Source organism: Pseudomonas baetica (assembly GCF_051216495.1).
GTDB lineage: Bacteria > Pseudomonadota > Gammaproteobacteria > Pseudomonadales > Pseudomonadaceae > Aquipseudomonas > Aquipseudomonas baetica_B.
The window spans coordinates 1-54968 of the sequence record NZ_JBPKAM010000039.1 but is presented as its reverse complement, the minus strand read 5'-3'; the positions used below and the strand labels follow the sequence as shown (position 1 = coordinate 54968).

58 protein-coding genes, 1 tRNA gene and 1 pseudogene (1 of these 60 running past the window's edge) are annotated in these 54968 nt (G+C 57.5%); 31 read left to right on the top strand and 29 right to left on the bottom strand.

Annotated features, from left to right (window positions below; genetic code table 11):
- Positions 1–1342, top strand: the 3' portion of a protein-coding gene (locus ACSFE6_RS15710; protein ID WP_435428467.1) for a class II 3-deoxy-7-phosphoheptulonate synthase. Its footprint begins 5 nt before the window's first position; 1342 of the gene's 1347 nt are visible here — the last part of the coding sequence; its start codon lies off the left edge, out of view; it ends in the stop codon at positions 1340–1342.
- Between the two features lie 112 nt (positions 1343–1454).
- Here the strand turns inward: ACSFE6_RS15710 and ACSFE6_RS15705 are convergent, their stop codons facing one another.
- Both ACSFE6_RS15705 and ACSFE6_RS15700 read right to left on the bottom strand, forming a co-directional pair.
- Entirely contained in the window at positions 1455–2681 is a 1227-nt protein-coding gene (locus ACSFE6_RS15705) for a winged helix-turn-helix domain-containing protein (protein WP_435428466.1), read from the bottom strand.
- A 64-nt stretch (positions 2682–2745) separates the two neighbouring features.
- On the bottom strand, positions 2746–2961 hold the full coding sequence (locus ACSFE6_RS15700; RefSeq protein WP_435428465.1) for a DUF1127 domain-containing protein: 216 nt from the start codon (positions 2959–2961) through the stop codon (positions 2746–2748).
- 95 nt (positions 2962–3056) lie between these two features.
- Between ACSFE6_RS15700 and ACSFE6_RS15695 the strand changes: the two genes are divergently transcribed.
- Positions 3057–3911 carry a LysR substrate-binding domain-containing protein gene (locus ACSFE6_RS15695; RefSeq protein ID WP_435428464.1) on the top strand — a complete coding sequence of 285 codons (855 nt, stop codon included), beginning with the start codon at positions 3057–3059 and terminating at the stop codon, positions 3909–3911.
- On the opposite strand, the gene ACSFE6_RS15690 is transcribed toward ACSFE6_RS15695, so the two are convergent.
- Positions 3901–4650, bottom strand: a complete 750-nt coding sequence (locus tag ACSFE6_RS15690; protein WP_435428463.1) for a sulfite exporter TauE/SafE family protein — start codon at positions 4648–4650, stop codon at positions 3901–3903. The two genes, ACSFE6_RS15695 and ACSFE6_RS15690, sit on opposite strands and share 11 nt — an antisense overlap.
- A 112-nt stretch (positions 4651–4762) precedes the next feature.
- Here ACSFE6_RS15690 and ACSFE6_RS15685 point away from each other — a divergent pair, with 112 nt between their 5' ends.
- The 4 genes from ACSFE6_RS15685 (at position 4763) to ACSFE6_RS15670 (ending at position 8044) form a co-directional block, all read left to right on the top strand.
- On the top strand, positions 4763–5719 hold the full coding sequence (locus tag ACSFE6_RS15685; RefSeq protein WP_435428462.1) for a LysR family transcriptional regulator: 957 nt from the start codon (positions 4763–4765) through the stop codon (positions 5717–5719).
- A gap of 69 nt (positions 5720–5788) precedes the next feature.
- Positions 5789–6250, top strand: a complete 462-nt coding sequence (locus ACSFE6_RS15680) for a MarR family winged helix-turn-helix transcriptional regulator (protein ID WP_435428472.1) — start codon at positions 5789–5791, stop codon at positions 6248–6250.
- A 323-nt stretch (positions 6251–6573) separates the two neighbouring features.
- Positions 6574–6993, top strand: a complete 420-nt coding sequence (locus ACSFE6_RS15675) for an organic hydroperoxide resistance protein (protein WP_110964188.1) — start codon at positions 6574–6576, stop codon at positions 6991–6993.
- Between the two features lie 37 nt (positions 6994–7030).
- Positions 7031–8044, top strand: a complete 1014-nt coding sequence (locus ACSFE6_RS15670) for an alpha/beta hydrolase fold domain-containing protein (RefSeq protein ID WP_435428461.1) — start codon at positions 7031–7033, stop codon at positions 8042–8044.
- Positions 8045–8139: 95 nt separating this feature from the next.
- Here the strand turns inward: ACSFE6_RS15670 and ACSFE6_RS15665 are convergent, their stop codons facing one another.
- Both ACSFE6_RS15665 and earP read right to left on the bottom strand, forming a co-directional pair.
- The gene (locus tag ACSFE6_RS15665) at positions 8140–8709 is read right to left on the bottom strand and encodes an elongation factor P (RefSeq protein WP_435428460.1); all 570 of its coding nucleotides are present in this window, start codon (positions 8707–8709) and stop codon (positions 8140–8142) included.
- A 48-nt stretch (positions 8710–8757) separates the two neighbouring features.
- Complete coding sequence (earP, locus tag ACSFE6_RS15660; protein ID WP_435428459.1) at positions 8758–9915, bottom strand: elongation factor P maturation arginine rhamnosyltransferase EarP; 1158 nt, start codon at positions 9913–9915, stop codon at positions 8758–8760.
- A gap of 124 nt (positions 9916–10039) precedes the next feature.
- Here earP and ACSFE6_RS15655 point away from each other — a divergent pair, with 124 nt between their 5' ends.
- Positions 10040–10450 carry a hypothetical protein gene (locus tag ACSFE6_RS15655; protein WP_435428458.1) on the top strand — a complete coding sequence of 137 codons (411 nt, stop codon included), beginning with the start codon at positions 10040–10042 and terminating at the stop codon, positions 10448–10450.
- Between the two features lie 2 nt (positions 10451–10452).
- Positions 10453–10935, top strand: coding sequence for a GreA/GreB family elongation factor (locus ACSFE6_RS15650; RefSeq protein ID WP_435428457.1), 483 nt, complete (start codon positions 10453–10455; stop codon positions 10933–10935).
- Positions 10936–10951: 16 nt separating this feature from the next.
- On the opposite strand, the gene cysB is transcribed toward ACSFE6_RS15650, so the two are convergent.
- From cysB to ACSFE6_RS15625, 5 genes are all read right to left on the bottom strand, one after another.
- Positions 10952–11926 (bottom strand): HTH-type transcriptional regulator CysB, encoded by a 975-nt coding sequence (gene cysB, locus ACSFE6_RS15645; RefSeq protein ID WP_008057010.1) that lies wholly within the window; start codon positions 11924–11926, stop codon positions 10952–10954.
- Positions 11927–12039: 113 nt separating this feature from the next.
- Positions 12040–12543, bottom strand: coding sequence for a universal stress protein (locus ACSFE6_RS15640; protein ID WP_435428456.1), 504 nt, complete (start codon positions 12541–12543; stop codon positions 12040–12042).
- Between the two features lie 94 nt (positions 12544–12637).
- Entirely contained in the window at positions 12638–13543 is a 906-nt protein-coding gene (locus ACSFE6_RS15635) for a 5'-nucleotidase (protein ID WP_435428455.1), read from the bottom strand.
- Between the two features lie 26 nt (positions 13544–13569).
- A complete protein-coding gene (locus ACSFE6_RS15630; protein ID WP_435428454.1) occupies positions 13570–14526 on the bottom strand; it encodes a putative 2-dehydropantoate 2-reductase in 957 nt (318 codons plus the stop codon).
- Positions 14523–14909 carry a thioredoxin family protein gene (locus ACSFE6_RS15625; protein ID WP_435428453.1) on the bottom strand — a complete coding sequence of 129 codons (387 nt, stop codon included), beginning with the start codon at positions 14907–14909 and terminating at the stop codon, positions 14523–14525. The genes ACSFE6_RS15630 and ACSFE6_RS15625 overlap by 4 nt, the downstream gene beginning before the upstream one ends.
- On the opposite strand from ACSFE6_RS15625, the gene ACSFE6_RS15620 reads away from it, so the two are divergent.
- Positions 14908–15351, top strand: coding sequence for a PilZ domain-containing protein (locus tag ACSFE6_RS15620; protein WP_435428452.1), 444 nt, complete (start codon positions 14908–14910; stop codon positions 15349–15351). The two genes, ACSFE6_RS15625 and ACSFE6_RS15620, sit on opposite strands and share 2 nt — an antisense overlap.
- Positions 15352–15497: 146 nt before the next feature.
- On the top strand, positions 15498–16574 hold the full coding sequence (locus tag ACSFE6_RS15615) for a 3-deoxy-7-phosphoheptulonate synthase (protein ID WP_008009435.1): 1077 nt from the start codon (positions 15498–15500) through the stop codon (positions 16572–16574).
- A gap of 72 nt (positions 16575–16646) precedes the next feature.
- Here ACSFE6_RS15615 and ACSFE6_RS15610 read toward each other — a convergent pair whose 3' ends face one another.
- Positions 16647–16934: a GNAT family N-acetyltransferase gene (locus ACSFE6_RS15610; protein ID WP_008057026.1), complete on the bottom strand. Its 288-nt coding sequence runs from the start codon at positions 16932–16934 to the stop codon at positions 16647–16649.
- A gap of 636 nt (positions 16935–17570) precedes the next feature.
- Between ACSFE6_RS15610 and oprI the strand changes: the two genes are divergently transcribed.
- Positions 17571–17822 (top strand): outer membrane lipoprotei OprI, encoded by a 252-nt coding sequence (gene oprI / locus ACSFE6_RS15605; protein WP_011335311.1) that lies wholly within the window; start codon positions 17571–17573, stop codon positions 17820–17822.
- Positions 17823–17946: 124 nt separating this feature from the next.
- On the opposite strand, the gene ACSFE6_RS15600 is transcribed toward oprI, so the two are convergent.
- The 3 genes from ACSFE6_RS15600 to ACSFE6_RS15590 all read right to left on the bottom strand — a co-directional run bounded on the left by ACSFE6_RS15600 (position 17947) and on the right by ACSFE6_RS15590 (position 19975).
- A complete protein-coding gene (locus tag ACSFE6_RS15600; RefSeq protein ID WP_435428451.1) occupies positions 17947–18918 on the bottom strand; it encodes a L,D-transpeptidase family protein in 972 nt (323 codons plus the stop codon).
- A 101-nt stretch (positions 18919–19019) separates the two neighbouring features.
- Positions 19020–19313, bottom strand: a complete 294-nt coding sequence (locus tag ACSFE6_RS15595) for a hypothetical protein (RefSeq protein WP_003226812.1) — start codon at positions 19311–19313, stop codon at positions 19020–19022.
- Positions 19314–19369: 56 nt separating this feature from the next.
- Complete coding sequence (locus ACSFE6_RS15590) at positions 19370–19975, bottom strand: arylesterase (protein WP_435428450.1); 606 nt, start codon at positions 19973–19975, stop codon at positions 19370–19372.
- 10 nt (positions 19976–19985) lie between these two features.
- Between ACSFE6_RS15590 and ACSFE6_RS15585 the strand changes: the two genes are divergently transcribed.
- The 3 genes from ACSFE6_RS15585 to greB are packed head-to-tail and all read left to right on the top strand — an operon-like array spanning position 19986 to position 23700.
- On the top strand, positions 19986–20669 hold the full coding sequence (locus ACSFE6_RS15585) for an ABC transporter ATP-binding protein (protein WP_435428449.1): 684 nt from the start codon (positions 19986–19988) through the stop codon (positions 20667–20669).
- A complete protein-coding gene (locus ACSFE6_RS15580; RefSeq protein ID WP_435428448.1) occupies positions 20669–23173 on the top strand; it encodes an ABC transporter permease in 2505 nt (834 codons plus the stop codon). Before ACSFE6_RS15585 ends, ACSFE6_RS15580 begins: the two co-directional genes overlap by 1 nt.
- Before the next feature lie 32 nt (positions 23174–23205).
- On the top strand, positions 23206–23700 hold the full coding sequence (gene greB / locus ACSFE6_RS15575; protein WP_435428447.1) for a transcription elongation factor GreB: 495 nt from the start codon (positions 23206–23208) through the stop codon (positions 23698–23700).
- 36 nt (positions 23701–23736) lie between these two features.
- Here the strand turns inward: greB and ACSFE6_RS15570 are convergent, their stop codons facing one another.
- From ACSFE6_RS15570 to ACSFE6_RS15545, 6 genes are all read right to left on the bottom strand, one after another.
- Positions 23737–24045, bottom strand: a complete 309-nt coding sequence (locus ACSFE6_RS15570; protein WP_435428446.1) for a class I SAM-dependent methyltransferase — start codon at positions 24043–24045, stop codon at positions 23737–23739.
- 319 nt (positions 24046–24364) lie between these two features.
- Positions 24365–24733 carry a bacteriocin gene (locus ACSFE6_RS15565; protein ID WP_435428445.1) on the bottom strand — a complete coding sequence of 123 codons (369 nt, stop codon included), beginning with the start codon at positions 24731–24733 and terminating at the stop codon, positions 24365–24367.
- A gap of 323 nt (positions 24734–25056) precedes the next feature.
- On the bottom strand, positions 25057–25245 hold the full coding sequence (locus ACSFE6_RS15560) for a hypothetical protein (RefSeq protein WP_435428444.1): 189 nt from the start codon (positions 25243–25245) through the stop codon (positions 25057–25059).
- 147 nt (positions 25246–25392) lie between these two features.
- A complete protein-coding gene (locus tag ACSFE6_RS15555; protein WP_435428443.1) occupies positions 25393–25713 on the bottom strand; it encodes a YbjQ family protein in 321 nt (106 codons plus the stop codon).
- Between the two features lie 218 nt (positions 25714–25931).
- The gene (locus ACSFE6_RS15550) at positions 25932–26453 is read right to left on the bottom strand and encodes a DMT family transporter (protein WP_435428442.1); all 522 of its coding nucleotides are present in this window, start codon (positions 26451–26453) and stop codon (positions 25932–25934) included.
- A gap of 122 nt (positions 26454–26575) precedes the next feature.
- Positions 26576–27649: an AbrB family transcriptional regulator gene (locus tag ACSFE6_RS15545; protein WP_435428441.1), complete on the bottom strand. Its 1074-nt coding sequence runs from the start codon at positions 27647–27649 to the stop codon at positions 26576–26578.
- Between the two features lie 127 nt (positions 27650–27776).
- Between ACSFE6_RS15545 and ACSFE6_RS15540 the strand changes: the two genes are divergently transcribed.
- The gene (locus ACSFE6_RS15540) at positions 27777–28673 is read left to right on the top strand and encodes a LysR family transcriptional regulator (RefSeq protein WP_435428471.1); all 897 of its coding nucleotides are present in this window, start codon (positions 27777–27779) and stop codon (positions 28671–28673) included.
- Between the two features lie 145 nt (positions 28674–28818).
- Here ACSFE6_RS15540 and ACSFE6_RS15535 read toward each other — a convergent pair whose 3' ends face one another.
- Complete coding sequence (locus ACSFE6_RS15535; protein WP_435428440.1) at positions 28819–29406, bottom strand: MarR family winged helix-turn-helix transcriptional regulator; 588 nt, start codon at positions 29404–29406, stop codon at positions 28819–28821.
- A gap of 206 nt (positions 29407–29612) precedes the next feature.
- Between ACSFE6_RS15535 and ACSFE6_RS15530 the strand changes: the two genes are divergently transcribed.
- The 8 genes from ACSFE6_RS15530 to ACSFE6_RS15495 all read left to right on the top strand — a co-directional run bounded on the left by ACSFE6_RS15530 (position 29613) and on the right by ACSFE6_RS15495 (position 38632).
- Positions 29613–30971, top strand: coding sequence for an MFS transporter (locus ACSFE6_RS15530; RefSeq protein ID WP_435428439.1), 1359 nt, complete (start codon positions 29613–29615; stop codon positions 30969–30971).
- 110 nt (positions 30972–31081) lie between these two features.
- A complete protein-coding gene (locus tag ACSFE6_RS15525; RefSeq protein WP_435428438.1) occupies positions 31082–32056 on the top strand; it encodes a PDR/VanB family oxidoreductase in 975 nt (324 codons plus the stop codon).
- A gap of 46 nt (positions 32057–32102) precedes the next feature.
- On the top strand, positions 32103–33422 hold the full coding sequence (locus ACSFE6_RS15520; RefSeq protein WP_435428437.1) for a Rieske 2Fe-2S domain-containing protein: 1320 nt from the start codon (positions 32103–32105) through the stop codon (positions 33420–33422).
- On the top strand, positions 33422–34648 hold the full coding sequence (locus ACSFE6_RS15515; RefSeq protein ID WP_435428436.1) for a Gfo/Idh/MocA family protein: 1227 nt from the start codon (positions 33422–33424) through the stop codon (positions 34646–34648). The genes ACSFE6_RS15520 and ACSFE6_RS15515 overlap by 1 nt, the downstream gene beginning before the upstream one ends.
- Complete coding sequence (locus ACSFE6_RS15510; RefSeq protein WP_435428435.1) at positions 34645–35637, top strand: ABC transporter substrate-binding protein; 993 nt, start codon at positions 34645–34647, stop codon at positions 35635–35637. Before ACSFE6_RS15515 ends, ACSFE6_RS15510 begins: the two co-directional genes overlap by 4 nt.
- A 281-nt stretch (positions 35638–35918) precedes the next feature.
- Positions 35919–37205, top strand: coding sequence for an OprD family porin (locus ACSFE6_RS15505; protein WP_435428434.1), 1287 nt, complete (start codon positions 35919–35921; stop codon positions 37203–37205).
- Positions 37206–37299: 94 nt separating this feature from the next.
- Positions 37300–38148, top strand: a complete 849-nt coding sequence (gene nadC / locus ACSFE6_RS15500; protein WP_435428433.1) for a carboxylating nicotinate-nucleotide diphosphorylase — start codon at positions 37300–37302, stop codon at positions 38146–38148.
- 301 nt (positions 38149–38449) lie between these two features.
- Positions 38450–38632, top strand: a complete 183-nt coding sequence (locus tag ACSFE6_RS15495) for a ribbon-helix-helix protein, CopG family (protein WP_435428432.1) — start codon at positions 38450–38452, stop codon at positions 38630–38632.
- A 64-nt stretch (positions 38633–38696) separates the two neighbouring features.
- Here ACSFE6_RS15495 and ACSFE6_RS15490 read toward each other — a convergent pair whose 3' ends face one another.
- Positions 38697–40358 (bottom strand): SulP family inorganic anion transporter, encoded by a 1662-nt coding sequence (locus ACSFE6_RS15490; protein WP_435428431.1) that lies wholly within the window; start codon positions 40356–40358, stop codon positions 38697–38699.
- 161 nt (positions 40359–40519) lie between these two features.
- Between ACSFE6_RS15490 and ACSFE6_RS15485 the strand changes: the two genes are divergently transcribed.
- The 3 genes and pseudogenes from ACSFE6_RS15485 to ACSFE6_RS15475 all read left to right on the top strand — a co-directional run.
- A complete protein-coding gene (locus ACSFE6_RS15485) occupies positions 40520–40750 on the top strand; it encodes a hypothetical protein (RefSeq protein ID WP_435428430.1) in 231 nt (76 codons plus the stop codon).
- Between the two features lie 24 nt (positions 40751–40774).
- Positions 40775–40966 carry a hypothetical protein gene (locus tag ACSFE6_RS15480; protein WP_435428429.1) on the top strand — a complete coding sequence of 64 codons (192 nt, stop codon included), beginning with the start codon at positions 40775–40777 and terminating at the stop codon, positions 40964–40966.
- A 46-nt stretch (positions 40967–41012) separates the two neighbouring features.
- Positions 41013–41156, top strand: a pseudogene (locus ACSFE6_RS15475) (LysR family transcriptional regulator); the annotation flags it as partial.
- Between the two features lie 48 nt (positions 41157–41204).
- Here ACSFE6_RS15475 and ACSFE6_RS15470 read toward each other — a convergent pair.
- Positions 41205–42101, bottom strand: coding sequence for a LysR family transcriptional regulator (locus ACSFE6_RS15470; RefSeq protein ID WP_435428428.1), 897 nt, complete (start codon positions 42099–42101; stop codon positions 41205–41207).
- Between the two features lie 126 nt (positions 42102–42227).
- Between ACSFE6_RS15470 and ACSFE6_RS15465 the strand changes: the two genes are divergently transcribed.
- Positions 42228–43307 carry an alkene reductase gene (locus ACSFE6_RS15465; protein ID WP_435428427.1) on the top strand — a complete coding sequence of 360 codons (1080 nt, stop codon included), beginning with the start codon at positions 42228–42230 and terminating at the stop codon, positions 43305–43307.
- Between the two features lie 319 nt (positions 43308–43626).
- Here ACSFE6_RS15465 and ACSFE6_RS15460 read toward each other — a convergent pair whose 3' ends face one another.
- The 3 genes from ACSFE6_RS15460 to ACSFE6_RS15450 all read right to left on the bottom strand — a co-directional run bounded on the left by ACSFE6_RS15460 (position 43627) and on the right by ACSFE6_RS15450 (position 46033).
- Positions 43627–44277, bottom strand: coding sequence for a hydrolase (locus ACSFE6_RS15460; protein WP_435428470.1), 651 nt, complete (start codon positions 44275–44277; stop codon positions 43627–43629).
- Between the two features lie 327 nt (positions 44278–44604).
- Positions 44605–45552, bottom strand: coding sequence for a LysR substrate-binding domain-containing protein (locus ACSFE6_RS15455; protein ID WP_435428426.1), 948 nt, complete (start codon positions 45550–45552; stop codon positions 44605–44607).
- 391 nt (positions 45553–45943) lie between these two features.
- A tRNA-Ser gene (locus tag ACSFE6_RS15450) sits at positions 45944–46033 on the bottom strand.
- A gap of 307 nt (positions 46034–46340) precedes the next feature.
- On the opposite strand from ACSFE6_RS15450, the gene ACSFE6_RS15445 reads away from it, so the two are divergent.
- From ACSFE6_RS15445 to ACSFE6_RS15435, 3 genes are all read left to right on the top strand, one after another.
- Entirely contained in the window at positions 46341–47030 is a 690-nt protein-coding gene (locus ACSFE6_RS15445; RefSeq protein WP_435428425.1) for a crotonase/enoyl-CoA hydratase family protein, read from the top strand.
- Between the two features lie 214 nt (positions 47031–47244).
- Complete coding sequence (locus tag ACSFE6_RS15440; RefSeq protein ID WP_435428424.1) at positions 47245–47967, top strand: lysophospholipid acyltransferase family protein; 723 nt, start codon at positions 47245–47247, stop codon at positions 47965–47967.
- A 142-nt stretch (positions 47968–48109) separates the two neighbouring features.
- Positions 48110–49081 (top strand): magnesium and cobalt transport protein CorA, encoded by a 972-nt coding sequence (locus ACSFE6_RS15435; protein WP_435428423.1) that lies wholly within the window; start codon positions 48110–48112, stop codon positions 49079–49081.
- A gap of 95 nt (positions 49082–49176) precedes the next feature.
- Here ACSFE6_RS15435 and ACSFE6_RS15430 read toward each other — a convergent pair whose 3' ends face one another.
- From ACSFE6_RS15430 to ACSFE6_RS15420, 3 genes are all read right to left on the bottom strand, one after another.
- On the bottom strand, positions 49177–49899 hold the full coding sequence (locus ACSFE6_RS15430) for an amidotransferase (RefSeq protein ID WP_435428422.1): 723 nt from the start codon (positions 49897–49899) through the stop codon (positions 49177–49179).
- 94 nt (positions 49900–49993) lie between these two features.
- A complete protein-coding gene (locus ACSFE6_RS15425) occupies positions 49994–52138 on the bottom strand; it encodes a 3-hydroxyacyl-CoA dehydrogenase NAD-binding domain-containing protein (protein WP_435428421.1) in 2145 nt (714 codons plus the stop codon).
- Between the two features lie 24 nt (positions 52139–52162).
- Positions 52163–53368 (bottom strand): acetyl-CoA C-acetyltransferase, encoded by a 1206-nt coding sequence (locus tag ACSFE6_RS15420; protein ID WP_435428420.1) that lies wholly within the window; start codon positions 53366–53368, stop codon positions 52163–52165.
- Positions 53369–54047: 679 nt separating this feature from the next.
- Here ACSFE6_RS15420 and ACSFE6_RS15415 point away from each other — a divergent pair.
- Entirely contained in the window at positions 54048–54869 is an 822-nt protein-coding gene (locus ACSFE6_RS15415; RefSeq protein ID WP_435428469.1) for a c-type cytochrome, read from the top strand.
- Positions 54870–54968: the final 99 nt, after the last annotated feature.

Sequence of the window (54968 nt, the reverse complement as noted above, 5' to 3'; positions counted from 1 at the left end):
CCAACCCTGGAGTCCTGACAGCTGGCGCGCCCTGCCGATCCAGCAACAACCCCAATACCCCGATGCGGCGCATTTGCAGCACGTCGAGCAAACCCTGGCCAGCTACCCGCCGCTGGTGTTTGCCGGTGAAGCCCGGGAATTGCGTCGTCAGTTTGCAGAAGTGACCCAGGGCCGCGCCTTTCTGTTGCAGGGTGGCGACTGCGCCGAAAGCTTCGCCGAGTTCTCTGCCGCGAAAATCCGCGACACCTTCAAGGTGTTGCTGCAAATGGCGATCGTCATGACCTTTGCGGCCGGTTGCCCGGTGGTCAAGGTCGGGCGCATGGCCGGACAGTTTGCCAAGCCGCGTTCGGCCAACGACGAGACCATCGATGGCGTGACCCTGCCGGCCTACCGTGGCGATATCGTCAACGGTATCGGTTTCGACGAAAAAAGCCGCGTGCCAGATCCGGAACGCTTGCTGCAGTCCTATCACCAATCCACCGCCACCCTGAACCTGTTGCGCGCCTTCGCCCAGGGCGGGTTTGCCGACCTGCACCAAGTGCACAAGTGGAACCTGGATTTCATCGCAAACTCGGCCCTGGCGGAAAAGTACAGTCATCTCGCCGACCGCATCGATGAAACCCTGGCGTTCATGCGCGCCTGCGGCATGGACAGTTCTCCGCAGCTGCGCGAAACCAGTTTCTTCACTGCCCACGAAGCGCTGCTGTTGAACTATGAAGAAGCCTTCGTGCGTCGCGACAGCCTGACCAACGATTACTACGACTGCTCGGCCCATATGCTGTGGATCGGTGATCGCACCCGTCAGCTTGACGGTGCCCACGTCGAATTCCTGCGCGGGGTGAACAATCCGATCGGGGTCAAGGTCGGCCCGAGCATGAACACCGACGACCTGATCCGCCTGATCGACATTCTCAACCCGGACAACGACCCAGGCCGTCTGAACCTGATCGCGCGGATGGGCGCGAACAAGGTCGGCGATCACCTGCCACAACTGATCCGTGCCGTTCAACGGGAAGGCAAGCAGGTGCTGTGGAGTTCGGACCCGATGCACGGTAACACCATCAAGGCCAGCAGCGGCTACAAGACCCGCGACTTCGCGCAGATCCTCGGCGAAGTGAAGCAGTTCTTCCAGGTGCACCAGGCCGAAGGCAGCTATGCCGGCGGCATCCATATCGAAATGACCGGGCAGAACGTCACCGAGTGCATCGGCGGTGCGCGACCGATTACCGAGGATGGCTTGTCGGATCGTTATCACACTCATTGCGACCCGCGGATGAATGCCGATCAGTCGCTGGAATTGGCGTTTTTGATTGCTGAAACCTTGAAGCAGGTTCGACGGTAGTTTTCGATCGCCTGATGTACCGCTATCGCTAGCAGGCTAGCTCCCACACGGGTTTTGTGTACGACACAGATCCAGTGTGGGAGCCAGCCTGCTGGCGATTAGGCCAGATCAGTCACTCATTTATCTGTGCCAATGCTACCCGCAATCTTGCCGCACTCGCCCGCGGGCAATTCAACTGCACCCGTTCCAACCCCAGCCAATCCGCCATCCGCCGCAAATTGACGGCCAGCGCCAGCATCCCTTCGTCATCCAGCCCCTGCTCCTCCTCATGCACCGCATGCACCGCCAACTGCCCCGCCGCACGCTCGGCGCGCAGATCAACCCGCGCGGCAATCCGTTCGCTGTGCAAAAACGGCAAGACATAATAGCCAAAGATCCGCTTGTCCTGTGGCGTATAAATTTCCAGCCGGTAACGAAAATCGAACAGGCGCTCGGTGCGACTGCGCTCCCAGATCAGCGAGTCGAACGGTGAAAGCAGCGCGCTGGCCTCGACCTTGCGCGGTACTTTGGGCTCGGGCAGGCAATACGCCGGCTGCCGCCAGCCCTGGACTTCACATCTGAGCAACTCGCCCGCCTCGACCAGCTCCTCAAGTCGCGGGCGACTGTCGGCGGGGTTCAGCCGAAAGTAGTCGCGCAAGTCCTTCTCCGTGCCCACCCCCAAGGCTGTCGCAGCATGCAGCAACAGTCCGCGCTGAGCCTCGGTCTCGGTGAGTACCGATTGCGCCAGGATCGCCGGCGGAATGACCCGCTCCGGCAGGTCATAGAGCCGCTCGAACCCGCGTCGGCCGGCAACGGTCACTTCACCGGCGGCGAACAACCATTCCAATGCGTGCTTTTCCGCGCTCCAGTCCCACCACGGCCCGGCCCGCTCCTGGCGAGTCGACAGGCTGCCTGCGCCCAGCGCACCCTGCTCCTCAACACAGGCCAGCACCCGGCGAATCGTGTCCTGTTGTTCGCGACCGAAACGCGCCAGCTGTTGATAAATGTCTTCACCCCGCCTCGCACGCTGCATGCGCCAGCGCATCAATGGATACATAGACAAGGGCAACAGCGAGGCTTCATGCCCCCAGTATTCAAACAATGTACGGCGCCGGCCCCGGCTCCAGGCCGCCTGGTCGAGCAAATCGGGAGCGTAATGACCGAGACGGGAAAAAAGCGGTAGGTAGTGCGAGCGCACCACAGCGTTGACGGAGTCGATCTGCAGAAGGCCCAGCCGTTCGATCAGACGGTTGAGTTGAAGCGGTTTGACCGGCACCGGCGGCTGGCGCCCGTTGAATCCTTGGGCAGCCAGCGCCAGACGCCGAGCCTGTTTGAGGGAAAAGGATTGTGTTGCGGGCATGGGCACCTCCTTGTCTGCTCGCAACCTACCTCACCGAAAGTCGGTTTGTGTAGTGGTGTATTGCTCATTTGTGCATCGGGTCATTCCAAAAGGGTTTGACCGATTCATGCTCCACGTCTGCACGGCTCATGCCGATGTCCTTCAGTGCTTCATCACTCAGGCTCGCCAACAGCTCGCGCTCGCGGTGAAGTTCGTACCAGCGGCTGAACTTGTGCAACAGGTCCGATACCAGATGGTGAGTGTGCGGTTCTACTGCTTGATGTTCATGTTGACCTTTCATCTTGTTGCCCTCCGTTTGGATGGCTTCAGTCTCTGCCCAAGCCTAAGATCAATCCAACGAATGTTTCTGATGTCACATATCTCGGAGATTGATGAATGTCTGCCTACCCGAGTATCGATACCGAAGTGTTGCGTACCTTCGTCGCCATCGCCGACCAGGGCGGATTTACCCGGGCCGGGGAACAGGTCAACCGCACCCAGTCAGCCGTGAGCATGCAGATGAAACGGCTGGAAGAAGATGTATTGCAGCGGCAATTATTCCAGCGCGACGGCCGGCAGGTCCGACTGACGGCAGAAGGCCAGGTATTGCTGGGGTACGCCCGGCGCATCCTCAAGCTGCACAGCGAGGTGTTCAACACCCTGCGCGAGCCGCACATGGTCGGCATGGTGCGCATCGGTACGCCAGACGATTACGTGATGCGTTTCCTGCCGGGGATTTTGCGGCGCTTTGCCCAGTCGTACCCGCTGATCCAGATCGAGGTGCACTGCGAATCATCAAAACAGTTGCTGTTGCGCCAGGATCTGGACCTGACCATCGTCACCCGCGAGCCGGGCAACGAAATCGGTCAGTTGCTGCGCAAGGAGCGTTTTGTCTGGGCCGAGGCACAATGCTACAGCGCTCACGAGCAGACACCGCTGCCGTTGGCGATGTTCAACAGCGATTGCTTCTGCCGCCTGTGGGCCTGCAATGCCCTGGACGCCATGGGCCGTGAATATCGCGTGGCTTACAACAGCGACAGCCTGTCGGCCATCATGGCGGTGGTCAGTGCCGGTCTGGCCGTGACGGCGCAACTGGAAAGCCTGGTCACCGCGGACATGCGCATCCTCGGTGAAGACGAAGACCTGCCGGTGTTGCCCGAAGCCAGCATCATGCTGGTGCGCAACCTGCACAACCCATCGCCGATCACCGAGTGCCTGGCCGAACACATCATCGAGGGCTTCAAACCTTAAAGGCGAGCATCACCGCGCAGAACACCAGAAACCCGCAGAACAGTGCGCGCAGCGTTCGCTCGGGCATGGCGTGGGCAATCTTGACGCCCCAACTGATGCTCATCAGGCCGCCGACTGCCAGTGGCACGCCGATCATCCAGTCCACTTCATGGTGCACGGCATAGGTGACCAGGGTAACGCCGGTGCTCGGCAGGGCCAGCGCCAGCGACAAGCCCTGGGCAACCACCTGGGTGGTGCCGAACAGGCTGGTCAACACCGGCGTCGCCACCACGGCCCCGCCTACACCAAACAAACCACCCATGGTGCCGGATGCGGCACCGAGCACCCCGAGCCATGGCCACGAATAGTTCATCTGCGCAGAAGCCGGGGCGCTGGCGTAGAACATGCGCATCAGGTTGTATGCCGACAGTGCTATCAGGAACGCGACGAAACCCAGGCGCATGATTTGCGCATCAATGCCCACCGCCCAGATCGAACCGATCCAGGCAAAGCAAAAGCCCATGGATGCCAGCGGCAGTGCGTGGCGCAATTCGATGCGATTACGCTGGTGATAACGCCACAGCGCCAGCATCACGTTCGGTACCACCATCACCAGCGCCGTCCCTTGGGCAATCTGCTGATCGAGACCAAACAATACGCCCAGCAGCGGTATGGCGATCAGTCCGCCACCGATGCCGAAGATGCCGCCGAGGGTGCCCAAGGCAGCGCCGAAGACCAGATACATCAAAAACTCGATCACTGCGATTTTCCCCACTCCGTCAGGCCTTTCATCCTACGCAGATGGTGATGGCACGGAAACGCACAGCAACGCACAATGGCTATGCAAAACTCGCATAGGCAATAAGTAAACCATGAATCCCAACCAACTGACCGACCAACTGGGCCTGTTTCTGGACGTGCTGGAAACCGGCAGTTTTTCTGCCGCATCACGCCGCCATCCACTGACGCCTTCGGCGGTGGCTCGACGTATCGACAGTCTGGAAAGCGCCGTCGGCAGCCAGTTATTCATTCGCAGTACCCACGCGGTCCGTGCGACACCGGCTGGTCTGGCGTTTGCCGAACGGGCGCGCCGGATCGTCGCGGAATTGCGTCTGGCCAGGGCAGAAGCCGTATCGCTCAGCAGTGCGCCCGAAGGCTTGATTCGGGTCGATGCGCCAGCGGCGTTCGGTCGACGGCATCTGGCGCCGGTGATTGCCGATTTTCTCATGCTCTATCCCGGTCTCGACGTGCAGTTGCACCTGATCGACAGTTTTGTCGACATGCAGGGCTTGAACCTGGGCAAGGTTGATCTGGTGTTACGCGCCGGGCAATTGGCCGACACTCGCCTGGTGGCCACGCCGTTGGCGAGCATGGTGCGCATCGCCTGCGCCAGTCCCGATTACTTGCAACGGCGCGGCGTGCCAAGCGATCCGAGGCAGTTGAGCGAGCACGATGGCCTGGACTGGGATGGACTCGCGCCTCCGTTCGCCTGGCGATTTGAACAAAACGGTCAGTTGCAACTGCATCGACCATCGCGCATCCGCATGAGCGCCAACAATGCCGAAGCACTGGTCTGCGGTGCACTGGCTGGTTTGGGCATTGCACATTTGCCGACCTGGCTGGCCAGCGAATACCTGCTGCGTGGCGAGCTGGTGCCGCTGTTCTGCGAAAACGGCCTGCCCAAACCGGAAAGCTCCGGAATCTATGCCTTGCGTCTGGAGCAGCAGCCCAACTCCCGCAGCCGCTTGTTGCTGGAATACCTGAAAACCCGTTTCAGCCCTATTCCGCCATGGGACTTGGTACTGCAAGCCCAACTGGACCACCATTAGTCTAGAATTGTCTGGTGCATTAAAGATTTGCCCGCTAGATTCATGATGATCACTGATCAAGGTTTCGAAATGACCACCGAGCGCAACACCCCGGATACCTGCGACGACCTGCTGCTGGACAACCAGGCCTGCTTCGCCCTGCATTCCACTTCGCTGATGATGACCAAGGTCTACAAGCCCTTGCTGCAAGCGCTGGGCCTGACTTATCCACAGTACCTGGCAATGATGGTGCTGTGGGAACAGGACGGTTTGACCGTCGGCGAAATCAGCGCTCGCCTGTTGACCGATCCTGGTTCTCTGACGCCGCTGCTCAAGCGCCTGGAAGCCGAAGGCGTGCTCAGCCGCACCCGTAGCCGTGAAGACGAGCGCGTGGTGATCGTCGAGCTCACCGAACAAGGCCGCGCCTTGCGCGACAAGGCGCGGGACATTCCCCAATGCATCCTTGGTGCCAGCGGCATGACCCTGGAGCGACTGCAAAAACTGCAAGCGGAGCTGCAAGAGCTGCGTCAACATCTGCAAGACAGCCTCTGACACCACAGATCCCCTGTAGGAGCGAGCACACTCGCGATGGTGCTCAACGATGACGCGGGAAACCTGATTCACCTTGGTGTTCTCAGGTTTTTCGCGAGCATGCTCGCTCCTACAGTTTCTATCGTCGGTGAAAAAAATTTGTCGCCGACGATCTCGCCTCCATAGCTCTAACTCAGTACTTCCAGCCAACCTGTTAGATCGGCGATCAGTCAATCTCGAAATTTATATTGCGCACTAAACATTTGCGCGATACATTCATTTCGCACTTACTTGGCGCGCAAACATTTAGCGCAAAAAAATCAAACCCGAACGAGGCTTTCACCATGCAAACTCTCTACACCGCAATCGCAACTTCCACCGGTGGCCGTGACGGTCGTGCGATTTCCAGCGACAACATCCTCGACGTCAAACTTGCTACCCCGAAAGAACTCGGCGGCGCCGGCGGTGCGGCGACCAACCCTGAGCAACTGTTCGCTGCCGGCTACTCGGCCTGCTTCATCGGTGCGCTGAAGTTCGTCGCCAGCCAGACCAAGCGCAGCATCCCGAGCGACGCCTCGATCACTGCCCATGTCGGCATCGGCCAGATCCCTGGCGGTTTCGGCCTGGACATCGACCTGCACATCAGCTTGCCGGGCCTTGAACAAGCCGATGCGCAAAGCCTGGTCGACGCAGCCCACCAGGTCTGCCCGTACTCCAACGCCACCCGCGGCAACGTCGATGTGCGCCTGCACGTAACCGTCTAAACCTCACCGTCCAACCAGGCCCGAACAGGAAATGAACATGAACACTTTCAGCAAAGTCTTGACCGGTACCCTTCTCGCTCTGTCCGTCCACAGTGCATTCGCCGGCAACGTTGAACACAACACCCAGGCCTTTCTGGATGTATTGAACGCAGGCACCGGCAAACCGATGGAGCAGATGACACCCAAAGATGCCCGCGCCGTGCTGGTGGGCGCGCAGGCCGGGGTGAAGCTGACGCTGCCAAAAGCCGACGTCAGCGAGAAGACCATCCAGGTCGATGGCCAACCACTGAGCCTGACCATCGTCCGGCCGGCCGGGGTCAAGGGTGAGCTGCCGGTGTTCATGTTCTTCCACGGCGGTGGCTGGGTACTGGGAGACTTCCCGACCCACGAGCGGCTGGTTCGTGACCTGGTGGCTGGGTCGGGTGCGGCGGCGGTTTTCGTCAATTACACACCGTCGCCGGAAGCACATTACCCGGTGGCGATCAACCAGGCTTACGCCGCGACCAAATGGGTGGCCGAGCACGGTAAAGAGATCAACGTCGATGGCAAGCGCCTGGCCGTGGCCGGCAACAGTGTCGGCGGCAACATGGCGGCGGTGGTCGCGTTGATGGCAAAAGACAAAGGCACACCGGCCATCAAGTTCCAGGTGCTGCTGTGGCCGGTGACCGATGCCAACTTCGACACCGGTTCCTACAACCAATTTGCCGAAGGGCACTTCCTCACCCGCAACATGATGAAGTGGTTCTGGGACAACTACACCACCGATGCCAAACAGCGCAACGAGATCTATGCTTCGCCGCTGCGGGCAACCCCTGCGCAACTCAAGGGCCTGCCACCGGCGCTGGTACAGACCGCCGAAGCCGACGTCCTGCGCGATGAAGGTGAAGCCTACGCCCGTAAGCTCGACGAAGCCGGTGTGCCGGTGACCTCGGTCCGCTACAACGGCATGATCCACGACTACGGATTGCTCAACGTGGTGAGTCAGGTGCCGGCGGTGCGTTCGGCGATGTTGCAGGCGTCCGAAGAGCTGAAACAACACCTGAAGAAATAACGCGGTACCCCATGTGGGAGCTGATCGTAGAATCCAACAGGCACAAAAAAGCCCGACTCAATGGTCGGGCTTTTTCATTCCTCAAAAAGCAGTGCTTATTTGGCACGGCCTTTGTAGGAACCGCCTTCGCGGGTATCGATCTCGATCATGTCGCCGATATTGATGAAGTCAGCAACCGACAGCTCGGTGCCGTTCTTCAGTTTGGCAGGCTTCATCACCTTGCCGGAAGTGTCGCCGCGAGCGGAACCTTCGGTGTAGTCAACCTGACGCACGATGGTGGTCGGCAGCTCTACGGAAACCAGACGGCCTTCGAAGAACACGGCTTCGCAAACGTCGGTCATGCCTTCTTCGATGAACGGCAGAACGGCGTCGATGTCTTCGGCGTTCAGCTCGTACATGGTGTAGTCGGTGGTGTCCATGAACGTGTAGGAGTCACCGCTGATGAACGACAGGGTCGCTTCTTTGCGATCCAGGATCACGTCGTCCAGCTTGTCGTCCGCACCGTAAACGGTTTCGGTCTTGTAGCCGGTCAGCAGGTTTTTCAGCTTGGTCTTCATGATCGCGCTGTTACGACCGGACTTGGTGAATTCAGCTTTCTGAACCAGCCAAGGATCGTTGTCGATACGGATCACGGTACCGGGTTTGAGTTCTTTACCAGTTTTCATTACGAATATCCGAATTTGGATGGGATTTACAAAAATCTAGGCCGCGTATCATAGCCAATTTACATAAAACTGTACCAGCGCTGCGGCAAGATCGGCCTGGGAGGCCTGTTCCAGACACCACGTCTCGGCGTGTTTTTGCAGTTCTGGCCAATGTTTGCGGGTCGATTGCCAGTGATCGGTCATTCTCTCACCGGCGTTCCACGCCCGCCAGAGACCGCTGATCGCCTCGCGCGCAGGCGCTGAAAGGTCGTTCACATAAAGCGCGAGAAAGGCCTCGAGCTTGTCGAGATGCACATCTTCTTCCTGTTGATAAATGTGCCAGAGCAACGGCCGGCCCGCCCACTGGGCGCGGACAAAGGAGTCTTCACCGCGCACGGCGTTGAAGTCGCAGCACCACAGCAAGTGGTCGTACTGGTCCTGTCGGACGAACGGCAGCACCTGCATCGTCAAGGCGTTGCGCACATGCAGCGCACCGGCCGCCAGCCCGCTGACCCCGAACCAACGCTCGACGTCAGCGAGAATCCGCCCTTCCGGCACCAGCAGGTGCGTAGGTGTCGAATCACCTGCCAACGCGTCCAGCCAACTGGCCAGCCCTGCATTTTCGTAGGCAAACAGTGAAATCAGCTGCGCATCCGGCGCACGATCAATCCCCAGACCTTGCAGGAACGCTCGTTGTGCCTCGGGACTTTGCTGAAACTGCCTGCGGCGCTCCAGCAATCCACTTTCGCGCAACAGGCCACCCGTGTCTTTCTGGAATCCAGGAAAGAAGTAGAACTTCTGCACGTGCTTGTATTTCACCGACGGCAAACCGTGGCAGCCGACCACCCAGTCTTCCGCACTCAGGTAATCCAGGTTCATCCACAGTGGCGTTTTTTCCCGCTCGGCCATGGCTTCCATGTAGGCACCCGGCAATTGGCAGGCAAACGCGGCGATCACGACATCCGCGGCCTCGACAGGCTGCCAGTCGGCTGCCCAGTGACGCACCTCGACACCCTGCTGCCATTGCTGCGAGGTGTGGATGTCGATTTCCGGACACATCCGCTCGAAGGCACGCAGGTCATCGACCCACAAACGCACCGCCAGCCCATGCTCGGCAACCAGTTGCCGGGCCAGACGCCAGGTCACGCCGATGTCGCCGAAATTGTCGACCACGGTGCAAAAAATATCCCAGCGCCTGTTTTTTTTCATTTGAGGCAGTGCAGGCATTCCAGGCTCCCGTTGGCAAAGGCAGCGATTGTCCGCATAAATTACCTCGTGCAGAAGAGCCGACGACGATTAATCTTCATGCGACAATCGCCACTCGCCCGCGACCCACCGCCAGGAGGCAGCCATGCCCTACCGTCCCAACCCGCGCCGCCCGTTGCCCATCCAGCTCAACGCCGTGCAACTGACCGGCAGCATCGCCCTTGGATTGTGGCTGGGGTTCATCGCCATTGCGTTGAGCTGCTGGCTCGTCGCTCGCCTGTTCTTCAACGAGCAATTGGCGCCTGTTGCCACGGCCGTGGAGCAACTGACCAAACCACCCGTTGTCACGCAACCGGTGCCGGATATTCCGCCGCAGAGCCCATTGTTCGAACAATACGAAGAGAACCTGCGCAAGAGTGAGCAGGCACAACGGCTCGATCAGGCACGCAGCAGCAACCGCAACCTGTCGAACCCCAAATGCCAGTTCTGGCTGCAACAGGACCAGACGGCACCGAGCGAAAAAAGTCGCAACAATGTCCTGCAATTCTGCGATTGATCATGAACAAACAGATTGTCCACCAACTGATTCTCGACAAGTTGCGCATCGATCTCGACATCGCCGAGCGCGCTGCGTTGACCGCTTACGAAACCGCGACCCACGAAGAAAACATCGCCGAAAACAAGTACGACACGCTGGGTCTGGAAGCCTCCTACCTGGCAGCCGGGCAGGCCAGGCGCGTCGAGGAAATCCGCCAGTCACTGGCGCTCTGCCAAAACCTGATCCTGCGTCCTTATGACGAGCAGCGCGGTATTGAAGTCGGCGCGCTACTCGGCCTGGAAGACGAAAAGGGTCGCGAGCAGTGGCTGTTTCTGGCGCCGGATGCGGCCGGCTTGAAGGTCGATCTGGTGGGGCAACCCATCACCGTCATCACCCCGCGCTCACCGCTGGGCAAAGGCTTGCTGGGCAAGTTCGAAGGCGATGAGGTGGAGATCCTGGTGGCGGGCGCTCGGCAACAGTTTGCTGTCACCGAGGTGGTCTAGACCGCTGCTTGATTGATCAATGAACCGGCAGCTCGACACCGTCGAACAGCTCTTCCAGTTCCTGCTTGTTGTGACACTGAATGGCCTTGGCCATGACTTCGCGGGTCAGGTGCGGCGCGAACTTCTCGATGAAGTCACACATGAAACCCCGCAGGAATGTGCCGCGACGGAAGCCGATCTTGGTCACGCTGGACTCGAACAGCTCGCTGGCATCGAGCACCACCAGGTCATTGTCGAGTTTGGTGTCCACGGCCATTTTTGCCACGATGCCTACACCCAGGCCAAGACGGACATACGTCTTGATCACGTCGGCGTCGGCGGCGGTGAACACCACTTTCGGTGTCAGGCCACGGTGGCTGAAGGCTTCGTCAAGTTTCGAACGGCCGGTGAAACCGAACACGTAAGTCACGATCGGGTATTCGGCCAGGGCTTCGAGGGTCAGTTTCGACAGCTTGGTCAGTGGGTGCCCTTGAGGCACGACCACACAGCGGTTCCAGCGGTAGCACGGCATCATCACCAGGTCGCCGAACAGCTCCAGCGCTTCCGTGGCGATGGCGAAATCCACCGTGCCGTCAGCGGCCATCTCGGCGATCTGCATCGGTGAGCCCTGGTGCATGTGCAGGGCAACGTCCGGGTATTGCTTGATGAAATTGCTGATCACCGGTGGCAATGCATAACGTGCCTGGGTGTGGGTGGTGGCGATCGACAGGGTGCCTTTCTTCTCGTTGGAGAACTCTTGGGCGATCTGCTTGATGCTTTCAACCTTGCGCAGGATCTCGCCGGCGGTGGTGATGATGCGCTCGCCGGCCGGAGTGACGCGGGTCAGGTGCTTACCGCTGCGGGCGAAGACCTCGACGCCCAGTTCGTCTTCCAGCAGGCGGATCTGTTTACTGATACCCGGTTGCGAGGTGTAAAGGCTTTGGGCTGTAGCGGAAACGTTGAGGTCGTGGTGCGCCACTTCCCAGATGTAGCGCAATTGTTGAAGCTTCATATGAATCCCTCAAAGCAGATAGACGCCACGGGCATCAGCGACGATATATAACTATATTAATGGTTTGAAGAATAAATCTAGAACTTTTTTATCGAAATGCCAGTATTCGCGTTCTAGTGATCCCCCTGGCGACGACGTTGCACCAGCGGCACCAGGTAAACCGGCACCGAAGACAGTTGCAAAACCCGCGCTGCTGTCCGGCCCAACGGCGTTTCCGCGCCAGCACCATGGCTATGACTACCTACGATCAGTAAATCCACAGAGAGTTTCTGCGCCTGGTCGAGAATCACCTGCGACGGATCGCCTTGCAGCACCCGCACTGCTTGAATCCGCTCCAGGTCCAGCTCACCCTCGCCCCCCAGTTCTTCACGAAAGCTGTCGAGTACCCTCTGCTCGATACTGGCAATGACGGTATTCAGCCCCTGACTGTGAAACTCGTTCAGCGCCTGCTCGTCCAGGTAACTCTGCAGCACCGACTCGGCGAACAGCCCCATGGGTTCAACCGCATGCACCACGTACAGGTCGGCATTGAATGTCCGGGCCAACGCCAAGGCATGCTGCATCACCAACGGTGCGTACAGACCGAGGTCAGTGGCATAGAGCATCGAGCGAATCATATGACCTCCTCGAATGCCAACATGGCGGAGATTGATTCAGCTTAGCAGTGCCTTGAGGAGTGCGACGTCCAGCGCAACACGTTGATCGGCGGGCTTAAACCTTTTGCTCGTTGCTTATGCCATGGGGCACATGACCGGTGGCGACGACTTCCCGGGCCGACTCGCAGTGACCGGCCTGATCATCGAAAAACACATCGGCGGCAAAAGCTTCGAGAAACGCAGATTTGGTCAAGCCACCCAGGAACAGCGATTCGTCCAGCCGGATGTCCCATTCGCGCAGGGTGCGAATCACCCGCTCGTGGGCCGGTGCCGAGCGCGCCGTCACCAGCGCCGTGCGGATCGGGCAGGCGTCATCCGGGAACTCACGCTGCAGCAGATTGAGGGCCGCGAGGAAGCCTTTGAAAGGTCCGCCACGCAGAGGCTCGCGGGCCGCTTCGCGTTCCTTGGCCTGAAACGCTTCCAGACCAGCGGCCTGATACACACGCTCGGATTCGTCGGAAAACAGCACCGCATCGCCGTCGAACGCAATGCGCAATTCATCGCTGGCGGCCCGGCTGGCGCCCCCCGACAGGATGGTCGCCGCGGCGAAGCCAGCATCCAGCGCACTGCGCACGTCTTCGGCGTGGGTCGACAGGAACAGATCGCAACCGAAGGCCTTGAGATAAGGATATGGACTGCGCCCGCCGACGAATGCCGCACGGGAGATGGCCAGCCCATAGTGATCGATCGAATTGAATACCCGCAGGCCTGTGTCGGCGCTGTTGCGCGATACCAGAATCACTTCGACCCGGGCTCGACCCAGGTGAGCATTGAGGTTGAGGAGTTTCTGAACCAGAGGAAAGGCATCGCCGGGCTCGAGGATTTCGTCTTCGTGCTCGATCTGATATTGCCGGTAGGCTTCGACGCCGCTCGACAGGTAGACCTTATGGCTTTCACTCAGGTCGAACAGCGCGCGCGACGAAATCGCCAGTACCAGCTTGTCGTCGATGTTTTTTGCCATGCCCTTCCCCCCTCAGGTTGGTCGACTCAGCGATTGCGTCGATCGATAAAACCCAGACTGCGATACAAGGCCTCGATCCGCGGCAATTCACAACCCGCTGCCTTTGCCGCAGCCAGAGGCCGGGCGTAGATGGCGTCCAGCTCCAGTGGTCGCTTATGCAGGAAGTCGTGGTACATGCTTGGCCAGTAATCGGGCATTTTCTCGGTCACCATGAACAAATGCTCGGCATAGCCCGCCGGTACGTCGTGCCCACAGGCGATCGCTCCCTGGACCACTTCGGCCATCAGTGCCTTGATCAATTCACGGCTGTCGGCATCGGCCATCAACGGCGTGGTGCTCGCGCCCAGCAACACCGACAGGCCGTTGTAAGGGATATTCCAGACCAGTTTTTGCCAGCGCGCCTGGTGCAGGTTCGCCATGCCCTGGGAGTCGATGCCGGCGGTACGGAACAACCCGACGCCCTCCTCGACAATCGCGGCGCGCACCGACCCATCGGCGGCAGGACCGCTGTGGTAGCCCACATGCACCGCCCCCAGCGCTTGATGGGTCACGACGCCAGGCCCCTCGCGGTGAACACAGATGTAGCAGAGCCCGCCCAGCACATGCAGCGAATCGGGCAGCAAATCGCGCAGGCTGTCTTCGACGTCCAGGCCATTTTGCAACAGCAGCACCTTCGCATTTGGCGCCGCGGCTTGAAGGATGGCCGGGGCCAGGTCCGCGTTGCTGGTGGTTTTCGCCCCTACCAGCAACCAGTCGCAGGGCGGCATGTCTTCGGCTGCCGCATAAGCCTGTACCGGGTTCAACGTCAGCGCGCCGTGCACCGCACTGTGCAGTTGCAGCCCGTGCTCGGCCACCGCGGAAAATTCACTGCGCAACAGAAAATGTACATCGAATCCGGCACGCGCCAGCATCAACCCGTAGAACCCGCCGATCGCCCCGGTCCCGATAATACCGATCGTCGGCTTGGCAACTGCCCCCATCATGGCAACTCCTCTGCTATTCGACTCAACGCCTGACGTATCGCCCGATTCAGTTCGGTGCCGGTCAGACGCGAATGCAATGCTCCAAAGAACTCACCGTCGCGCACCACAAACAGCGCCGGCAAATGAAAGACCTGATATCGCTCGACCACCCCACCGTTGTTTCCCGCGTCGATCCAGCACAGTCGATCGACGGCCAGATCAAGCATCGGCAATTGCTCGCGGGCAAAACGACAACTGGAGCAGCCGACACTGGTGAAAATAACCAGCGATACGCCGTTCATCGTCAGTAGCCGTTGGTCGGCGTCGAAATCGGTCAGCTCCAATTCGACCACTATACTGGGGGAAACAATGTCAGATGGCCGACACATGGAGTCCGTGTTCATGGGACGATTCATTCCTCATCCTGACGATGTACCCGTCGAATTAACGTTGCTCAAGCCGGAGTGTATTTCGCGGCAACAACTGCACACTATCAGCCTCGGGGGCATGGCTTGCAATTATCACCGGGCATGGCGCTACGGCACGGCGCTGGAAGTGCGCATGCCGACCCTGAATCCCGACCTGCGTTTTCTGGGCTATGTGGCCTGGTGTCTGCGCCGAAAGCGCGGTTACCTGGTGGGCATTGCCTTCGTCGACGAGCAAACGCTGTTCAGTGCGCGCATGGGTGAGCAGGTGTGTCAGATCGAACGCTACTGTCGCCAGCACGATGTTCATGATGATTTGCAGGAAGTTCAGGCGTTGGCGCTGGAGTGGGTACAGCAGCATGCCGACGAGTTCTCCCACGACACGGTCCACAGGGCATTTGCCCATTCAATGCAGGATTAGGGGCGTTCTGCATGAGTTTCCCCGCCGCGCCCATTGTCGAGCCACGGTGTAACGCGCTAAGGTTCGGCTCCCCGACGCGCTTAATTTGCTGTGCTCCGCCGCGCGGGTTCGCTGGCGGATGGCACCCGTGACCTGACGAGTAAACGATGGCTGATTTACCGATCAACGACCTAAACGTCGCCTCCAACGAGACGCTGATCACTCCCGATCAGCTCAAGCGTGACATTCCTCTGAGCGACGCCGCCCTGCGCACCGTCACCAAGGGCCGCGAAGTCATTCGCAACATTCTTGATGGCACCGACCACCGACTGTTCGTGGTCATCGGGCCCTGCTCGATCCACGACATCAAGGCAGCCCACGAATACGCCGAGCGCCTGAAGGTCCTCGCCGCGGAAGTGTCCGATACCCTGTATCTGGTCATGCGCGTGTATTTCGAGAAGCCACGCACCACGGTCGGCTGGAAAGGCTTGATCAACGACCCGTATCTGGACGACTCGTTCAAGATTCAGGACGGCCTGCACATCGGTCGTCAGTTGCTGCTGGACCTGGCCGAAATGGGCCTGCCCACCGCCACCGAAGCCCTCGACCCGATCTCCCCGCAGTATTTGCAGGACCTGATCAGCTGGTCGGCGATCGGCGCGCGCACCACCGAATCCCAGACCCACCGTGAAATGGCTTCCGGCCTGTCTTCGGCCGTTGGCTTCAAGAACGGTACCGACGGCGGCCTGACCGTGGCAATCAACGCCCTGCAATCGGTTTCCAGCCCTCACCGCTTCCTGGGCATCAACCAGGAAGGTGGCGTGTCGATCGTGACCACCAAGGGCAATGCCTACGGTCACGTGGTGCTGCGCGGCGGCAACGGCAAACCGAACTACGACTCGGTCAGTGTCGCGCTCTGCGAACAAGCGCTGAACAAGGCGAAGATCAAGCCGAACATCATGGTCGACTGCAGCCACGCCAACTCCAACAAGGATCCGGCCCTGCAACCGCTGGTCATGGAGAACGTCGCCAACCAGATCCTCGAAGGCAACCAGTCGATCATCGGCCTGATGGTCGAAAGCCACTTGAACTGGGGTTGCCAGGCCATTCCAAAAGACCTCGCCGACCTGCAATACGGCGTGTCGATCACCGATGCCTGCATCGACTGGACCGCCACCGAGAACACCTTGCGCAGCATGCACGCCAAGCTCAAGGATGTACTGCCTAAACGCGATCGCAGCTGATCGTTCATTCAGTGCAGACAAAAAAACGCCGGGCGAGCCCGGCGTTTTTTTATGTGTTCTTTTTGCTGAAGGTCACTGGCTCAGCTTGGCCGCATGCCGCTGGTGACGCTCCATATAGCGCTCGACGTAGGAGCACGATGGGATGACGGTGTAGCCCATTTCCTCGGCGTATTCCAGCGCCTTCTCGGTCAGCGCTGCCGCAATGCCACGGCCGCGAAGTGCGTTGGGCACAAAGGTGCGATAGATATCCAGAGTCTGTTTCCCCAGATCCATATAGGTCAGGTAGGCACGATGACCGTCCACATTGGTCTCGAACTGATGACCAGCCTGGTCATGGTGGATGGACAACGCCTCGCTCATCACTACTCCTCGCGGGTCTTGAATTCCGACCCCTACCTTACCGATGTTTTTCCGGCGAAGGAACATCTACGCCACCCCGTGCCTGAATGGACACCGAGAAGAGCTACACCGACTCGCGCAATCGTGCACGTACAAATAGTAGGCACCATTGGCAAAAATGCTCAAGGTGCGCTCGTCATCGTGCGGGTGGGCGGGTGTTGCTCCGGGTGATGCAGGAACGGCTCGACCGTAGGTCCCCAAAGGTCGATAGCCTGAACATTGCCGGATGTTGAGACTTGAGACGAACGCCCGTTGTTAAAGTCACCAGAACATAGAGAAAGATATGAGAGGCGTCGCGCAAAATCCGAACAAAAGTGTAGACGAATCCATCTAGACAGACTTTAGCCAAGACGAGAAAAAGAGCTATTTGTGTAGGGAACTTTTCTTTGCCGGCTCGCTCATCTCGGGCCTCCTGGCTGGATATTTTTTAAACAACGCAGTTAAAAGTTGCTCGAAAAAGAATCAACGCCTACAATTTTTTTTGCTTCTTGCTTTACGTCAGTTTACTTACGACAAGTAATGGGTAGTATGTACGCCGGCTATTTCCTCAATCTGAGGAGACAGCCACTTAATTGAAAGTCCTTGAAGGGGAACACGATGAACAACGTTCTGAAATTCTCTGCTCTGGCTCTGGCCGCAGTTCTGGCTACCGGTTGCAGCAGCGCATCGAAAGAAACCGAAGCACGTCTGACTGCTACTGAAGACGCAGCAGCTCGCGCCCAAGCTCGTGCAGACGAAGCGTACCGTAAAGCTGATGAAGCTCTGGCTGCTGCTCAAAAAGCACAACAGACTGCTGACGAAGCTAACGAGCGTGCTCTGCGCATGCTGGAAAAAGCTAGCCGCAAGTAATAATCCTTCGGGATTGTTATCAAGCCGACCCATTTTTTGGGTCGGCTTTTTTATTGCCCGCCCTTTCGTGCAGGCACAAAAAAACCCGCCGACGCGACCAGCACCGGCGGGTTCTTTTCAAGCGTTACTGCAGCGGATCGAGCGGCGCGCTGGTCACCATCGGAGCGGCCGGGTTCGGTACTGCGATTTCTACCGGCAGACCATCTTCAGCGGCGACGACGTCACGCACCACATCCCAGTTCATACGCAGGTTGTTGGTGATGTCTTCACGCTTGAGCATCGCGTTGATCACGGCGGTGTGCTTGTCCACCACAGACGGGTTGCCCTTGTCGTCCAGCGGCGTGTGCGCTTCCAGGTAAACCTTGCCACCACTCACACCGAACTTGTACGGGTCGTTGATGATTCGCACCGACGTACCGACCGGGACCATGCCCGCCATCTCCAGCACGTTGTTGTTGAACATGCGGAAGCAACCGTGGCTGGTGCGCATGCCGATACCGAACTTCTTGTTTGAACCGTGGATCAGGTAGCCCGGGGTGCCCAAGGTGAACTTGAACGGCCCCAGCGGGTTATCCGGGCCTGCCGGCACCACGTTGGGCAGCGGATCACCGTCGGCGGCGTGCTCGGCCTTGATAGACGCTGGAGGGGTCCAGGTCGGATTCGGCGTTTTCGCGGTGATGCTGGTGTGGGCAATCGGCGAGCCCCAGCCTTCGCGACCGATGCCCAGCGGGAAGGTGTACACCACGTTCCGGCCTTTCGGGTAGTAATAGAGGCGGTACTCGGCCAGGTTGATGACGATGCCTTCACGAGGCCCTGGAGGCAGAATGAAACGGGTCGGCAACACGATTTCGGTGCCGGCGCCTGGCAACCAGGCATCGACGCCCGGGTTGGCCGCGACCATTTCCGAGTAACCCAGATCGTAGGCGGTGCCCAGGTCGGCGAAAGTATCTTCGTACTTGGCCTTGATCACCTGCACCTGGCCAATGATGTCTTCACCAGGCGGTGGCAGGGGAAACTCCAATGCAGCAACGGGACCGGCCACACACAGGGCGGCAAGAGACAGGCAGCGGGTGACGGCAGGAAAACGCGGCAACATCCGGAAAATCCTTCGCATGATCAACAGAGGTATAAGAATGGGATTGTACACCGCCATCCGTAATTTCGGGGAGCGGGCCGATAGCTAGCTACCTTTGATGCTCAAAGCTCGAAGCGCAGCTCCGGCCAGATCGGCGAGGTGCCGCGCTTTTGCGATTCGAGAATGGCCCGGCACAACGAGCAGAGGCGCTGGTCCTGGAACACCCGGCGATCGACGCTCGACCAGCGCGGCTGCGCCGGCAACAGGCTGCCACACAAGGTCCGGTCCGCAGAGCCGCCCAACTCCAGCTGACGGGTCACCAGATGCACCCGCACTTCCTGGCAGGCGAACAGATCCAGCTGTTCGTCAGGCTCGATCAGTTGATAGGCAAAAAGTGACCAGGCGGGACGCGGCATCGGGGGCTCCAAATCGGGGGCGCCACCTTAGCCGAAAGCCCGCGCCTAGAAAAGTGTCATAACAGCGGTTTTAGGGTAGGCCAGACATTTTCCAGCAACTTGTCCTGGGCACCGGCCGCCGGGTGTATGCCATCGGCCTGCATCAGGTCGGGATGACCGCCCACACCCTCGAGGAAAAAAGGCACCAGCGGGATTTTTTTCTCTTCGGCGACATTGCTGTAGGCCTCGGCGAAAGCCTTGGTATAACGCACGCCATAATTAGGCGGCAATTGCATGCCCAACAACAGGACCTTGGCACCACTGGCACGGGAGTTGTCGATCATCGACGCAAGATTTTGTTGCAATTGTGTTGGCAGCAACCCACGCAGCCCGTCATTGCCACCCAGCTCGAGGATCACCAACTCCGGTTTGTGCTCTGCAAGCAGCGCCGGCAGCCGCGCCTGGCCTCCGGCACTGGTGTCGCCACTGATGGATGCATTGACCACCCTGTCGTCAAAACCTTCGCGCTTGAGCCGTTGTTCGAGCAACGACACCCACCCTTGCCGGGTATCCAGCCCGAAACCGGCGCTGATACTATCGCCAACGATCAGGACAGTACCCGCCGCTGCGTTCTGGGCCATGCACATCAAGGCCAGGCCAGCACTCAAAAACCACACACGCATCGGATTCTCCATGGGCGCAAGCATTCTCACCGCGAAGAACCTTAGCAAAGTGGTTCCCAGCGCGGAAGGTGAACTGACCATCCTGCACGAACTCAGCCTGGAACTGAATAAAGGCGACAGCCTGGCCATCGTCGGCGCCTCCGGTTCCGGCAAATCCACGCTCCTGGGCCTGCTCGCCGGCCTCGACCTGCCGAGCAGTGGCGAGGTCACCCTCGCCGGCCAGGGCTTGAGCAATCTCGACGAAGACCAGCGAGCCCGCATCCGCGCCGAACACGTGGGTTTTGTCTTTCAATCATTCCAACTGCTCGACAGCCTCAACGCGCTGGAAAACGTCATGCTGCCCCTGGAGCTCGATGGCCGCCATGATGCCCGCGGACGCGCCACCGAACTCCTGCAACGAGTCGGCCTCGGCAAGCGCCTGAGCCACTCGCCACGCCAGCTCTCCGGCGGTGAACAGCAGCGTGTAGCGATTGCCCGGGCATTTGCCGCCGAACCCGCCGTGCTCTTCGCCGACGAGCCCACCGGCAACCTCGACAGTCACACCGGTGAGCGCATCAGCGATCTGTTGTTCGAACTCAACAAGGAGCGCGGCACGACCCTGGTGCTGGTGACTCACGATGAACGCCTGGCACATCGCTGCCGGCGCCTGATCCGCCTTGAAGCCGGCCTGCTGGTCGCCCCTCTGGAGCCTTGATGGCACGCTTGCCGCTGTTGCGCCTGTTCAGCCTCGCCATCCGCCAATTGCTGCGCGATGCCCGCGCTGGTGAGTTGCGCGTGCTGTTCTTCGCCCTGCTGGTGGCCGTGGCGGCGAGTACCGCCATCGGTTACTTCGGCGCCCGCCTGAACGGCGCGATGATGCTGCGCGCCACCGAGTTCCTTGGCGCAGATCTGCTGCTCGAAGGCAGTTCGCCGGCGCGCCCCGAACAGATTAAAAGCGGCATCGAGTTGGGCCTCGAACACGCACAGGTGGTGGAGTTTTCCAGCGTCATCGCCACCGACAACGGCATCCAGCTGTCCAGCATCAAGGCAGCCGATGACATCTACCCTCTGCGCGGCGAACTGAAAAGCGCCCCCGCCCCTTTCGCCCCGGAACAATCCGGCGGCGGACCGAAGCCCGGCGAAGCCTGGGTGGAGGCTCGACTGCTGACTGCGCTTGATCTGAAGATCGGCGACAGCATCGACGTCGGTATGAAAAACCTGACACTCACGCGAGTGCTGACCTATGAACCCGACCGAGCCGGCAATTTCTACAGCCTGACACCACGGGTACTGATCAACCTCGACGACCTCACCGCCACCGGCGTGGTGCAACCGGGCAGCCGGGTCAGTTACCGCGAGCTCTGGCGCGGCAAGGCCGATGCGCTGGAAACCTATCGGCAATTGATCAAACCCGGCCTGGCCGCCAACCAACGCATCCAGGATGCCCGGGATGGCAACCGGCAGATCGGCGGCGCATTGGGCAAGGCTGAGCGTTATTTGAACATGGCCAGCCTGGTGGCGGTATTGCTGGCGGGCGTGGCCGTGGCACTGTCGGCAACGCGCTTCGCCACGCGCCGATTCGATGCCAGCGCGCTGTTGCGTTGCCTGGGATTGTCCCGCCGAGAAACCCTGGCGCTGTTCAGTTTGCAGCTGACCGTCCTCGGATTGCTCGCCAGCGTCAGCGGTGCCGTTATCGGCTGGCTGGCGCAGCTTGGACTTTTTGCCCTACTGCATGACTTGTTGCCCAGCGACGTACCACCGGGCGGCCTGCTGCCCGCCTTCGCCGGGATCGGTACAGGTCTCGTGGCTCTGGCCGGCTTTGCCTTGCCGCCACTGGCGGCACTGGGTCGGGTTCCTCCATTGAGGGTGTTGCGTCGCGACTTGCTACCCATTCCGTCCAGCACCTGGATGGTCTATGGAGCCGCACTGGGCGCCCTCGGGCTGATCATGTGGCGCCTGAGCCTGGACCTGGTGCTGACCTTCGCCCTGCTCGGCGGTGGCGTGATCGCAGCGCTGGTTTTGGGGGGGCTATTACTGCTGCTATTGAAAAGCCTGCGGCGAATGCTTGCCGGCGCACCGTTGCCGTGGCGCCTCGGTTTGGGTCAATTGCTACGTCATCCACTGGCTGCCGCCGGACAATCCCTGGCATTCGGCCTGATCCTGCTGTCGATGGCGTTGATCGCCTTGTTGCGCGGTGAGTTGCTGGACACCTGGCAGAATCAGCTACCGAAAAACGCACCGAACTATTTCGCCCTGAACATCCTGCCAGCGGACAAGCAGGCGTTTACCGATCGCCTGATCTCACTTTCGGCACAATCGGCGCCGCTGTATCCGGTGGTACCGGGGCGCTTGATCAGCATCAACGGCGAGCCGGTACAACAAATCGTCAGCAAGGATTCGCCGGGTGATCGGGCGGTCCAGCGGGATCTGAGCCTGACCTGGGCAGCCGATCTGCCGGCGGGCAACAAGATCACCGCAGGCGACTGGTGGCCCGAGCAACCGCCAGATGAAATCCCCGGCGTGTCGGTGGAAGGAAAGGTCGCGGAAAGCTTGAAGCTCAAGCTCGGTGATCACATGGTATTCACCGTCGGCGGGGCCAATCGCGAGGCGAAAGTCACCAGCCTGCGGGACATCAACTGGGACAATTTCCAGCCGAACTTCTTCATGATCTTCCAGCCCGGCACCCTGAAGGACCTGCCGGCGACGTACCTGACCAGTTTTTATCTGGCGACCGGTCATGACCAGCAGATCGTCGATCTGTCCCGCAGTTTTCCGGCGGTCACCATCCTGCAAGTCGAAGCGTTGCTGGCACAACTGCGCAGCATCCTCGCCCAGGTCACCCTGGCGGTGGAGTATGTGCTGTTGTTTGTGTTGGCGGCGGGGATGGCGGTGTTGTTCTCCGGCCTGCAGGCGACTCTGGATGAACGTATCCGCCAGGGTGCGCTATTACGGGCGTTGGGATCGGAGCGGCAATTGCTGGTCAAGGCACGTCGAATCGAGTTCGGCTTGCTCGGTGCCGTCAGCGGTTTGCTGGCTGCGCTGGGCTCGGAAGTCGTGAGCCTGGTGTTGTACCGCTATGCACTCGATCTCCCCTGGCAACCGCATCCGTGGCTGTTGGTCTTGCCACTGATCGGCGCGGTGTTGATCGGTGGCGCCGGGGTGTTCGGCACCCGACGCGCCCTGAACGCCAGCCCCCTGACAGTCCTGCGTGAGGGTTGATAAACTCAGCCCCTCCCCCCTAAGAAATCACCATGAGCCGTTATCGCCCTCCCCGCACCGCTGGCACCGCGTTGATCACCCCCGAAGGTGAAGCGCGGATGCGCGCCGAATTTCATGAACTCTGGCACGTACGGCGACCGCAAGTGACACAAGCCGTCAGCGAGGCGGCGGCACAGGGTGATCGCTCGGAAAACGCCGAATACACTTACGGCAAAAAGATGCTGCGCGAAATCGACAGTCGCGTGCGCTTTCTCACCAAGCGCCTGGAAGCGCTCAAGGTTGTCAGTGAGAAGCCCAGTGACCCAAACAAGGTTTACTTCGGCGCCTGGGTCACCATCGAAGACGAGGACGGCAAAGAATCACGCTATCGCATCGTCGGGCCGGATGAGCTGGATTTGAAGCAGGGCCTGATCAGCATCGATTCGCCACTGGCCCGTGCCTTGATCGGCAAGGCACTGGACGCCGAAGTACGGGTCCAGACACCGACCGGTGAGCAATGCGTGTATATCGTGGCGATCGATTATTGATGAGCCGCGGCGACATGGGCCGCGGCTTTTCGCGTTTCAGCGACGGGTAATCAGCCCTTGTCGGGCGACGCGGGTCAATTGCTTGATGACTTCAGGTGCGTCTTCCGCGCTGGGCGCTTGAATCACCGCCAGATCAAAGCTGTCGCTGGCAAATCGCGCCAGGGATTCACCATCTTCGACAAACTGGATCAGGAAGGCAGCAGGCCCACCGGTGCGGCGTGGCCAGCCATCGAGGTAACGCAAGAGCGTCGGCTGATGTTTACCGCCAAGCAGGATTTTTGGATTGCGCTGGGTGAGATGTGCCGTGATCGGCGCGGGACGTACAACGGGGCTTAGTGCATTCATCGTGTCGTGTCTCTGCCTCAAAAGTCTGCATGGCAGGTGAGAGGCAACACCGAACCAGCGCTTTAGCGGTATTTCGAAGCCTTTTTCAAGCTTCTAACGGCAACTGAGTGAGTCACCTGGCGCCCCGCAAGTAGCTGTTTAAATCGGCGCATGAGCAGCATCCTAGAGAAGCTGACCGGACAGTGTCAAGAATGACGCCCAACAAAAAAGCCCCTCATAATCAGACTGTGTGAAACAAAATCCACCCGGCACGTTGAATAGCGCGCATAAAAAATGCCCGAACCTTGCGATTCGGGCATTTTTCATGGATCTCTCAGAATCAGTGACCCTTGTGACCTTTGGCCAGGTTGCTGCCAACGCCGCCGCCCAATGCACCACCCAGGCCAGCGCCGATGGTGGAGCCGGTCTTGCCACCCAGGCTGTTACCGATCACCGAACCACCCGCAGCACCTACGCCACCACCGATTGCAGCGCTGGTACGGTGGCCTTTTTTCGCGGCAACCGCACTGCCTGCAGCGCCCGCAACGCCAGCACCAATCGCTGCGCCGGTGCTGCCGCCCATGCTTTGGCCCACGACGTTACCCAGCGCGCCACCCAAACCACCACCGATGGCGGCAGTGCCGTCGCCGGCCATTGCACCTTGAGCAACCAGAAGACCCAGAACCAGAGCAGGCAGTGTGAAACGCATGACTAAAACCTCAAAAAAATAATGGCTATTACGAAAGAGGCGAGATTGAAAGCTATAGAGGAGGAAAAGTCCAGACACGCGCTCGCTCTGCCTCGATTGGCAGCAATTGGACAGTGTTTTTGGGAAAGGTTTTATAACGGGCAAAAAAAAGCCCGCTGGGGAACGGGCAGGATGTTGCTTTCTAACGGATGAGTTGAGCCTACGTAGGCGCTTGTGAAAACTTTGTGAAAATCACGCCGGTTAAATATTCGTTCACACAATCTGGTTACACAGGTCTCAAACACAAAAAACCCGCTCGATGACGGGGTTCGCTGGCGGTTTCATTACTTCTTGATCGGCACCGCTACCCTGGGGAGAAATTTCCCTTTCTGCACGCGACAAGCCCTGGTCTTGATCTTGTCGACTTCGATCTGGTCTTCGCCGAAGCTGGCAACGTACGCAGTCTGTCCGCACCGTACGAAATTGTTGATCGGAAACTCTGCGCCGTCGTCTTCGATATACGGATCAGCCATCTCTTCACCCCTCGTCAAAAGCGGGATCGACACCGGCAAGCCTATCTGCCCGAAAAAATATCGACCACCAAGGGTTTTGAGACTAGCCGGTCATTACTGGACTTGTGATTCAGACGATCGAGCGCCCGACGAATGGCCCCTGTGCTATCACCTCAGCTTGACCGCCGTTCCGGTCACAAACACCACCACCATTCCGCCCTTGCCCGCCGGCATGCTGATCTCATAATCGAGCCCCACCACTGCATCGGCCTGAAGTGCCCGCGCCCGATCCTTGATCTCGTCAGTGGCCTGGATACGCGCCTCTTTCAACGCTCGCTCCAGCGTTTGAGAACGCCCACCGAAAAAATCCCGCATCCCGGCGAACACATCGCGGATGACGTTGACACCCTGCACCGACTCGGCGCTGACAATGTCCAGGTACGCGGTGATTTGTCGGCCTTCGATAGAGTGGGTCGTGGTCGTGATCATCGGATTTCCTTGTTATTCGGAATTGGGCCAGCGCCTCGAACACTGGCAGCGTAACGGGATCATTGGCTGAGTTGTGCCCCGAAACAAGACGCGCTTCCAACCTACTTCACCGCTACTGCGCTACGACTCTCATCACGCTTTGTCTACGAGGAAGATAGGGGCACTGTGAACCGCTGGCCAATAAAGCACCACTAGCCATAGATCGAGATGTAGCGGCCTTACTGCGGGGTGGACCGCTGTACAATGGACTCCTCGGGCTGGCGCGCGGCATTCGCGCTTAGGCTTTGAATAAGGAGGACGCCCCCGATAATCATGGCCGCACCTATCAGCTTCAAGACTGTGATGGGTTTCGAGGTAAGCCCCATTAAGCCGAAGTGGTCGATCAAAAGTCCGATGAAGATCTGTCCGACGACGACCAGGATGATAAAGCCGCTGGCGCCCAGCTTTGGCGTTACAACGACTGCGCTGCCGACATAGATCGCCCCAAGGATCCCCCCGATCCATACCCACCATGCGCCTCGCAAGGCGCGGCCGATATCCGGAGCCTGCACCTTGAGGATGAGCAGCGCAGCGATCACCACGATTGCGCTGATGACAAGGGAAATGAGGGCTGCCCAAAGCGGATGTCCCAAGGCGCGTCCGACTGCCGCGTTGGTGGTCGCCTGAAACGGCAGGACCGCACCGGCGACGAACGCCATGATCATGGGTAGAACGGTGAGAAAGAGCGATTTGCTCAACATTATCTGTGTCTCTTCAGGTTCAAGTCTGGAATGACGGGTTGCGGAAACTGAGGGCAACCAGGCTATTGAATGGAGGGTGAGCGTTGTAAGCTCCAGAGATATCGCGCCTTCAGGATTGTTTATCAACGGCCCGCCAACCGAATGACCAACCGCGCCAAAAACGCCCCTGTAAGGATTACCGCGAATAACCGCAAGGTCTGCATCGCCAGCACCAACCCGACATCGGAGTGGGTGTCCACCGCAATGATCGCCATGGTATCCAGCCCGCCTGGGCTGGTGGCCAGGTAAACCGAGAGGAAGTCCTTGTCGAGCAGCGCCGCCAGCAACCAGGCCGACAAAGCACACAGCGTAATCATCAGTACCGCCCCCAGTATCATCGCCGGCAATCGTCGCCAGACGTAGGCAATGGTCGGACGGTCAAAGCGCAGGCCAACGTAGCAACCGATCGCACCAAAAGCCATTGCGAGCATCCAGTTTGGCAGGGTGATGTGCAGCAAGCCGCTCACTTGCAAGGCGCCGCCCAACAGTAACGGCATCAGCAGTGTACCGGCCGGTAGCAGATTACCCAGTGCCATCCCGGCCACAAGGGTTGCGAAGGTGAGCCCAAGGTTCAGCAGGGTAAAGCTTTGCAATGCGGCGTTCGCGGCATGCACCTCGCTCCCCCCGGTCGATGCCCCCAGCCAGCGGCTCACTAGCGCACCAATCATTACTACGCACACCACCCGCACATACTGCATGGTTGCGACCACCCGTGAATCGGCGCCGAACTCATCAGACATCGAGACCATCGCCGAGGCGGCCCCCGGTGCCGTGCCCCAAGCGGCGGTGCTAGCAGATATGCCGCCAACCCTCGCTAGCACTAGCCCGACCAGTGCGCTGAAACTGACCGTCAGCAGGGTTGCAAACAGCATTAACGGCCAGGACTGGACCAGCGCGACCAGCACCGCCAGGCTCATTGAATGAGCTGCAAGCATTCCTACGCAGCCCTGGCCCAGCTTGAAGGCATACCGGTGCAAGCGAATGCTCGCACCGCAAACGCCGAACACAATGGCCACCAGCATTGGCCCCAGAAACTGCCCGGCGGGCACCTCCAGAAACCTCAGCAACTGACCGCTGGCCCCAGCCAGCAGTAATAGCGCTATCCATTGGGCCGGAGCGGAGCAAGGATGTAGTAAAAGTCGCGATGAAGTGGACAAGTATCACGCTCCAATTCGGGTCGTCCGATTGCAGTGCCTTACAGCCAGCCTGCAAACAATTATTGGCAGCTTATTCGATCAAGTATATTTTCTAATATTGATGAATTGATAACTTTGGCTGATGGATATGGACCTGCGCGACCTCGCCTATTTTGAAACCATCGCCGAATTGGGCCACCTTGGTCAGGCGGCACAAAAGCTCAACCGCAGCCAACCGGCACTGACCAAAAGCATTCAGCGGCTTGAGGAGTCGCTCGGTACGCGACTGTTCGAGCGTGACGGCCGTCGCATCAAACTCACCCCGGTTGGGGAGCTACTGAAGGTACGCGGCAAACAGCTGCAACAAAACATCGCTGACACCCGACGTGAGGTGCGCGATTTTGCCAGCGGGGTGATGGGGAACATTCGCTTGGGCTGCAGCGCTTCCATGGCGGACCACCTGCTGCCACACCTGACCGCGACATTGCTATCCCATGCGCCAGAAATCACGCTTAACCTGGCGATCGGTCAGGACGATTTTCTGCATGAGTCCCTTTGTTCCGGGCGGTTGGACATGGTGATTTGCTCAAAGTATGAAACGGGTCCGTCACTGGAGGCTCATGCGTTGTTCGACGCTGAAGCAGTGGTAGTCGCCAGCCATAATCATCCGCTGTTCAACGCCCAATATCAGTTGCGTGACCTGTGTCAGTACCGCTGGGCGCTGCCGGCGACCACCGTTTCAGCCCGTCGCTGGATTGATAATGCGTTTCAGGAGCGCAACTTGCCCTTGCCCCATGTGCAGATCGAGACCACATCGATTTCTCTGCTGCCACGCTTGGTCGGTGCAACAAACCTGCTTAGCTTTCTACCCCGGGAAACACTTGAAGACGTCGAGGGCAGGACGAACCTTCGCGAGGTCATGCTCAAGGAAACCACGATGAAACGCACCATCGTCGTGTTCACTCGCACGAATGCCTACCTGTCACCGGCGGCGCAGATGCTGCTGGGTATTCTTAAAGTTGAAGCGCACAGTTTTTCAGCGTAAGGCAGGTTGTGTAGACGCGGCCCCTATTGCTGCCCTCGGCAGGGAGGCGAGGCAATCTGAGGATGCACCAGGGTTGAGCGTGAAAAATTATTCAATCCCGGCTGATTGGAGCACCGAGGCCGTTTCAACGGTTTGCGACACGACACTAATCCGGACAAACAGTCTCGCCGCGCTCATTGATCATGCGTCCAACCTCCCGCGTTGACGGTACCCGATGTGAGGGATTGATGGAGTTCGCTTCTGCGTTTGCGAGATTCTCTATCACCGTCAATAGAACGTGTCGTGCTGTTTCAACGTCTTGCTCCTTGAGCCCGGCCACACTCACCTCGTTGACTTCCAGCGCTAGAGGAATCAACACATCCTTCAGGCGCCGTCCTTCATCGGTGAGGAAGACGTGAACATTTTTCTTGTTATCCGGCATCTGCTGTCGGACGACATAGCCCAGTTTTTCCATCGCCTTCACCGCAGCGAAAGTCGTAGGCTCCATCAGTCCAGCCTGAGTGCTGAGTTGTTTTTGGGTCAATCCGTCTGTCTCCCAGAGGATCCGCAAAAACGCCCAATGACCAAAGGATACGTCGTGTTCGGTCAATCGCATCTGTAGCGCTCTGACCAGAGCTCGAGTTGCATCCTTGACCAGATGGGCCAGTCGGTCATCAGGTACAACATCGTGCCAATGCCTGAGTATTTCCTGGGTTTCAGGTTGTTTGTGGCCTAAAGGCTTTCGTGCAGTCATTCCAAGGTCCAATCTCATTACCTGCGTAAGCGGTACTAAGCATAACGCGTTGTCACAACACATGCGCCAGATCAAAAAATACTTAGAGATCGTAGTTTTTTATTGCGAGCGAAGAAAAACCGCCATATTCTCTTAGAGACCTAATAAAAAAGCACGCCAAGCCCTCTCTGGCTCGGTTGTGCTACACAAAGTCCGAGGCGTGCACAATGACAACAACAGCAGCAGCTACAGATGCCGTGCCCGATCTTCTCCAGCGCAGCCATGAGCGCATCGAGAAGGTCTATCGAAAAGTCACGTTACGCTTGATGACCTTCATCTTCGTGGCCTGGGTTCTCAATTATCTGGATCGCGTGAACATCAGCTTCGCGCAGGTTTACCTGAAACATGATTTAGGCATGAGCGATGCTGCCTACGGACTCGGCGTAAGTTTGTTTTTCATCGGCTACATCGCTTTGGAAATACCCAGCACGCTATACCTGCAAAAGATTGGTGCCCGGCTGACGATCACCCGGATCATGGTGCTGTGGGGCTTGATCTCAGCGTCCATGGCGTTCATGACAACACCCACTGAGTTCTACATTGCCCGCGCCCTGCTGGGTGCTGCCGAAGCTGGCTTCTGGCCTGGAATCATTCTTTATCTGACCTATTGGTATCCAGGTGCCAGGCGTGCTCGCATCACCTCGCGCTTCTTGCTGGCCATCGCTGCGGCGGGAATCATCGGCGGTCCTCTGTCCGGTTGGATACTCACGCATTTCGTCGACGTCATGGGAATGAAAAACTGGCAGTGGATGTTCATCCTGGAAGGTCTTCCTGCTGCTGTAATGGGTGTGATGGCCTACTTCTATCTGGTAGACAAACCCGAGCAGGCGAAGTGGCTCGACGACGAGGAAAAATCCATTATTCTCGACGCGCTGGCCGCTGACCGCGCAGGCAAGAAGCCCGCTACCGATAAGCGTCATGCTGTGCTGGCTGCGCTCAAGGATCCGCGCGTCTACGTCCTTGCTGCTGGTTGGGCCACCGTGCCGCTATGTGGCACGATCCTCAATTACTGGACGCCTACCATCATCCGGAACACCGGCATCCAGAATGTGCTGCAAGTCGGATTGCTTTCCACCGTGCCCTACATCGTGGGAGCGATCGCCATGATCCTCATTGCGCGCAGCTCCGACATTCGCCTGGAGCGTCGCAAGCACTTTTTTTTCAGTATCGCCTTCGGTGCCTTGGGCGCCTGCCTGCTGCCTCACGTTGTGGGCTCGGCCATTATTTCAATTACTTGCCTGGCAATGATTGCGGTGTCGTACTTTGGTGCCGCAGCGATCATCTGGTCGATTCCTCCCGCTTATCTCAATGATGAGTCCGCCGCAGGGGGCATTTCGGCGATCAGCTCTCTTGGTCAAATCGGAGCGTTCTGCGCGCCCATCGGGCTGGGCTGGATCAACACAGTCACCGGCAGCCTCGCAATCGGACTGACCGTCATCGGGGTACTGGTCCTGGCGGGTGGTCTGGCGGTTCTGATTGCGGTGCCAGCTAACGCCTTGAGCGAAAAGCCACTTACCGACGAATAGGATCGCGCCGTCTGATTGGCCGAACCACGTCCAAAAAACGTTAGATATCTACGCAACTCTCGATGCGCGGGTGTGCTCTGCCCGCGACCGGATGTAATGAGGAAACAGCGATGAGTAGTTCCGAACAGCTCGATGATGGATTCACAGGCCTCACGGTGACCGCCAAAACCGAGATTGCCCAAGGCATTTTCCGCTTCGAATTGGCCCACCCACAGGGGATGCTTCTGCCCGCGTTTACGGCTGGAGCGCACCTCAGGGTAAAGGTCCCCAACGGAAGCATCCGCAATTACTCATTGAGCAACGACCCGCAAGAGCGTGAGCGATATGTCATTGCGGTCAAGCGTGACGCCAACGGACGAGGCGGCTCGGTGAGCATGGCCGATGATATCGAGGTAGGTGACTTGTTGCCGGTGGCAACACCGTTAAATGAGTTCGAGCTGACCGAAAATGCCCGGCAATTCATCTTCGTCGCCGGAGGCATCGGTATTACCCCGATCCTGTCGATGATGCGTCACCTGAAAGCCAGCACCGACATCCCCTTCAAACTTTACTACTGCACCCGTAATCCCGAACTCACCGCCTTCAGGGCTGAGCTACTGGGCGCCGAATTTGTTAACACGGTCGTCATTCACCACGACTTCGGCAATCCAGCAGATGCTTACGATTTCTGGCCTGTTTTCGACAAACCAAGCAGCGGGACACATGTGTACTGCTGTGGTCCCCGCCCATTGATGGACAGCGTGCTGGACATGACAGGCCACTGGCCACCCGGCTCCATACATTTTGAAAGCTTCGGCGTCGACCAGAGTCGCTTCGCCGAAAACCGGCCCTTTTCGGCGACCCTCAGCCGGAGCGGAATCGACCTCGAAATCCCCGCCGACCGCTCGATTCTGGAGGTACTGCGCGATAACGGCATCCGGGCACCGAGTTCTTGTGAGAGTGGCACGTGCGGCTCTTGCCGTACCCGTCTGATTGAGGGTGACGTCGAGCATCGCGACATGGTGCTGCGTGAGGACGAACAGCACGATCAGATCATGATTTGCGTTTCCCGAGCCAGAAATGACGTGCTGGTACTCGACCTTTAGGCGAGACCTTTTTTCCAAACGATTTGTTGAACGCTGGAGATATTACATGTTGACCCCAGAAGAGAACCTGTTGCTCTGCCGCGTCGAAGGCGAAGCACCGATGGGCCAGATGATGCGCCGTCACTGGACGCCGGTGTGTTTGATCGAAGAAGTCAGCGAGCCCGACGGCACGCCTGTCAGGGCCCGTCTGTTCGGTGAGGACCTGGTCGTATTTCGCGACACTGATGGTCGCGTGGGTGTCATGGACGAGTATTGCCCCCATCGCCGCGTGTCACTGATCTACGGCCGCAATGAAAACTCAGGCTTACGCTGCCTGTATCACGGCTGGAAAATGGACGTGGACGGTAATGTGGTGGAAATGGTTTCCGAGCCTGCCGCCAGCAACATGTGCCAGAAGGTCAAGCACACGGCCTACAAAACCCGCGAATGGGGCGGTTTCGTCTGGGCCTACATGGGGCCACAGGACGCAATTCCCGAGTTTGTACCCCCGGCCTGGGCACCTCATGAGCATGTTCGGGTGAGCATCGCCAAGGCAATCATTCCCTGCAACTGGGCGCAGATCCTGGAAGGCGCCATCGACTCGGCACACAGCTCAAGCCTGCACTCATCCGACTTCGTTCCAGCCCGGGTCGGGGGGGCAGAAGCAACCTCGAAAAATTGGCTAAGACCCTCCACGGACAAAGCGCCGCGCATGCAAGTCGAGCGTACCAGCTATGGCTTCCGCTATGCCGCTCTACGCCGTCCTATCCAGAATGCCGCTACCAGCGAGTATGTACGCTCTACTGTGTTCGTAGCCCCGGCCACCGCACTGATTCCACCGAATAATTTGTACAACGTGGCGAATATCAACGTACCCATCGACGACACCCACACAGCCTTCTATTTCATGGCCTGGGGCAATCCCGATAACACTCCGGAAACAGAGACCTGGCGAAAGTTCCTCGGCCAGCAACCCGGCATCGATCTGGACGACAGTTACCGCCCGCTACGCAACGACGGGAACCGTTTTTTCCAGGACCGTGAAGCCATGAAAAACGGCAACTTTACGGGCATCAAGGGTTTCCCCAATCAGGATATCGCCATGTGGGTGACCATGGGGCCGATCGCCGATCGCTCCGATGAGCGCCTGGGTGCCAGTGACCTTGCGGTAGTGGAGTTCCGCCGGGTCATGCTGGATGCCGTGGCAGCATTTCAGGCGGGTGAAACCGCTATTGGTACAGGTGAGAAAGCGATCCCTTCCAGAATCTGCTCGTTCCAGGCGATCGTGTCCAAGGATATCGACTGGCGTGATTATCAAGCTCGTTACGTATGGGCCCTGGATGACACCAACATAGTCGCAGAGCCTGATTACGAGGTTCATACGTGATGACCAGCCATGCTGAATCCACGGCTCGGCTACGTCTGGGAGTGGTCGGTCTGGGCCGGGCATTCACCCTCATGCTGCCTACCTTCCTGGCCGATCGCCGTGTCCAGTTGGTAGGCGCCTGTGATCCTCGTGAACAAGCCCGCAGGCAATTCGAACGGGATTTCGATGCGCCCGCATACGAAGCCATCGAGGACCTGGCAGCCGACAGCAATGTCGATGCCTTATACATTGCCAGCCCGCATCAGTTTCATGCCGAACACACCCGTATAGCTGCGGCTAACAGCAAGCACGTGTTGGTCGAAAAACCCATGGCGTTGTCGTTGGACGAGTGCGACCAAATGATTGCCGATTGCGCTAATGCCGGCGTGAAACTGATCGTTGGGCATTGCCACAGCTTCGATACCCCGTACCTGCGTACCCGGGAGCTGATCGGTAGTGGCGAATTCGGCGCGGTCAAGATGATTCAAGCGCTGAACTACACCGACTACCTGCAACGCCCTCGCCGACCGGAAGAGCTCTCGACCGCTGAAGGCGGCGGAGCCGTATTCAGCCAAGCCGCCCATCAAGTAGACGTGGTCCGTTTGCTGGCGGGCAGTCGAGCTACCCGTGTCCGCGCGGCAGTGGGTAACTGGGACCCAGCACGGCCAACTGAAGGCGCCTACACAGCCACTTTATGGTTCGAGAATGGGGCATTCGCCTCCATTACCTACAACGGCTACGGACACTTCGACTCCGACGAGTGGATGGACTGGGTCGGGGAAATGGGCAAGCCCAAAAATCCCGAAGCTTACGGCGGTGCCCGTCGGTTATTGCAACAGGTGCAATCGGCAGATGAGGAGGCGCGGCTCAAAGCTGAAGGCACTTATGGCGGCGCACGTTACGTCAGCCCCTCTACTGCCGACAACGCGACGGCCTTCCAGCATTTCGGCCCGATTATTGTGTCGTGCGAAGGTGGCGACCTTAGGCCTATGGCGGATGCCGTCATGATTTACGGGCCTGATAGCCGTGATCGACTGGCGCTGGAGCGACCAGCCGTACCGCGTTCCGAAGTCATAGACGAACTGTATCTGGCGCAATTCTACGGGGTCACTCCGCTGCATGACGGCGAGTGGGCTCGTGACACGTTGGAGATCTGCCTCGCCATGCTGCGATCCAGCGAAGAACAACGCGACATCACACTGGGTGTGAATGTTGAAGCTACTCAATCCTGCGAGAACCCATCATGAACAAGTTGAACTTATCCATTGCAGTGGGTAACTACGATCGTATCCGACCATTGGTGGATGGCGAAGTACAGATCGATGGGGTCGCCCCAATTTTTATGCTGCAAGATCCCGAAGAAATCTTCTTTCGCGCATTTCGCCATGCTGACTACGACATCTGCGAGTTATCGTTGAGCAGCTACAGCGTTAAAACCGCAGCGGGCACCAGTCCCTATATTGCTGTTCCTGTCTTCCCGTCCCGTGCGTTTCGCCACACCTCGATCTACATCCGCAATGATCGCGGAATCGAGTCGGCGGCAGACCTCAAGGGCAAACGTATCGGTGTGCCGGAGTACCAGTTGACAGCGAACGTATGGGTTCGACTGTTCCTGGAAGAAGACCATGGTTTAAAAGCGTCTGATGTCACCTGGGTCCGTGGCGGGTATGAAGAGACCGGGCGTCTGGAGAAAATTGTTCTGAAGCTACCGGCGGATGTAATCGTCGAGAACGCACCGGAGACTGAAACGATTTCTGGCATGCTCGCCTCTGGTGAGCTGGATGCCGTGATCGGTCCACGGGCACCTTCCTGTTTCACCCAGGGCCATCCCAAGGTCAGCTATCTCTATCCTGATCCTCAAGGAGCGGCCTCGGACTGGTATCGCCGCACTCAGCTATTCCCGATCATGCACGTGCTGGGGATCCGGCGCACGTTGGCCGAACAGCACCCATGGTTACCCGGAGCCGTTGCCAAAGCATTCGAGAAGTCCAAGTCCGTAGCGCTGCACAAATTGAGCGACACCTCCGCCACCAAGGTAACGCTACCGTTTATCGAGGATCAGTTACGAGCAGCGCGCCAACTGCTCGGTGAAGACTTCTGGTCCTATGGTTTCGAAGCTAACCGCCACGTACTCGGTCGCTTCCTGGAACGCCATCACGCCGAAGGACTATCGTCACGCTTGCTTCAGCCTGAGGATCTGTTCCATCCAGCTTCGTTGGAGAGTTTCAAGATTTAACGGAAGTCATCGCGAAAGCTCACCCCTTGAACAAAAGTTAGAGGGTACTTAGTGCACTGAGCATGGTAATAGATTTTGTGGCTGCCCCTATTGTGCGGTTAGATGGCGGCCACATTTTTTAACGCCGATTATATTGGCGATCGCCATGTACGAAAACACACGCAAATATAAGGTCAAGTAAAAACATACATACATGCGGAACGACCAAGAGGCCTGGCTAGTTGCCAATGATAAACAGGCCTGGCGAACACCTGTGAATAATAAAAATAAGGAAGGTGACAATGAATAAAAAAACACATAAAACGCTGATGCCTTGTCTGCTTATCGCATTGCCCTTCGCCCCATCTTTTGCGGCGGCGGACATCTTGAAAGACAGCAAAGGCAATCTTGAACTAAAAAACTTCTACTTCAATCGCGACTTCAGAGACTCGACGGCCACTGATTCCAAGCGAGAAGAGTGGGCTCAGGGCTTAATCGTTAATCTCCAGTCCGGCTTTACCGACGGACCTGTTGGTTTTGGATTGGACGCGCTTGGCATGTTGGGCCTGAAACTTGACTCTAGCCCTGGCCGATCAGGTACAGGACTTCTATCTCGCGACAGTGATCGACGGGCCTATGATGAATACTCGAAGCTTGAACTGACAGCGAAGGCTAAATTTTCTGAAAGTGAGTTAAGGATCGGCGGGCTGAATCCAGTTCTTCCCTTGCTGGCTTCAAACAATACACGACTTTTGCCACAAGTATTTAACGGTGTGCAACTGTCATCAAAGGATATCAAATCGTTGACTGCGACTTTTGGTCAAGTCGACTCCGTCAAGCAGCGTGACTCAACCGACTCTGAAGATCTGTCTGCCAGCTCTCAACTAGGCGGCTACTCCTCTACCATCACCAGTGATCATTACACATATGCGGGATTCGACTATCAACTACTCCCTTCACTCAATGTGGCGTATCAGCACAGCGACCTGGAAAACTTGTTTCGACGGGACTACGTCGGTTTAAAGTTCAACACACCCTTGTCCAAAGGTCGCGTGTTTGCTGAAGTCAGATACTTTGACGGGCAAGAAAGCGGCAAAAAACTACTGGGAAAAGTGGATAACCGGACGATCAGTAGCAATGCGGGCTATTCGGCGATGGGGCACACCTTCAGTGCGGGTTATCAAGCGGTATCCGGCGCGACGGCATACCCGTATGTAAATGGTACGGACACCTATCTGTTTGGTGAAATGCTGGTGAGCAACTTCGCTCTTGCAAATGAAGACGTCTGGTATGCCGGATATTCGTATGACTTTGCCGCCCTCGGCTGGCCTGGTCTGACATGGAATCTGCGTTATGCGAAAGGAGAAAACGTCGATCCCGCGAATATTAAAACGGTGAAGGCAACGTCGCTCAGGGCGGCAGGTTCCGACGGTGAGGAGTGGGAAAGAAGTTCTGATATCACTTACGTAGTCCAAAGCGGCGCGTTGAAAAATGTTTCATTCCGATGGAGGAACGCAATCAATCGATCCACTTACTCAGATGGGGCCGATGAGAACCGACTCATCATTGGATATGTCCATAACTTTTGATTGATAGCCATGCTCAGGTGCAATGCTCGTCTGGACTCTGCACTTGGGCGTGGCGGGATGATATTTCGTTATTTATTGATTCAGGTGGGCTGGAATGAAAAATATAGAACTGAGGGGCTTGGGTTCCGAGATTGATGAAAACGTACGCAGAGCATTATTGGAGGATATCGGAAGTGGTGACATCTCCGCGCAGCTTGTGCCGTCCGCTCGCTTGGCCAGCGCAAAAATCATTACCAGGGAACCTTGCATCATCAGTGGTGTGTCGTGGGTGGAGGCCGTCTTTCGCCAACTGGATCCGCTTGTCATCCTGAAGTGGAACGTCAAGGATGGAGAGCGCACGGAACCCAATCAAACCGTATTACATTTAGAGGGCCCTGCCCGCTCTTTATTGACCGGTGAGCGAACCGCGTTGAACTACTTGCAATTTCTCTCGGGCGTCGCGACACAATCCCGACGGTTAGCGGATAAAGTTGCGCATACTCAAGTCAAGTTGCTCGACACTCGAAAAACTATCCCTGGCCTTCGGCTCGCGCAAAAATACGCCGTCACTTGCGGTGGTTGCCATAATCATCGCATTGGTCTCTACGATGCCTTCCTCATCAAAGAAAATCATATTGCAGCTTGTGGTGGTATTCTCGAAGCTATCAACGCTGCCCGTCTCATTGCGCCAGGTAGACCCGTAGAGGTTGAAGTGGAAAGCCTGCGCGAAATGCGAGAAGCACTGAAAGGTGGAGCGGATTTAATCATGTTCGACGAGCTGAGTCTGGATGACATGCGTGAAGGCGTTCGACTCAACAACGGACAGGCCCGGCTTGAAGCCAGCGGCGGAATCAACGAAAGTACACTGGTAGCTGTCGCAGAAACCGGGGTTGACTATATATCGATTGGTGCTCTAACTAAAAATATAAAGGCAATTGACTTGTCTATGCGCTTGAGTATTTAAAGTATCAGATTGTACTCTGCCGAGCCGTGCGTTCCATTAGTTTAGTCAACAATGGAATTTCTACTGGGGGAAACATCTGGCCAGCACTGTTTGTGCTGGCGATTGATAGTCAGTTTTCCCTGCCATGCCCATCAGATTCTTTGCGCCTTCGAATATGCCGGTAAGCGCAAGCAGGACCACCGTGAACGATTCCTGGCCGAGATGGATCAGGTCATGCCCTGACGTACCTGGACGGTGACAAACAAAACCCTCGGCATTACAATTTGATTATCATTGATCAAATCAGGGTCCCGGCAACTCCATGGAAAACAAGACTGCACGACTGACTGTGCTCATTGATCCCGTCAAGAAAAAAGCCCTTGAGGAGCTCTGTGCAGCTCAGGATCTGACGCCTTCACAGGTCGTCCGTCAGCTTATTCGAGACTACCTGGAGACGCATGGCGTGTCCTACTCGACCAAAAACAAAAAAGTGGCGGTTAAATAATGCGTTCGCGAATGGGCTGGCGTGAAAAAGGGCCAGCTCATCGCTCTACCTGCAGCATTCCAGTTCAGCTATCGCCTGGCGGCTTCTCACTCGCGACATAGCTGTTCAGTGCCCCCTTGAAGTCCGCATGATAATGCTCTGAACCGAGCGCCTGAAGTATCCCTGCCCTGTCCAGCTTGCCAAGAACTTTCTCATTGGCTTCGCACAGTTTTACGACGATGCTGCGCTGACGTAAGTGCTCAATGACTTCAAGCAGTGTTTGCAAGCCCGTTATATCCATGAACGGCACTCGCTTCAGACGAAGAATCAAAGTCCCGGGATCCGTATGCGTTTGAGCCAGAACACGTTCAAAGGTTTCTGCTGCGCCAAAAAAGAGCGGCCCTTCAACGGTATAAACCAAAACGCCAGGCGGAAGATGAGCATGCCCATTGAACCGCAACTCAACTTCCAGCTCTTTTTCGACCATTTGCTGCACCTCGACTGAAGATGCCATCCGACGCATGAATTGGAGCATGGCAAGAATGACACCGATGTTCACGGCGATCGTTAAATCACTCAAAACGGTCAGACTGAAGGTTATGAGAAGTATCGCGACATCGGCTTTTGGGGCTCGCTCGACCATGCGTTTGAAGTGTTTCATCTCACTCATGTTGTAAGCAACGACAAACAGGATCGCAGCCAGAGTACACAGCGGAATATCCGAGGCCAAAGGCGCCAGCAAAGAAATCAGTAAAATCAATGTGAACGCATGGACAACCCCGGCAATCGGACCGGTTCCGCCATTGCGGATGTTGGTGGCCGTTCGAGCAATCGCACCGGTTGCAGCAAAACCACCGAACAAAGGAGTGACCAGGTTGGCGATGCCTTGGCCGATCAGTTCCTGATTGGAGTCGTGCCTGGTGCCCGCCATCCCGTCAGCGACAACAGCAGACAGTAATGACTCGATAGCCCCCAACATTGCAATGGCGAACGCCGGGCCGATCAACTCGATCACCTGCGGTATGGTTATTTCAGGCAGACCCATGGTTGGCAGCCCTTGAGGAATCCCCCCAAACGCACTGCCAATCGTCGCAACGCCGGCAAACTGAAAACAAGACTGAGCAACCGTCACAATGACCATGGCAACCAAAGGCCCCGGCACACGCTTTAAGCCAGGAACTCTGGGAGACATGAGGACCAACAGCAAACTCAAAAGCGCCAACAGTGTTGTGGGCATATGCAGGTGGGGAAGCGCCTGAAGCAGATGCCAAAGCCGCTGATGGAAATGTTCACCGCTGATTTTCGGCAAACCGAAAAAGTCTTTCCATTGCCCTACCCAAATGATCACGCCAATGCCAGCGGTGAATCCGACAATCACAGGGTCGGGGATGAACTTGATGATGGCCCCAAGCCTGCTGATACCGAGCAGCAACAGGATCACCCCGGCCATCATCGTTGCTATCTGCAAGCCGTCAACACCGTACTTAGCGGTCACTCCAGCCAAAATAACGATGAAAGCCCCTGTCGGACCAGCAATCTGAAGACGACTCCCACCAAAGAGAGAAACCAAGAGGCCGCCAATAATGGCCGTGTAAATCCCTTGCTCAGGCTTGACACCTGAGGCGATGGCAAACGCCATGGCCAAGGGCAACGCCACGACACCGACGATAACCCCGGAGACGACATTTCGAAGCCAGTGCTCTGGCCTTAACAGGCCTGCTTTCCACGCTTCTCGTATCGCAATCATGACTAGCCTCTCTCCGCGCTCATGTGCATAATATTCACATGCCATGATAATAGTAAAGCCATCGGATTACCCTACCCATCACCCCTTGAGCGCGCTGAAAATCCAGCGTGCCCCCCCCTATCACACCCATGGACAGAATGTGTCCACACTCGGAGAACCGCATGAAACGCGAAGAGGTTAAAGCCAAACACGGTGAAGGCATGCGCTTCGACACGCACGTGATCGCTAACCCGGCCAACACGAACGAGTGGATCATCCTGTTCAAAAAAGAGGCAGGAAGAAGTTACTTCCTGGTCAATGACAACGAAGAAATCGAGTCATTTCGGCACCTGGATGACGTGATTCATGAGCTTCGGGACATTGGCATCAAGTCTGCCGAAGTTCACTTCTAATGACCCCGCTTCTGGAGTTTGAGCATGTCAGTCAAGGTTGAGCGGTTGTCTAACCAGCGCGAAGAGCAATGGTCAGTTTGCTTCGGTGGCCGTAACATTCAGTTTCGTGATGAGCAGAGTGCTAGGGATTATGCGGCCACACTCAAAGAAAGAATCGAAGCACCACATGCTTTGCCTGAAGAAGTAGTAGCTGAGTCGGCAATCAAACTCGACTAATCAATTGAAGTGACCGAAGGCGCCTCTCCCTTACTTCCACGCCTACATCGATCCCCGAATAAAACGCCGTCATATTGTTTGCTTTCTCGAGGTCGCGCGCCAGGGCAGCCTGGCACGTGCTTGCGACAACCTGGCAATCAACCAGCCAACGCTATCCAAAACGCTTAAGGAACTGGAAACCCTGCTGGCTCTGCCACAAGTCGAGAGTTCTGACCCATTTAAGAGAGCCATTGGTGAGCTACAAAACGATGCCCGTCAGAAAACGTGTTGGGAACGCATTGCAGAGATACTCCACGAAGGCGGTAATTTTGGAGCTGACCAGTCGCCGGGAAGTATGGAGGACCCAAAGTTCAATGGGGCGATCGAGCATGCGGCCCCATACGACGAGCTCATGCTTGCTCACGGTACTTTCTACCAATGATCTGGGAAGCAATGCCGCGCCCGCGCCAGCTATCACAGCATCACGCATCGAAAGCATCGACGTCATTCGAATTCGCACGTCGGGCATGACGCTATTCAGTGTGTCGCCATCCTGATAGCGCCACAGACCGCCGTCATATCTGCTGGCGTATACGATCGCGGGCACGGTGGGTATCTCCCCTGCGGGCGCTGCAGTCGGGCACTTGAGTGAAGGCGACGCGACCAGCAACATTTCGTCTCGTGCGAAACAGCGCCCCACCAGTGTCGCATCGGGGCTCGGATTGATGCGTATCACCACGTCGTAGCCATCCTCCACCAAATCCGTGACGCGGTCTTCGGCCGTGATGTCCAGGCGCACTTCGGGATAGGCCTTTGCAAAACCGGCCGCCAGGCGACCGAGCAGAGTGGATGAGAACAGCATGGGTGCGCTGATGCGCAATCGGCCGCGCGGCGTTGACAGACCTGCGGCCGCCATTTCGCCGGCCTCTACGATTTCCCCCAACGGACCCTGGATGCGCTCCAGTAATGCCTGCCCTTCCTCCGTTAAGCGAAGTGAGCGCGAACCGCGCTCAAGCAGCCTTATCCCAAGACTATGTTCCAAGTCCATGACTCGTCTGGACAAGGTGGCCTTGGGCCGTCCGCTGGCGCGGCTGGCTTTTCCAAAACCGCCTTGAGAAGCAACTAGAAGGAAATCAGCCAACGCGGACAAGTCCATAGATCGATCCAAATTTGAGACAAATAGTCCAAACAATACAGTCTTTACCATATAAATTGGAACAATCTATTGTGTGGTCCATGCGCTTCACGCGCTATCTCCCGGCCTCTTACAGCGGAATACACGATGACCACTCTTTGGGATCAAATTCGAATCGGACGAATGAACCTTCCGCATCGCCTGGCGATGTCCCCGCTAACCCGCAGCCGCGCAATGCCCGGCGGCACGCCGAGCGAATTTGCTGCCGAGTACTACTCGCAGCGTGCCTCGTTTGGCCTGCTCATATCCGAAGGCACTCAGCCGTCCGAGGATGGCCAAGGCTTCGTTAACTCCCCAGGGATTCATTCCGACTCCCATGTAGTTGGCTGGCGCGAAATCACCGACGCGGTACATGCGAAAGGCGGCCATCTATTTATCCAGATCATGCACGCGGGGCGTATGTCCCATCCGGACAACACGCCGCATGGGCGCCAGGCGGTAGCGCCGTCGGCCATAGAACCCGATGCACAAATCTACACGCCCACCGGCCTGAAGCAGGTACCTGAACCGCGGGCGCTGTCCCTTGAAGAAATCCACACCACTGTTGCTGACTTCCGCCAAGCCGCCGCCCGCGCTATCGAGGCGGGAGCAGACGGCGTAGAAATCCATGCGGCCAATGGCTATCTCATCCAGCAATTCCTTTCGCCCAATGCCAATACCCGCGAGGATATCTATGGCGGGTCAATTCCTAACCGCATACGCTTTGCGTTGGAGGTCGCGACAGCGGTGATTGAAGAGATTGGCGCCGACCGCACGGGCATCCGCTTGTCACCGGGCTCACGCCTGGGTGGCATCGATGAAGGTTCGAACTATGGCGAGCTGTACCGCACGCTCGTGGCTGCGCTTGCGAAATTAGATCCAGCTTACCTGCACATCGCACATAACGGGGACGAGCCGCTCCTGAAGGATATCCGGGCCCTTTGGCCCAATGCCTTGCTGGTCAACCGCATAAATCGGCCTCTGGAACTCATTGGGCAGGACGTCGAGGCCGGCTTGGCGGATGTGTCTCCGGTCGGCAGATGGGCGCTTGCCAACCCGGATTTCGTACAGCGCCTGCGCACCGGCCACCCCCTGAACGAAGCTGATCCGCAGACCTTCTACGGGGGTGGATCACACGGTTATACGGACTATCCACGACTGCAGGAACAGATGCAGGCCGTTGACTGATCTTTTGCGTACATAGCTGTCACGTCAATCCCCAAGGGCTTGACCTCTATGCCAAGTGCTTCGCAGATGCCCTCCAGCGCAAACTGCAACAGGCGTATTAAGGGCAGCACAACATACGGCAATCGGTACATCTTGACCAATCAGCCATTGTCAGCCGAACTTAATAGGTGACATTCATTACGCTTGAAAAACATATAATAAGCCTGCGTCGAATCACTGCGAAAGAATCAGCTAAGGCCATAAAAAGAAAGCCGGAAGTAAGGGATACTTACTTCCGGCTTCCTGAGCTATAAAATCAACTGGAAACTAAAAGAAATTCTTATTTCTTCTTACCTTCCTGGGCATGGAACATGGATTTGGCGTAGAAGATACCGAGGCCATGTGCACCACCGTGCTTCTGAGCGATGTTGGTAACTGCTTCGTAAGTGCTCTGGCGAGACCAGTCACGCTGGTATTCGTAGAGAACTTGCATCCACGTCACAGGTTGAGCACCGGCCTGCACCATGCGCTGAACAGCGGCGTCGTGCGCTTGCTTGCTCGAACCACCCGAAGCGTCCACAACGATGTAAACCTCGTAGCCTTCTTCCAGTGCGCTCAGCACCGGTAGGGTCAGGCAAACCTCAGTCCACAAACCAGCCATTACCAGTTTTTTACGACCAGTTTCCTTAACCGCGCTGACCACGTTCTGATCTTCCCAGGCATTCATGATTGTCCGATCAATAATCGGAGCATTCGGGAAGACCGAGGTAATGTTTGGATCCAGGGGACCTGCAAAGGTAGTAGACGAGATCGAGGTCAGTACCGTCGGAACTTTGAAAGCCTTAGCAGTTTCAGCCAAGGCTGCAACGCTGTTCATCACTTCATTGCGGCTTTCATTTTCCACACCGAAATACATTTGCGGCTGATGGTCGATCAAAATGACAGTCGAGTTTTCGGGAGTCAGCAGCTTGGAACTAGGGCCAGAGGCCATAGCCGATACAGAAGTAACGCCTATTACGAGGGCAGCCAATATATGCCTTAACTTCATTTTAATCACCGATAACTTATATTAAACGCATCGCGCGTATTTTGAACCCGCCGAAAGACGGACTATCAAAAGTCCACGAAGCCGTGAGGAGAGGCAATGAACTTTGATGCGCAAAGAGTAAGACCAGGCGATCAGATTAAAAATAGAAATTATAGAATTCCATCATTTCCATTTTTGACATCTCAGATTCGCCTTCATTAGAAGCATTCGCAGTCGCAGGACATCTGAATGCTCTAACGACCTAAAAGCCTGGCTCGATCTCTCCAGCTATCAAGCATCGGGAGCAAGTGGGCTAAGACTTACAGGGGTGCGCACCCAAGACTCATTTGCCATGCATGTCGCTAGATAGTTGATTAACGCCTGCACTCGCGCCGGACGCCTGCGCCCCGGTGGCGTCAAAATATGCAGCTCGATCGGATCGACAACCCAATCTTGCATTGCTACCTCCAGTTGGCCTGTCTGGAGTTGATTCCAAACCAGGAACTCTGCATGCAGTGCCAGCCCCTGACCTGCCAACAACGCTGGAGTCAAGGCCTCTGCGTTGTTGGCATGGACCTGTGCGCGTACGATTTGGGAGTATTCCCCGTGTTGGGGATGGCGAAAACGCCAGCTTTCGCCGGTTCCCGAATTGCTGTACTGCAAAGCCCGATGGTTGACTAGGTCGTGGGGATGCTGAGGGCGACCGTATCGTTCAAAGTATGCAGGCGCTCCAACAAGCAGGACGCGAACTTGGCATATTCGCCTTACCAATAAGCTGGAGTTTTCCATATTGGAGATCCGAACTGCCAAGTCGTATCTGCCATCTATCAAATTTACCTTTTCATCGTTGAACTGCACATCAAGGGTGATATCAGGATGTGCAGCCATGAATTCCGGCAGCATGGGGGCCAGGCGCATAATCCCAAACGACATTGGAGCTGCCACACGGATTCGTCCTTGTAAGGTCGTGGATTTCTCCCTCACGGCCGCTTCCAAGGCCTTCCCTTCCTCCAGGATACGAGCAGCAGTTTCTAAAGCGGCTAACCCGCTCTCAGTTAAAGATATGCGCCTTGATGTGCGATGAAAAAGCGTCGTGTTAGTACGCTTCTCAAGGCGGGTTACCGCTTTGGACACCGTCGCCTGCGATAACGAAAGATCATTGGCGGCGCGAGCAAATGAACCAGTCTCCGCGACCTTTGCGAATATTGCCCAAGCTTCTAGATCGGGAAGTTTATTCATGATGACTGTAGGCCAACCTATAACTTTTCAAGTAATTTTCCATCAGCATACTATCTAAGCAAGCGGCAGTGGGTAGTCTTGGCATCCACGTCAACATGAGCTCGCTCCGGCGTGTCGACACGTCCAGTCAATAAGCTACACATTCCAAACTACTGAATAACGGTATGAATTGCTCCCGCTTGATCAGGCGCCTATCAAGGGTCGCTTATGACCGATCTCTGCGCCCTTTCGCCAATTTGAAACGTCCAGACACCTCTCTTGAGACACCACAATCAACAGTCAAAATTGTCCTTCAGCCCCATATCGGCCCCATGGGGGAATTTTTCAGACGGCAAAAACCACAAACCCCCGATTTCCTCTAGGAAAATCAGGGGTTTGCGTTTTGGGAATATGGCGGTGAAGGAGAGATTCGAACTCTCGATACAGTTTCCTGTATACACACTTTCCAGGCGTGCTCCTTAAGCCACTCGGACACTTCACCGTATCTCTTCAAACATGTTCTGTCTGTCGAGGCGCGCTAATGTAGTCGAAAGCTTTTCTGATGGCAAACATTTTTTTCAGAATTTTCATGCGCTTAACGCAGTTAGTCGTTTCGAGCCATCCGGGTAATGGCAAACCGGCCAATCTCAGGTTCATCGTGCGCGCCTATATAGAGGGCAATGCGCCGCTGGCGTGGCGCAGTACACGTGGTGGATAGGTAAAGGGTGACTGGCGGGTCAGTCACAGCGCTTTACCTGGCCCTTGGCCGTGGGTAACGTCTGCCCAACTTTATTGAAAGGAATAGCGTCATGAGTGAGTTGATTTCTTACCATCTCGAAGACGGTATCGCGACCCTGACCCTGAGCAATGGCAAGGTCAATGCCATTTCTCCAGACGTGATTGCTGCGTTCAACGCTGCGCTGGATCGCGCGGTGTCTGATCGTGCGGTGGTGATCATTACAGGTCAGCCTGGGATTCTCTCGGGCGGTTACGATTTGAAAGTCATGACATCCGGGCCAAAAGAAGCCGTCGCGCTGGTGACGTCCGGTTCGACACTGGCCCGTCGCCTGTTGTCGCATCCGTTCCCGGTGATTGTGGCTTGCCCTGGTCATGCGGTGGCCAAGGGCGCGTTCCTGTTGCTGTCCGCCGATTACCGCATCGGTGTCGACGGCCCGTTCAGCATTGGTCTGAACGAAGTACAGATCGGCATGACCATGCACCACGCCGGCATCGAGTTGGCTCGTGATCGCCTGCGCAAATCGGCGTTCCACCGCTCGGTGATCAATGGTGAGATGTTCAATCCGCAGAGCGCCGTGGATGCCGGTTTCCTCGACGTGGTGGTATCGACTGAGGAACTGCAAGGTGCCGCTCTGGCGGCTGCGCGCCAGTTGAAAAAGATCAACATGACCGCCCACAAGAACACCAAACTGAAGGTGCGCAAGGCGCTGCTGGAAACCCTGGACAACGCGATCATCCAGGATCAGGAACACTTGGGCTGAGCCCAAACCTGCTGCTACGAAAAGCCCGACCGTCGTGTCGGGCTTTTTCTTACGTACGCTGTAGAAAATCCTGCAACCGCTCTAGCTCGCGTCTGACCCATAAGTCGGAAACATGTACTTAAACATCGGCTATCTCCCGCTTCTTTAGCGGCAATTGCCGAAAACAGTGCACATCCGTACACTGCGCCACCTTTTGTCCCGGTGGGGCCTGAAAATGCTGTTTGCTTTACGTATGTCATTGATGGGCCTGCACTTTATGGTCGCGGGTGTGCTGGGTGTGATTCTCGGGCTGTGCCGCCCGTTCAACCCGGACAACAGTCGCCTGTGTGCACGCCTCTATGCGTGGCCGGCGATGTGCATTCTGCGCTTGCGGGTCAAGGCCGACGTCGGACCGTTGATGGATAAACCCGACAGCTGCGTGATCATTGCCAACCACCAGTCCAACTACGATCTGTTTGTCTTCGGCAACGTGGTGCCTCGTCGCACCGTGTGCATCGGCAAGAAGAGCCTGAAATGGGTCCCTTTGTTCGGTCAGTTATTCTGGCTGGCCGGCAATGTGCTGATCGACCGTGGCAATGCACAGAAAGCCCGCCAGTCGATGTTGACCACCACCCATACCCTGCAAAACGAAGACACCTCGATCTGGGTCTTCCCGGAAGGCACGCGCAACCTGGGCGAAGAGCTGTTGCCGTTCAAGAAAGGTGCCTTTCAGATGGCCATCGCGGCCGGCGTGCCCATTGTGCCGGTGTGTGTGAGCAGTTACATCAAGCACATACGCTTGAACCGCTGGCGCAGTGGGAAAATTCTCATCCGTTCATTGCCGGCCATTCCTACGGCGGGACTGACGCTAGATGACATGCCGATGCTGATTGCCCAGTGCCGCGAGCAGATGCGCGATTGCATCGACTCAATGGACCGGCAACTGCAAGCCGCTTGAATGAAACCCGCCCTGTGCGGGTTTTCTTTTGCCCATAAACGTACAGATTTCACTGACGCCCCAGCAGCAGACAAGGCTAAGCTGAGTATCGCCCGCTACTTTTTGCTAATGAACGCCTGCTAATAAGAAGTGAATCACCATCATGGGTAGAGTTGTTGCTGCTGCGGTATACAGCGCTGGCAAGAGAGTCACCAATATCACCCTCGACGAAGGCGCGGCCTGGGCTGCAAAGCCCGGTCACTTTGTCTGGATCGGCCTTGAAGAGCCGAGTGCCGAGGAACTGTACAACCTGCAACGCCAGTTCAATCTCCACGAGCTGGCCATCGAAGACGCCCTGGAAAAACACAGTCGACCGAAGCTGGAAACCTTCGGCGATGCACTGTTCATCGTCACCTACTCCCCCATTCGGGAAGAGGGCAAGCTCAAGTTCATCGAGACGCATATCTTTGCCGGCAACGGCTACATCATTACTGCGCGCAACGGTCACTCGGCGTCCTACGCCTATGTCCGACAACGCTGTGAGGCGCGTCCATTGTTGCTGGAGCACGGGGAAGATTTCGTACTCTACGCCATCCTCGACTTCGTCATTGAGAACTATCAGCCGATGGGCGAAGCCATCCATGCCGAGATCGATGAGCTGGAACGCAACGTCATGTGCGGCACGCTGAACGAACGCGATATCCAGGACCTTCACGGCCTTCGACGCGATGTGTTGCGTCTGCGTCGTTACGCGGCGCCGATGGTAGAGATCGGCGAAGAACTGCAAAGGCTGAGCTTTCCCTTCATCGACAAGACCATGCGCCCCTACTTCCGCGACGTGCAGATTCATGTCACCCGTCAAATGGAAGACCTGGCCACGCTGGCGGACATTGCCAGCCAGACCATTGAGGTCGGGGTGTTGCTCGAGGCGTCACGCCAGAGCGTGGTGCAACGCAAGTTCGCGGCATGGGCGGCGATCCTGGCGTTCCCGACGGCGGTGGCCGGGATTTACGGGATGAATTTCCAGAACATGCCCGAACTGGCCTGGCATTACGGGTATTTCGGGGTGCTGGGACTCATTACGGTGGGGTGTGTGAGCTTGTGGGCGAGTTTCAAGAAGTCGGGGTGGTTGTAGAAAAGAATGCAGTGCCTGCAAAATTCGCGAGCAGGCTCGCTCCCACATTCGACCGGGTTTCAATGTGGGAGCGAGCCTGCTCGCGAATAACTGCGTTAAACAGTTTCTGGCTTGTGCGCCACAAACCGCATCATCCATTCGGCCACCGTGGTGCCGTGGTGTTCGCTTTCCAGGCTGGCGATGCCTTTGGAATAAACCTGCTCGCCCAGCGCTTGCTGACGGATCTCCAGCAAGGCTCGGGAATAGTCGTGAATGAACTCAGGATGCCCCTGGAAGCACAGCACTTGGTCGTTGATGTGGTACGCGGCATACGGGCAGAAATCGCTGGAGGCGATCACCGTGGCGTTTTCCGGCAGTGAGGTCACCTGATCCTGATGGCTGATCAACAGGGTCAGCTCTTCGCGCACCGGGCTCATCCACGGCGCCTTGGCGGCGAGTTTGTAGTTGTGGGTGCCGACACCCCAGCCCTGGGTCGCACGCTCGCTCTTGCCGCCGAGCAGTAACGCCAGCAGTTGGTGGCCGAAGCACACGCCCAACAGCTTGTCGCCCCGTTCATAGCGGGTCAGCAGGTATTGCTTGAGAGTCTGGATCCATGGGTCGGTGCCGAAGGAATCGGCCTTGCTGCCGGTGACCAGGTAGGCGTCGAAGGTCAGGTCATCGCTGGGATAATCACCCTGTACCACGTTGTAGATCGTGAATTCAGCAGCAATGGGTTGCTGCGAAAACAGGCGCTTGAACATCTGCCCGTAGCCCTGATATTGGTCGACCAATTCCGGACGCAGGTTGTCGGTTTCCAGAATGCAGATGCGTAACGACATAAAAAATACCTGACACGTGATGGGAATAATGCACACCCCAGAGCCTGCCTCGAAACACCGCGTCAAGGCAAGCCCCGCAAGGTGTCACCGATCCCTAAAACGCCTCCCCTTTGGCCGCTTTCTCCAACAGCAATGCCGGCGGCGCGAAGCGCGAGCCGTATTGTCCGGCCAGGTACTGGGCGCGGGCGACGAAGTCCTTGATCCCGTACTGGTTGATGAACTGCAGCGCACCACCGGTCCAGGCGGCGAAACCGATGCCGAAAATCGAACCGACGTTGGCGTCCGCCGTCGAGGTTAAAACGCCCTCCTCCACACAGCGCACGGTTTCAATCGCTTGCACGAACAGCAGGCGGTCACGCACGTCCTGGGGCGAAATCTGCCCGTCAGCCTTTTCAAAGCGTTTTTTCAGTTCCGGCCATAGATGCTTTTGACCACCGGCCGGGTACTCGTAGAAACCACCGCCCGCAGCCTTGCCTGGACGTTTGTATTCATTGAGCAGCAAGTCGATCACCGCAAAGGCCGGATGCTCGGTCAGCGGCTTGCCTTCCGCTTGCAGATCCTTTGCGGTTTGCTGGCGAATATGGCTCATGAGGCTGAGAGACACTTCGTCAGAGATCGCCAGCGGCCCAATGGGCATGCCGGCCTTACGCGCTTCGGTCTCGATCATCGGCGCACTCACGCCCTCGCCCAGCATCGCAATGCCTTCATTGGTAAAGGTGCCGAACACCCGGGAAGTGAAGAACCCTCGACTGTCGTTGACCACAATCGGCGTTTTCTTGATCTGCAGGACGAAATCGAAGCCACGAGCCAGGGTTTCGTCGCTGGTGTCGGCACCCCTGATGATTTCCACCAACGGCATTTTGTCCACGGGACTGAAGAAATGCAGGCCGATGAACTTGCTCGGGTCCGGCACCGCCGTCGCCAGGCCGCTGATCGGCAAGGTCGAGGTATTGGAGGCGATCACCGCGTCGGTGCCGACAATTTTTTGCGCTGCCAATGAGACCTTGGCTTTCAGCTCGCGGTCTTCGAATACGGCTTCGATGATCAAATCACAACCGGCCAGATCTACGTCGCTTTCCGAGGTATGGATGCGTGCCAGAACGGCTTCGCGTTGCTCGGCACTCATCTGCCCCCGCGCCACTTTCTTGTCCAGCAATGCCGCCGAATGCGCCTTGCCCTTTTCGGCTGCCGCGAGATTGATGTCCTTGAGCACCACGTCGATGCCGGCCGACGCGCTGACAAAAGCGATGCCCGCGCCCATCATCCCGGCGCCGAGTACACCGACTTTACGTGTGACATAAGGGGCAAAGCCCTGTGGTCGCGAGCCGCCAGCATTGATCTCGTTGAGCTGGAACCAGAACGTGCCGATCATGTTTTTCGAGACCTGGCCGGTGGTCAACTCGGTGAAATAGCGGGTTTCGATCAAATGCGCGGTGTCGAAATCCACTTGGGCGCCCTCGACGGCGGCACAGAGGATTTTCTCCGGGGCCGGCAGGCAACCCTGGGTTTTGCTTCGCAGGATCGACGGCGCAATGGCCAGCATCTGTGCGACTTTCGGGTTCGATGGCGTGCCACCGGGAATCTGGTAACCCTTCACGTCCCAACGCTGCACAGCCGTCGGGTTGGCAACAATCCACGCCCGCGCCTTGGCCAGCAGCTCATCGCGATCCGCCGCCAATTCATCAATCAACCCCGCTTGCAACGCCTGTTGCGGCCGTACCTTCTTGCCTTCGAGCAAATACGGCAGGGCTTTTTCCAGACCGAGCATACGCACCATGCGCACCACCCCGCCGCCGCCCGGCAACAGCCCGAGGGTCACTTCCGGCAAGCCGAGTTGCACCGACGGGTTGTCCAGCGCCACGCGGTGATGGCAGGCCAGGCAGATCTCCCAGCCACCACCCAGCGCCGCGCCATTGATCGCCGCGACCACCGGTTTGCCAATGGTTTCCAGGGTACGCAGTTGCCCTTTTAGGCTGAGCACCATGTCGTAAAAGGCTTTGGCGTCGGGTTTGCCGACCTTGATCAATTCATTGAGGTCGCCGCCGGCGAAGAAGGTTTTCTTCCCCGATGTGATGATGACGCCGGCGATGTCGTCCTTTTCGGCCACCAGGCGGGACACGCAGTCAGCCATGGCTTCGCGGTACACTGCGTTCATGGTGTTGGCGCTCTGGCCGGGCATGTCGATGGTCAGGGTGACGATACGGTCCTGGCCCTTTTCGTAACGAATGGCGTGTGTCATGGAAGGTTTCCTTGAAGTCCGGGCTCAGAGGCGTTCGATGATGGTGGCAATGCCCATGCCGCCGCCGACACACAGGGTCGCGAGGCCATAGCGCAGGTGCCGGTTTTCCAGCTCATCGAGCAAGGTGCCGAGAATCGCGCAACCGGTGGCGCCCAGTGGGTGGCCCATGGCGATCGAGCCACCGTTGACGTTGACCTTGTCCGGGTCGATGGCCATGTCCTTGATGAACTTCAACACCACCGAGGCAAATGCCTCATTGACCTCGAACAGGTCGATGTCCTCGACCCGCAACCCGGCCTTGGCCAACGCCTTGCGGGTGGCCGGCGCGGGGCCGGTGAGCATGATGGTCGGGTCGGTGCTGGTCACCGCCGTGGCGACGATCCGCGCCCGTGGCTGCAACCCCAGCTGCCGCCCCTTGGCTTCGGAGCCGATGAGCATCAACGCCGCACCATCGACGATCCCGGAGCTGTTACCAGGCGTGTGGACGTGGTTGATCCGCTCCACATGGCTGTAGACCCGCAGTGCAGTGGCATCGAACCCCATCTGCCCGATCATTTCGAAACTCGGCTTGAGCTTGCCCAGCCCCTCCATGGTCGATTCGGCACGAATGAACTCATCGTGATCGAGCAGGATGATGCCGTTCTGGTCCTGCACCGGTACCAGCGACTTGTTGAACGAGCCATCAGCCCGCGCCCGCGCGGCTTTCTGTTGCGAATGCAGCGCGTAGGCATCGACGTCCTGACGGCTGAAGCCTTCGAGCGTGGCGATCAGGTCGGCGCCCACGCCCTGGGGGGTGAAATGGCTGTGCAGGTTGGTTTCCGGGTCCAGCGCCCAGGCCCCGCCGTCGCTGCCCATGGGAACGCGCGACATGGATTCGACGCCACCAACCACCACCAGGTCTTCGAAGCCGGAACGCACTTTCATCGCCCCGAGATTCACTGCTTCCAGGCCCGATGCACAGAAGCGATTGATTTGCACCCCGGCCACACTGACGTCCCAATCTGCCACTTGGGCGGCGGTTTTTGCGATGTCGGAGCCTTGATCGCCGATGGGCGTCACGCAACCGAGCACCACGTCATCGACCTGACGGGTGTCCAGGGCGGTCCGCTCCTGCAATGCCCTGAGCAACCCGGCCACCAAATTCACCGGCTTGACGCTGTGCAAGGCGCCATCGGCCTTGCCTTTGCCACGGGGCGTGCGTAATGCATCGAAAATCAAAGCTTCGTTCATGACGTCCTCGATCTTGTTGTTGTGAAGCAAAAGATCGCAGCCTGCGGCAGCTCCTGCAGGAAACCGCGCTCTTCGTAGGAGCTGCCGCAGGCTGCGATCTTTTGATCTTTAAGGAACTGTCACCTTGATTCCGAGCCGCCGGGGATTCAATGACCGCAACGCTCACCGACATTGACGCTCACGCTCAGACGGACGGTCGTCAACAAACGGGTAAACCCTTTCTTGACGCGCAGGTGTCTAGCCAAAGGCCGCCCAAGAAGATGGCAAAAGGCCTCATTCCGTTTTAATAGCAATTGATGAGAACTCCATACTAAATGGATCTAAAGCACGGGTGACGCGGGCTCTAAGGTGAACATGTACGAAGTTGTCGTCGGGTTTTGCCGAGGCGCTCGTCCTACAGGAAGTGCAACGTTTGCCGTCATGGAGTCGGGCAGGCAGGCATCAGGAAATAACAAAAAAAAAGGCGGTCAGCCATGTTCAAACAATCGAAAGTTCGTCAAGCGGGTCTCATTCTCTTTGCCACCACACTGTTGTTGATCGTGCCAAACCTGACCAAGGTCATCGGCTAGTCGGTTTACGAAAATAAGGCATCAGAACTTTTTATCGCCACGTTAAAAATGTGACTGGCTCGCTACCCGGGCCAGCGTGGCTGTGCCAACCTTTGCGGCACTTCCACGACATGGACGGCGATCATTTGAAAACGCTCATTATGTTCGGGGCCTTGCTGCTCAGCACGCCTCTGTCTGCCGCACAGCTGAACCTGGAGCTGGGCGAGAACAGTCGCACCTGGCAGACCGAGGAATTGCTCAAGCATCCTCAGGTCCGGACCATCACCATCCCCAATGATGTTTCCTACAAGCGCGACATGAGCTATCGCGCTGTTCCTTTGTCGGCGCTGTTGACCGACGTCAAACCCGAAGAACATTTGCAAGCCGTTGCGCTCGATGGTTTTGCCGCGGAGTTGTCGGCGGCACCACTGCTCAACACCCAGGGCGCCCGCGCCTGGCTGGCCATTGAAGACCCGGCAAAGCCGTGGCCGCCGCTATCAGAAGGCAAACACAGCGCCGGACCGTTTTACCTGGTCTGGACCGATCCGCGGGCCGGCAACATCAGCCCCGAACAATGGCCGTTCGAAGTCGCCAGCATCAAGCGCATGGCACCGGTGGCCGAGCGCTTCCCTGCCCTGCTGCCCGATCCGGCGCTGAAGGCAGACGACCCGGTGAACAAGGGCTTTGCCCTGTTTCAGAAAAACTGCCTGGCGTGCCACCGATTGAACGGTGCCGGGGATTCGCAGTTCGGACCGGACCTGAATATTCCGTACAACCCGACCGAATACTTCGGAGCGGACTTCCTCAAGCACTATATCCGTGACCCGCAGAGTTTGCGCCAATGGCCGCAAGCGAAGATGCCCGGGTTCTCGGCCGAGGTGCTGCCGGATGAGGACCTGGGGATGCTGGTGGGGTATTTGAAACATATGGTGGGGCGCAAAATCAGGCCCTGACAAATTGCCCCTGTGGGAGCGAGCCTGCTCGCGAAGGCAGTGTGTCAGTCACGAATGTGCTGACTGATCGGCCGCTTTCGCGAGCAGGCTCGCTCCCAC

Bases quoted from the DNA above. Each gene is read 5' to 3' on its own strand.
- ACSFE6_RS15705 (WP_435428466.1), bottom strand. From the start codon at position 2,681: ATGCCCGCAACACAATCCTTTTCCCTCAAACAGGCTCGGCGTCTGGCG.
- ACSFE6_RS15700 (WP_435428465.1), bottom strand. From the start codon at position 2,961: ATGAAAGGTCAACATGAACATCAAGCAGTAGAACCGCACACTCACCAT.
- ACSFE6_RS15695 (WP_435428464.1), top strand. From the start codon at position 3,057: ATGTCTGCCTACCCGAGTATCGATACCGAAGTGTTGCGTACCTTCGTC.
- ACSFE6_RS15685 (WP_435428462.1), top strand. From the start codon at position 4,763: ATGAATCCCAACCAACTGACCGACCAACTGGGCCTGTTTCTGGACGTG.
- ACSFE6_RS15680 (WP_435428472.1), top strand. From the start codon at position 5,789: ATGACCACCGAGCGCAACACCCCGGATACCTGCGACGACCTGCTGCTG.
- ACSFE6_RS15675 (WP_110964188.1), top strand. From the start codon at position 6,574: ATGCAAACTCTCTACACCGCAATCGCAACTTCCACCGGTGGCCGTGAC.
- ACSFE6_RS15670 (WP_435428461.1), top strand. From the start codon at position 7,031: ATGAACACTTTCAGCAAAGTCTTGACCGGTACCCTTCTCGCTCTGTCC.
- ACSFE6_RS15665 (WP_435428460.1), bottom strand. From the start codon at position 8,709: ATGAAAACTGGTAAAGAACTCAAACCCGGTACCGTGATCCGTATCGAC.
- earP (WP_435428459.1), bottom strand. From the start codon at position 9,915: ATGCCTGCACTGCCTCAAATGAAAAAAAACAGGCGCTGGGATATTTTT.
- ACSFE6_RS15655 (WP_435428458.1), top strand. From the start codon at position 10,040: ATGCCCTACCGTCCCAACCCGCGCCGCCCGTTGCCCATCCAGCTCAAC.
- ACSFE6_RS15650 (WP_435428457.1), top strand. From the start codon at position 10,453: ATGAACAAACAGATTGTCCACCAACTGATTCTCGACAAGTTGCGCATC.
- cysB (WP_008057010.1), bottom strand. From the start codon at position 11,926: ATGAAGCTTCAACAATTGCGCTACATCTGGGAAGTGGCGCACCACGAC.
- ACSFE6_RS15640 (WP_435428456.1), bottom strand. From the start codon at position 12,543: ATGATTCGCTCGATGCTCTATGCCACTGACCTCGGTCTGTACGCACCG.
- ACSFE6_RS15635 (WP_435428455.1), bottom strand. From the start codon at position 13,543: ATGGCAAAAAACATCGACGACAAGCTGGTACTGGCGATTTCGTCGCGC.
- ACSFE6_RS15630 (WP_435428454.1), bottom strand. From the start codon at position 14,526: ATGATGGGGGCAGTTGCCAAGCCGACGATCGGTATTATCGGGACCGGG.
- ACSFE6_RS15620 (WP_435428452.1), top strand. From the start codon at position 14,908: ATGGGACGATTCATTCCTCATCCTGACGATGTACCCGTCGAATTAACG.
- ACSFE6_RS15625 (WP_435428453.1), bottom strand. From the start codon at position 14,909: ATGAACACGGACTCCATGTGTCGGCCATCTGACATTGTTTCCCCCAGT.
- ACSFE6_RS15615 (WP_008009435.1), top strand. From the start codon at position 15,498: ATGGCTGATTTACCGATCAACGACCTAAACGTCGCCTCCAACGAGACG.
- ACSFE6_RS15610 (WP_008057026.1), bottom strand. From the start codon at position 16,934: ATGAGCGAGGCGTTGTCCATCCACCATGACCAGGCTGGTCATCAGTTC.
- oprI (WP_011335311.1), top strand. From the start codon at position 17,571: ATGAACAACGTTCTGAAATTCTCTGCTCTGGCTCTGGCCGCAGTTCTG.
- ACSFE6_RS15600 (WP_435428451.1), bottom strand. From the start codon at position 18,918: ATGTTGCCGCGTTTTCCTGCCGTCACCCGCTGCCTGTCTCTTGCCGCC.
- ACSFE6_RS15595 (WP_003226812.1), bottom strand. From the start codon at position 19,313: ATGCCGCGTCCCGCCTGGTCACTTTTTGCCTATCAACTGATCGAGCCT.
- ACSFE6_RS15590 (WP_435428450.1), bottom strand. From the start codon at position 19,975: ATGCGTGTGTGGTTTTTGAGTGCTGGCCTGGCCTTGATGTGCATGGCC.
- ACSFE6_RS15585 (WP_435428449.1), top strand. From the start codon at position 19,986: ATGGGCGCAAGCATTCTCACCGCGAAGAACCTTAGCAAAGTGGTTCCC.
- ACSFE6_RS15580 (WP_435428448.1), top strand. From the start codon at position 20,669: ATGGCACGCTTGCCGCTGTTGCGCCTGTTCAGCCTCGCCATCCGCCAA.
- greB (WP_435428447.1), top strand. From the start codon at position 23,206: ATGAGCCGTTATCGCCCTCCCCGCACCGCTGGCACCGCGTTGATCACC.
- ACSFE6_RS15570 (WP_435428446.1), bottom strand. From the start codon at position 24,045: ATGAATGCACTAAGCCCCGTTGTACGTCCCGCGCCGATCACGGCACAT.
- ACSFE6_RS15565 (WP_435428445.1), bottom strand. From the start codon at position 24,733: ATGCGTTTCACACTGCCTGCTCTGGTTCTGGGTCTTCTGGTTGCTCAA.
- ACSFE6_RS15560 (WP_435428444.1), bottom strand. From the start codon at position 25,245: ATGGCTGATCCGTATATCGAAGACGACGGCGCAGAGTTTCCGATCAAC.
- ACSFE6_RS15555 (WP_435428443.1), bottom strand. From the start codon at position 25,713: ATGATCACGACCACGACCCACTCTATCGAAGGCCGACAAATCACCGCG.
- ACSFE6_RS15550 (WP_435428442.1), bottom strand. From the start codon at position 26,453: ATGTTGAGCAAATCGCTCTTTCTCACCGTTCTACCCATGATCATGGCG.
- ACSFE6_RS15540 (WP_435428471.1), top strand. From the start codon at position 27,777: ATGGACCTGCGCGACCTCGCCTATTTTGAAACCATCGCCGAATTGGGC.
- ACSFE6_RS15535 (WP_435428440.1), bottom strand. From the start codon at position 29,406: ATGACTGCACGAAAGCCTTTAGGCCACAAACAACCTGAAACCCAGGAA.
- ACSFE6_RS15530 (WP_435428439.1), top strand. From the start codon at position 29,613: ATGACAACAACAGCAGCAGCTACAGATGCCGTGCCCGATCTTCTCCAG.
- ACSFE6_RS15525 (WP_435428438.1), top strand. From the start codon at position 31,082: ATGAGTAGTTCCGAACAGCTCGATGATGGATTCACAGGCCTCACGGTG.
- ACSFE6_RS15520 (WP_435428437.1), top strand. From the start codon at position 32,103: ATGTTGACCCCAGAAGAGAACCTGTTGCTCTGCCGCGTCGAAGGCGAA.
- ACSFE6_RS15515 (WP_435428436.1), top strand. From the start codon at position 33,422: ATGACCAGCCATGCTGAATCCACGGCTCGGCTACGTCTGGGAGTGGTC.
- ACSFE6_RS15510 (WP_435428435.1), top strand. From the start codon at position 34,645: ATGAACAAGTTGAACTTATCCATTGCAGTGGGTAACTACGATCGTATC.
- ACSFE6_RS15505 (WP_435428434.1), top strand. From the start codon at position 35,919: ATGAATAAAAAAACACATAAAACGCTGATGCCTTGTCTGCTTATCGCA.
- nadC (WP_435428433.1), top strand. From the start codon at position 37,300: ATGAAAAATATAGAACTGAGGGGCTTGGGTTCCGAGATTGATGAAAAC.
- ACSFE6_RS15495 (WP_435428432.1), top strand. From the start codon at position 38,450: ATGGAAAACAAGACTGCACGACTGACTGTGCTCATTGATCCCGTCAAG.
- ACSFE6_RS15490 (WP_435428431.1), bottom strand. From the start codon at position 40,358: ATGATTGCGATACGAGAAGCGTGGAAAGCAGGCCTGTTAAGGCCAGAG.
- ACSFE6_RS15485 (WP_435428430.1), top strand. From the start codon at position 40,520: ATGAAACGCGAAGAGGTTAAAGCCAAACACGGTGAAGGCATGCGCTTC.
- ACSFE6_RS15480 (WP_435428429.1), top strand. From the start codon at position 40,775: ATGTCAGTCAAGGTTGAGCGGTTGTCTAACCAGCGCGAAGAGCAATGG.
- ACSFE6_RS15470 (WP_435428428.1), bottom strand. From the start codon at position 42,101: ATGGACTTGTCCGCGTTGGCTGATTTCCTTCTAGTTGCTTCTCAAGGC.
- ACSFE6_RS15465 (WP_435428427.1), top strand. From the start codon at position 42,228: ATGACCACTCTTTGGGATCAAATTCGAATCGGACGAATGAACCTTCCG.
- ACSFE6_RS15460 (WP_435428470.1), bottom strand. From the start codon at position 44,277: ATGGCCTCTGGCCCTAGTTCCAAGCTGCTGACTCCCGAAAACTCGACT.
- ACSFE6_RS15455 (WP_435428426.1), bottom strand. From the start codon at position 45,552: ATGAATAAACTTCCCGATCTAGAAGCTTGGGCAATATTCGCAAAGGTC.
- ACSFE6_RS15445 (WP_435428425.1), top strand. From the start codon at position 46,341: ATGAGTGAGTTGATTTCTTACCATCTCGAAGACGGTATCGCGACCCTG.
- ACSFE6_RS15440 (WP_435428424.1), top strand. From the start codon at position 47,245: ATGCTGTTTGCTTTACGTATGTCATTGATGGGCCTGCACTTTATGGTC.
- ACSFE6_RS15435 (WP_435428423.1), top strand. From the start codon at position 48,110: ATGGGTAGAGTTGTTGCTGCTGCGGTATACAGCGCTGGCAAGAGAGTC.
- ACSFE6_RS15430 (WP_435428422.1), bottom strand. From the start codon at position 49,899: ATGTCGTTACGCATCTGCATTCTGGAAACCGACAACCTGCGTCCGGAA.
- ACSFE6_RS15425 (WP_435428421.1), bottom strand. From the start codon at position 52,138: ATGACACACGCCATTCGTTACGAAAAGGGCCAGGACCGTATCGTCACC.
- ACSFE6_RS15420 (WP_435428420.1), bottom strand. From the start codon at position 53,368: ATGAACGAAGCTTTGATTTTCGATGCATTACGCACGCCCCGTGGCAAA.
- ACSFE6_RS15415 (WP_435428469.1), top strand. From the start codon at position 54,048: ATGGACGGCGATCATTTGAAAACGCTCATTATGTTCGGGGCCTTGCTG.